Source organism: Salipiger sp. PrR007, from assembly GCF_010499845.1.
In the GTDB taxonomy this organism is placed as follows: Bacteria; Pseudomonadota; Alphaproteobacteria; order Rhodobacterales; family Rhodobacteraceae; genus Salipiger; species Salipiger pacificus_A.
Window position 1 is genome coordinate 54811 of sequence record NZ_JAAGOZ010000017.1, and the last position, 55873, is coordinate 110683.

A 55873-nucleotide genomic window follows, 5' to 3' on the forward strand; every position below is an offset into this window, starting at 1 on the left:
GGGCCCCGATGACATCTATGTCTCGCCCGACATGATCCGGAAATACTCGCTGCGCACCGGCGACACCATCGAAGGCGAGATCCGTGCGCCCGACAACGAAGAGCGCTACTTCGCGCTGGTCGACGTCTCGGCGATCAACTTCGAGGATCCGGACCGCGCCCGTCACAAGATCGCCTTCGACAACCTGACGCCGCTCTATCCTGACGAGCGCCTGAAAATGGAAGTCGAGGATCCGACGATCAAGGACAAGTCGGCCCGGATCATCGACCTGGTCGCGCCCATCGGCAAGGGTCAGCGTTCGCTCATCGTCGCGCCGCCGCGGACCGGTAAGACGGTGCTGCTGCAGAACATCGCCAACTCGATCGAGAAGAACCACCCCGAGTGCTACCTCATCGTCCTGCTGATCGACGAACGCCCCGAGGAAGTCACCGACATGCAGCGCTCGGTGAAGGGCGAGGTCGTCTCCTCGACCTTCGACGAGCCGGCGACCCGTCACGTGGCCGTCTCGGAGATGGTCATTGAAAAGGCCAAGCGTCTCGTCGAACATAAACGAGATGTTGTGATCCTTCTCGACTCGATCACAAGACTTGGTAGGGCGTTCAACACCGTCGTGCCGTCGTCGGGCAAAGTCCTGACCGGCGGTGTCGATGCGAACGCGCTGCAGCGTCCGAAGCGTTTCTTTGGTGCCGCGCGGAACATCGAAGAGGGTGGCTCGCTCACCATCATCGCGACCGCGCTGATCGACACTGGCTCGCGCATGGACGAGGTGATCTTCGAAGAGTTCAAGGGCACGGGTAACTCGGAGATCGTGCTCGACCGCAAGGTTGCAGACAAGCGCGTCTTCCCGGCGATCGACATTCTCAAGTCGGGCACCCGGAAAGAGGATCTGCTCACCGACAAGGTCGACCTGCAGAAGACCTTCGTGCTGCGCCGGATCCTCAACCCGATGGGCACGACCGACGCCGTCGAATTCCTGCTCTCCAAGCTCAAGCAGACGAAGACCAATGGCGAGTTTTTCGACTCGATGAACAGCTAAACATAAACCGCAAAGGAGGCGGGGATGGATACGATCTTCGCACTTGCCAGCGCGGTCGGCAAAGCAGGCGTTTCCGTGGTGAGGGTTTCCGGACCCTCCGCATGGGACGCCTGTTCTCGTCTTTGCGGCGATGTGCCAGCGCCGCGCCGCAGCGCGCTGCGCAAGCTGACCGACGGGGCAGGGCAGGTGCTCGACGAAGCGCTGGTCCTGACGTTCGAGGCAGGAAAGAGTTTCACCGGCGATCAGGTCGTCGAGTTTCACCTGCACGGCAGCATCGCCATCCTGCGCGCGGTTCTTCGTGAACTTGCCGCCATGGAGGGGATTCGCCAGGCTGAACCGGGCGAATTCACGCGCCGGGCGCTGGAACACGACCGGTTGGACCTGACCCAAGTCGAGGCGCTGGCGGATCTGATTGAGGCCGAGACAGAAAGCCAGCGGACCCAGGCGATGACCATTTTCGCCGGTGCCCTCGCCCAGAAGGTTGAGATCTGGCGCGAGGAACTGATCTTCGCCGCCTCTCTGCTCGAGGTGACGATAGATTTCGCCGATGAAGAGGTTCCGGTCGACGTCAGCGACGATGTGCGCTCGGCGCTGATCGAGGTGAAAGGCGAACTCGAGCGTGAGCTCGCGGGCGTTGACGCGGCGGAACGTATCAGGTCCGGCTTCGAGGTCGCGATCATTGGGCGGCCGAATGTCGGAAAATCAACTCTTCTCAATGCCTTGGCGGGACGTGACGCTGCGATAACCTCGGAACACGCGGGCACCACCCGTGATGTCATCGAGGTCCGCATGGAAATTGCCGGCCTCCCGGTGACGCTTCTTGATACGGCTGGTTTGCGCGAGGCGGCAGATCCGGTCGAGAAAATCGGCATTCAGCGCGCCCGCGATCGCGCCGAACTGGCGGACCTGCGGGTCTTTCTTTTGGAGGCCGACGAGACGCTGGATGTCTTCCCGCGTGAGGGCGACATCGTCCGCCGCTCAAAGGGAGATCTCTCTGGCGACGCGCAGGCGATTTCCGCCGCCACCGGGCAGGGGATCGAGGCGCTGATTTCCGAAATTGGCGGCACGCTTTCCGAGCGCGTTCAATCCAGCGGCCTCGCGACGCGGGAGCGACATCGAATTGCCTTCCAGGAAGGCGCCGATGCGCTCAAAACCGCGCTGGAATTGCTTGATTTTGGACCCGAGCGGTACGATATCGCTGCGGAGGAAGTCCGGGTCGCGATTCGACGCCTTGAGGCCTTGATCGGGCGCGTCGATGTGGAAAATCTGCTGGACAAGATCTTCTCGAGCTTCTGCCTGGGTAAGTAAGGAGTGTTTCACGTGAAACAACTCGATTTCGACGTCGTCGTCGTTGGCGGCGGACATGCAGGCACCGAGGCCGCAGCGGCTTCGGCGCGAATGGGCGCAAAGACGGCGCTTGTCACCCTGACCCGAGGCGGGATTGGGGTCATGTCGTGCAATCCGGCCATCGGCGGCCTCGGAAAAGGCCATTTGGTGCGCGAAATCGACGCCATGGATGGTGTCATGGGCCGCGTCGCTGACCGTGCGGGCATCCAGTTCCGCCTTTTGAACCGCCGCAAAGGCCCAGCGGTGCAGGGGCCGCGTACCCAGGCGGACAGGAAGCTCTACCGCGACGCCATGCTGCGCGAGATGGAAGCCGCACCGAATCTTTCCATCGTGGAAGGGGAGGTCACGGATCTTCTGAAGACGGGAGATCTCGTTCAAGGCGTGCTCCTTGCCGACGGATCCGAGCTCAGATCCGGCGCCGTGGTGCTGACCACGGGCACGTTCCTGCGCGGTGTTATCCACATCGGCGATCAGAAGCGTCCCGGCGGCCGCATGGGCGACAAGCCGGCCGTAAAATTGGCAGAGCGTCTTGATGAAATGGCGCTGCCGCTGGGTCGTCTGAAGACTGGAACGCCGCCGCGTCTCGACGGCCGAACGATCAATTGGGATCGTCTCGACAGCCAGCCCGGTGACGATGATCCGGCGATGTTCTCGTTTCTGTCGAAGAAGCCCTTCGTGCGGCAAATATCCTGCGGGATCACCCATACAAACGCGCGCACGCACCAGCTGATCCGCGACAATCTTTCGCGGTCCGCCATGTATGGTGGCCATATCGAGGGGATTGGCCCGCGCTACTGCCCGTCGATCGAGGACAAGATCGTGCGCTTCGCGGATAAGGACTCTCATCAGATTTTCCTTGAACCAGAGGGACTTGACGACCACACGGTCTATCCGAACGGGATCTCGACGTCGCTGCCTGAAGACGTGCAGGAGGCCTATGTCCACTCCATCGTCGGTCTCGAAGAGGCAAGGATCCTTCAGCCCGGATACGCCATCGAGTATGATTTCGTCGATCCCCGGGCGCTTGATCTGCGGCTTTCGGTCAAATCCTGCTCGGGGCTCTACCTCGCAGGGCAGATCAACGGCACCACGGGCTACGAGGAGGCCGCAGCCCAGGGTTTGGTCGCGGGTCTGAACGCGGCCGCGCAGAGCCTTGATCGGGAAGAAATCACCTTCAGCCGCGCCGAAAGCTACATCGGCGTGATGATTGACGATCTCACGTCTCGCGGGGTGACGGAGCCCTATCGCATGTTCACATCGCGGGCCGAGTTCCGCCTCTCGCTCCGCGCAGACAATGCCGACCAACGTCTGACGCCCATGGCGATGCAGCTTGGCTGTGTCTCGCAAGAGCGCAAGGCGGCTTTCCTGGAGAAGGCTGAAAAGCTCGAACAGGGTAGGGGGCTGCTGACTGAAATCACCATGACCCCGCGTGATTTGGCCGACCTGGGGCTGAAGATGAATGCAGACGGCGCGCGACGCAGCTTGTTCCAACTCCTCTCGTACCCGGATATTTCGATGGAGTTCTTGCGCGCGCATGTGCCGGATCTGTCGGCCATCAATGGCGACATCGGGGAGCAGCTTGCAAAGGATGCCCTCTACGCCAACTACATTGACCGGCAGAAGCGCGATGTGGAAGCGTTGAAACGGGATGAGACCTACCAGGTCCCGGCGGACTTCGATTTTTCGACCATCGAAGGCCTTTCGACCGAGCTGAAACAGAAGCTGGCGCGCGCGAAGCCCTCCACCCTGGCGCAGGCGGCGAAAGTTGACGGGATGACGCCTGCAGCCCTCTCGCTCCTGCTCATCCGGTTGCGTCGGAACGACAAGGCGCGTAGCGCATGAGGGAATTGGACCTCGGGGGCGGGCTCAGTGTTTCACGTGAAACATGGGATCGCCTCGACCACTACACGGATCTTCTGAAGAAGTGGAACCCCAAGATCAACCTCGTCTCGCCGTCAACCTTGGCGGAAGCCTGGATGCGGCACATCGTGGATTCTGCGCAAATCTGGGGTATTCCACAGGAATATCCCCAGCACTGGGCGGACTTGGGCGCTGGTGGTGGCTTTCCTGGACTGGTCATCGCCATCCTGCGCGATGAATTTGCACCTGGAATGACGGTGACGCTGGTCGAGAGCGATCAGAGGAAATGCGCTTTCCTGCGCACCGTTCTTCGCGAGACCGGGGTCGAGGCCACCGTCGAGGCCCGCAGAATCGAGGAAATTCCTCCGCTCGGCGCGGATCTGCTGAGCGCCCGCGCGCTGGCTTCGCTCGACAAACTTCTTGGCTTTGCCGACCTCCATATGTGCAAGAACGGCAGCGCTCTCTTTCCCAAGGGGGCCCAAGCCGAAAAAGAAATCGCAGAGGCACGCAAGATGTGGCAGTTTGATCTGGAACGGCATACTAGTCTTACCGATCCTCACGCGGTTGTCTTGCAAATCGGAGCTCTGACTCATGTCTGATACCTTCCGGCCCGGCGCGGCCAAGATCGTTGCCATTGCCAACCAGAAGGGGGGCGTGGGCAAGACCACGACCACGATCAACCTTGGCGCGGCGCTGGCAGAGCGCGGTCTGAAAGTGTTGATCGTCGATCTTGACCCGCAGGGGAACTCGTCGACGGGGCTTGGAATCGAGCCTGAGGCGCGGGAATACACCGCCTACGAGCTTCTGCTCGAGGATGCGCCGCTGTCTGACATGATCCTCGAAACCGAAACCGCGAATCTGAGACTTATCCCAGCGACGGTGGATCTCGCTTCGGCCGATATCGAGCTTGTGGCGAACGAGAAGCGCAGCTTCCTGTTGCATGACGCGCTGCGGCAGGCCGAGATGGCCCAGTTCGGGTTCGACTTCATCCTGATCGACTGCCCGCCGTCGCTGAACCTGCTGACGGTCAACGCGATGGTTGCCGCGCATTCGATCCTGGTGCCGCTTCAGAGCGAGTTTTTCGCGCTCGAGGGTCTGTCGCAGCTGATGTTGACGATCCGCGAAGTGCGCCAAAGCGCCAACCCGGAGCTGCGGATTGAGGGCGTGGTGTTGACCATGTTCGACGCGCGCAACAACCTGTCGCGCATGGTCGAGGAAGATGCGCGCGCCAACCTCGGCGATCTGGTGTTCAACACGGTGATCCCGCGCAACGTGAGGGTCAGCGAGGCGCCGTCCTATGCTTGCCCGGTGCTGACCTATGACACGAATTCCAAGGGCGCGCTGGCCTATCGGGCGCTGGCCGACGAGCTGCTGCGCAACAATGCGCAGATGGCGGCATAAGAGAAAATTCGAGACGAGAGGGCAGTTATGGCAGAGAAGCGCGAAATGCGTCGGGGACTCGGGCGAGGGCTGTCGGCTCTGATGTCGGATGTGGATGTACGGCCCGCGGTGATCCCCGAGGAAGAGGCGTCGCCGCGCCAGCCTGATCGGATGATTCCGATCGAGAAGCTTTTCCCGAACAAGGACCAGCCGCGCCGGACCTTCACACCGGATCAGCTGAACGAGCTCTCGGAGTCGATCCGGGCCAAGGGGATCATCCAACCGATTATCGTGCGACCGCGGCCCGGCGCCGAGGGTGAGTTCGAGATCGTCGCGGGCGAACGCCGTTGGCGCGCCGCGCAGATGGCGCAGCTGCACGAGGTGCCGGCGCTGGTTCGAGACTTCGACGACATCGAGGTGCTCGAGGTCGCGATCATCGAGAACATCCAGCGCGCGGATCTCAACGCCATCGAAGAGGCGGCGGGCTACAAGCAGTTGATGAACCGCTTTGGCCATACCCAGGAAAAGATCGCCGAGGCGCTGGGGAAGAGCCGGAGCCATATTGCGAACCTGCTGCGATTGCTGAACCTGCCGGAGTCGGTGCAGACCATGGTGGTCGACGGCGAGCTGACCGCGGGCCACGCGCGCACCTTGATCACCTCGGAGAACCCCGAAGAGCTCGCGAAAGAGATCGTTCGGCGCAAGCTGTCGGTTCGCCAGGCGGAGCAGCTCGCCAAGCCGCAGACACAGAAAGCCCCGAAACAGGGCCTGAATGGCTTTGGCGGGCCGCAGAAGGACGCGGACACGCGGGCGCTCGAGGGGGATCTCTCGGCAGCGCTCGGGATGAAGGTCGCGATCCAGAACGCCCCGGGGGCGGAGAGCGGGAAGCTAGTGGTCAGCTATGAGAGCTTCGAGGAACTGGACAAGCTCTGTGCCATCCTGAGCGCCGCGCGCTGAGAGATCTCTCCACAAGATCCTGTGGAAGGATCTCGAGAGTCTTCACATGAAGCAAAAAGCGTAGGCCTCGGACGGCGCGTTTGTTCACCAGATCTGACCGGATCCGTTGGATCGGGTTCAAAAATGAGGGCCGAGCCCTAAGTGGCTCGGCCTTGTTGTTTTCCGTGTCTCAAGACGCCGAGAGATCTCCACAGGATCCGGCTGGATCCTGTGGGTAACGTTTCACATGAAACGGCGAGGCGTCAGTTGGTCAGAAGCTCTGAGATCACGCCGTTGAGCACCAGTCGGCCCTCGGTCGTCGCGCCGATGAGGTCGCCGTCGCGCCAGATCAGGCCCAGTTGCCGAAGCTCGGTCAGCTTGTGCGCGGGCAGGGGCTTGGGCGAGATCTCGGCAAGGCGCGAGAGGGAGATCCCTTCACTCAGGCGCAGACCCATCATGACAAATTCTGTCATGATGTCCTCAGTAGATAGAGGGTCGAAAACACTGTCCGCGCGTCCAGCTTCAGCCTTTTCGATCCAGGCGCCGGGCATTTTCCAGGCCTCGGTCGCGTGGCGCGTGGCGTTCACTGTGACACGCCCGTGGGCACCGGGGCCAACGCCGACGTAATCGCCGCCGCGCCAATAGACGAGATTGTGCCGCGACTGCGCGCCGGGCAGGGCGTGGTTCGACACTTCGTAAGGCGCATAGCCCGCTTTCGAAGTGATTTCCTGCGTGGCGAGGAACATGTCCGCGGCGAGATCCTCGTCGGGCAGCTTCTTCATCTGGCCGCGCTGCGCGCGTTCCCAGAACATCGTGCCTTCCTCGATGGTCAGCTGGTAAAGCGACAGATGGTCGGCGGCGAGATCGAGCGCCTCGCGCAGCTCGGTTTCCCAGCCTTGCAGGGTCTGGTTCTCGCGCGCGTAGATCAGATCGAAATTGACCCTTTCGAAAACCGACTTGGCGGTCTCCAGCGCGGCGATGGCCTCACCCACGTCATGCAGCCGCCCAAGTCGGCGCAGATCGTCCGGCCGCAGGCTCTGAATGCCCATGGAGACCCTGTTTACGCCCGCTTCGCGGAAGCCCTCGAACTTCGAGACCTCGACGGAACGCGGGTTCGCCTCGAGCGTGATCTCGATGTCATTGGCCCAGGTCCAATGCTCTTTCGCGGCGTCCAGAACGGCCTGAACCGTCGCGGGCTCCATGAGAGAGGGCGTGCCGCCGCCGAAGTAGATGGAGTTGAGGATGCGGCCCGAGGTCATCTCGCCGTAGCGGCGGACCTCGGAGCTGAGTGCGTCTGCCCAGCGGGTCTGGTCGATCGACCGAACGACATGGCTGTTGAAGTCGCAGTAGGGGCATTTGGCCTCGCAGAAAGGCCAATGCACGTAGAGGCCAAAGCCTCCTTCACGCCACGTCTCAGGCATCGTCCCTGGCAAAGCAGCCCTTCACGAACTTGGCGAAGGCATCGGCGCGGTGGCTGATGCGGTTCTTCTCGTCGCTGGTCATCTCGGCGAAGGTGATGTCAAAGCCCTCGGGCTGGAAGATCGGGTCGTAGCCGTGGCCATTGTCGCCGCGCATCGGCCAGACGACCTTGCCCTCCATCACGCCGGGGAAGACGGCGTCGGTGCCATCGGGCCAGGCAAGCACCAGCGTGCAGTTGAAGCGCGCGGTCCAGGGCTGTTCGGCGCCGGTCTTCAGCAGGGCGTCATGGGTCTTGCCCATCGCCATGATGAAGTCTCGACCATTGGGGGTTTCGGCCCAATCGGCGGTATAGACACCGGGGGCGCCGTCCAGCGCGTCGACCGAGATGCCGCTGTCGTCTGCCAGCGCCGGAAGGCCAGTGGCCTTGGCGGCGGCATGGGCCTTGATGCGGGCATTCTCGACAAAGGTGGTGCCGGTTTCCTCGGGTTCGGGAAGGTTCATCTCCTTCGCGCCCACCACTTCGACCCCGTAAGGCGCGAGCAGCTCGGTGATCTCCTCGAGCTTGCCCGCGTTATGGGTCGCGACCAGCAGTTTCTTGTCGCTGAACACCCGGCTCATTTGCAGGCCGCCAGCTGTGCTTCGACCAGCTGCGAGACACCGGCCTCGGCCAGATCCATCAGCTTGTTCATCTGGTCACGGCTGAAGGTCGCGCCCTCTGCCGACATCTGAACTTCGATCAGCTGGCCGTCGCCGCGCAGGATGAAGTTGCCGTCGACGCCTGCCTCGCTGTCCTCGGCATAGTCGAGGTCCAGAACGGGCTGGCCGGCGTAGATGCCGCAGCTCACCGCCGCGACCGGGGTCAGCGGGTCGGTGGTGATGGCGCCGGTTTTCATCAGCTTGTTCACCGCAAGCCGCAGCGCGACCCAGCCACCGGTGATCGACGCGCAGCGGGTGCCGCCGTCGGCCTGGATCACGTCACAGTCGATGGTGATCTGGCGCTCGCCGAGCGCGACGCGGTCGACACCGGCGCGCAGCGACCGGCCGATCAGGCGCTGGATCTCGACGGTGCGGCCGCCCTGCTTGCCGGCGGTTGCCTCGCGGCGCATGCGCGAGCCGGTGGAGCGCGGCAGCATGCCGTATTCCGCGGTCACCCAGCCAAGGCCGCTGCCCTTCACGAAGGGCGGCACGCGGTCCTCGAGCGTGGCGGTGCACAGCACGTGGGTATCGCCCATCTTGATCAGGCAGGAGCCTTCGGCATGTTTCGTGACGCCCGTTTCGATTGAAACGCTGCGCATATCGCTTAAATCTCGTCCAGAAGGTCTCATGAGTGCCTCTCTTCTCGGTTGCTGCCGGGATACTGGGGCTGATGCTGTCCCGCAACCCCGATTGACGGCTGCGGAAGGGGGCCTTTAATGACCCTGAACAGCGGGAGTTTGCGCATGACTGAGGGAAACCGGCTTCTCGAGGAGATGAACGATCGCTCGCGCGAGGTGTTCCGCCGCGTGGTTGAATCCTATCTCGAGACGGGCGAACCGGTGGGCTCGCGCACCCTGACGCGCAGCCTGTCCGAGAAAGTCTCGGCGGCGACGATCCGCAACGTGATGCAGGATCTCGAATACCTCGGGCTGCTCGACAGCCCGCATGTTTCTGCGGGCCGCGTGCCGACGCAGGTGGGCCTGCGCATGTTCGTCGACGGGCTGCTCGAGGTGCGCGATCTCGACACGTCGGACAGGATGGCGCTGGAGGCAACCACCACGCAGGGCGGCGACGACATGGGCGGGCTGCTCGACCGGGTCGGTGCGGCGCTTTCGGGGGTAACGCACGGCGCGTCCCTGGTTCTGACGCCAAAGCACGAGGCGCCGGTCAAGCACATCGAGTTTGTCTCGCTTGGCCATGACAGGGCGCTGGTGGTGCTGGTCTTCGGCGATGGTCACGTCGAGAACCGCCTGTTCCGCCCGCCCGCAGGTCAGACCCCGAGCTCGATGCGTGAGGCGGCGAATTTCCTCAACGCCCTGATCGAGGGCAAGACGCTCTCGGAGCTGCGCGGCGAGATCTCGCGCCAGATCGCGACCCGCCGCCGCGAGATCGACACGCTGGCCGCCGAGCTGATCGAAACCGGGATGGCCGCCTGGGAAAAGAATGCAGACAACTCCGCCCGGCTGATCGTGCGCGGTACGTCGAATCTGCTTGGTCAGGAGGGCGAGGCCGAAGAGCTGGACCGCATCCGCTCGCTGTTTGACGACCTTGAACGCAAGCGGGATATCGCCGAGTTCCTGCAGCTTGCCGAAACCGGCGACGGGGTGCGGATTTTTATCGGCTCCGAGAACAAACTTTTCTCACTTTCGGGTTCCTCTCTGGTGGTCTCTCCATATATGAACGCGGATCGAAAGATAATCGGTGCGGTCGGGGTCATCGGACCCACGCGGCTCAACTACGGGCGGATCGTACCCATCGTGGACTACACGGCACAGCTGGTCGGCAGGCTGATTGCCGAGCGGAGCTAGAGGTTAGGCATGGCAGACGCGAAGAAAGACGAATTCCTCGACGATATCGAGGCGGCAGAGGCAGAGGCCTTCGCCGACGAGATGGAAGAGATCGACAACGAGGCGATCGAGCTCGACTCGCTGCGCGCCGAGCGCGACGAGTACAAGGACCGCTTCATGCGGGCGCTGGCCGACGCCGAGAACGCCCGCAAGCGCGCCGACAAGGACCGCCGCGAGGCGCAGCAGTACGGCGGCTCCAAGCTCGCCCGTGACCTGCTTCCGGTCTACGACAACCTGAGCCGCGCGCTGAACGCCGCGCGCGAGGCAGAGGCCGGCGAGGCCCTGATCGAGGGTGTGGAACTGACGCTGCGCGAGCTGACCAACGTGTTCAGCAAGCACGGGATGACCACGATCAAGCCCGAGGTCGGCGACAAGTTCGACCCGAAGATGCACGAGGCGATGTTCGAGGCCCCGGTGCCCGGCACCAAGGCCGGCGAGATCATCCAGGTCTCGGCCGAGGGCTTCATGCTCTACGACCGCCTGCTGCGCCCGGCGCAGGTCGGCGTCAGCTCGATGCAGGGCTGAGCTTTCAAGCATTGAAACGGAAAACCCCCGGTCGCGAGGCCGGGGGTTTTTCTTTGCGGCAGCCCCGCGCGCGCTGGGGCGGTTTCACGTGAATCCAAGCCTGTCGGAAGGATTCACGTGAAACGCACTTACCCCTTGAGCAGAGCCTTCAGATCGTAAATCGCTTGCAGCGCCTCGCGCGGGCTCATCTCGTCGGGCAGCAGGGTCTCGAGCCGCTCTTCGACCACGGAAGGGCCCTTCGGCGCCGCAACAGGCTCTAGTTTCGCGGCCGCCGAAAAGAGCGGCAGGTCGTCGATCAGGGCCTTTGGCGAGGTGCGGCCACGCTCGCCTTCTTCCAGCGCGCTCAGCACGTCGCGGGCGCGGGCGATGACCGCGGGGGGCAGGCCCGCCAGCTGCGCGACCTGAACGCCGTAGGAGCGGTCGGCGGCACCCTCGCGCACCTCGTGCAGGAAGATCACCTCGCCTTCCCATTCTTTCACCGCGACGGTGGCATTGCCGACCCCTTCGAGCTTGGCGGCAAGCTGGGTCAGCTCGTGGTAATGCGTGGCGAAGAGCCCGCGCACGCGGTTGACCCCGTGCAGATGCTCAAGTGTCGCCCAGGCGATCGACAGACCGTCATAGGTGGCTGTGCCCCGGCCGATCTCGTCGAGGATCACCAGCGCCCGGTCGTCGGCCTGGTTGAGGATCGCGGCGGTCTCGACCATCTCGACCATGAAGGTCGAGCGGCCGCGCGCCAGATCGTCCGAGGCTCCGACGCGGCTGAAGATCTGGCTCACCACGCCCAGATGCGCGCGGTCCGCAGGGACATACGATCCCATCTGCGCCAGCAGCGCGATCAGCGCGTTCTGCCGCAGGTAGGTCGACTTACCGGCCATGTTCGGGCCGGTGAGCAGCGTCACCGCTGCGCCGTCGCCATTCGCGTTCAAGGCACAATCATTGGCGATGAAGGGCGCGCCGCCTTGTTGCTGCAGGGCGCGTTCCACCACCGGGTGGCGGCCTGCCTCGATCTCGAAGGCGCGGCTGTCATCAACCTGCGGGCGGGCCCACTTCTGAGCCTTTGCAAGGTCGGCGAGCCCCAGCGCCACGTCAAACTCCGCCAGCGAGAGGCCAGTCTCCGACACCTGCGGCGCACGCTCGAGGATGGCGCTTTTCAGGCTTTCATAGAGCCGCTTTTCGATCTCCAGCGCCTCGTTTCCGGCGTTGAGGATGCGGGTTTCCAGCTCGGTCAGCTCGACCGTGGTGAAGCGCACCTGATTGGCGGTGGTCTGGCGGTGAATGAAGGTCTCGTTCAGTGGCGCAGACATCATCTTTTCGGCATGGGTCGCGGTGGTCTCGATGAAGTAGCCGAGCACGTTGTTGTGCTTGATCTTCAGCGAATTCACCCCGGCCATCTCGGCATATTTCGCCTGCATCGAGGCGATCACGCCGCGCCCCTGGTCGCGCAGGGTGCGGGCCTCGTCGAGCTGCGCATCATAGCCGGGCGCGATGAACCCGCCGTCGCGCACCATCAGCGGCGGCTCGGCGATCAGCGCGGCCTCGAGCATGGCGATCAGCTCGTCGTGGCCGGTGAGTGTTTCACGTGCATCGCGCAGCAGCGGCGGCAATTCGGCTCTATCGAGGGTCTCGGCGATCTCCTCGGCCTGCGCCAGCGCATTGCGCACGGCGGCCAGATCGCGCGGGCCGCCCCGGTCGAGACCAAGCCGCGAGAGCGCGCGGTCGAGGTCGGGCACCTTGCGCAGGCTGTCGCGCAGAAGCTTCACCTCACCGCTCTCCATCGCCCAGTCCAGAGCCTGAAGCCGGGCTTCGATCATCTCCAGATTGCGCGAGGGAGAGGACACGCGCCTCTCCAGCAGCCGCGCGCCGCCCGGCGTCACCGTCCGGTCGATCACCGAGAGCAGCGAGCCCGCGCGGCCGCCGTTCATCGAATGCGTGAGTTCGAGGTTCCGCCGGGTCGCGGCGTCGATCTGCAGCAGGTTCGAGACCGCATCGCGCTGCGGCGGGCGGAGCAGGGGCAGGCGGCCCTTTTGCGTGATGTCGAGATAGTCGACCAGCGCGCCGAGGGCCGAAAGCTCGGGCCGCTCGAACGCGCCGAAGCCCGAGAGGGTCTGCACGCCGAAGAGCCGCTTCAGTCTCTCTTCGGCGCCGGTGCTGTCGAAGGACGCCCCGCCCAGCACGGTGGGATAGATGCCAAGATCGCCCAGCACCGGGCGCAGCTCTTCGTCGGTGCTGTCCGAGACCAGAACTTCGGAGGGGGCCAGCCGTGCCAGCTCGGCGCCGATGCGGGCGCGGCTCAGCGGCATGACGTGCAGCGCGCCGGTGGAAATGTCGGTCCAGGCCAGCGCCCAATCGTCCCTGATGCGGCCCAATGCGGCGAGGTAGTTGTGACGGCGGGCTTCCAGAAGCGACTCTTCGGTGAGGGTGCCGGGGGTGACAAGCCGCACCACGTCGCGCTTTACCACCGACTTGTGGCCGCGCTTCTTCGCCTCTGCGGGGCTTTCCAGCTGTTCGCCCACGGCAACGCGGAAGCCCTTGCGGATCAGCGTCAGCAGGTAGCCTTCGGCGGCATGGACGGGCACGCCGCACATGGGAATGTCGTCGCCCGCATGCTTGCCGCGCTTTGTCAGCGCGATGTCCAGCGCCTCGGACGCCGCCACCGCGTCGTCGAAGAACATCTCGTAGAAGTCGCCCATCCGGTAGAAAAGGAGCGCATCCGGATATTGCGCCTTGATCTCAAGATATTGCGCCATCATCGGCGTGACTGCCGTCATCTAGTCCCCCAGTGCTGCTTCGGGCAGACATATCAAAGCGCGCAGGGGCGGTGAAAGACGAAATGCGCCCAGTCGAGCGCAGTTGAGCCGCGGCTTCCCCTGCGCTAAGAGAAACGCCGCGATTACCGGAGGACCGCAAGCCAATGACAAAAACAAAATTCACTCGTGAAGAGGCGCTTGCCTTCCACCTCGATCCGACCCCCGGCAAATGGGAGGTCCAGGCCACGGTCCCGATGACCACCCAGCGCGACTTGTCACTGGCCTATTCCCCCGGCGTGGCTGTCCCCTGCGAGGAAATCGCCGCCCACCCCGAGCTGGCTTACGACTACACCAACAAGGGCAACCTCGTTGCAGTGATCTCGAACGGCACGGCGGTGCTCGGCCTCGGCAATCTCGGCGCGCTCGGCAGCAAGCCGGTGATGGAGGGCAAGTCGGTGCTCTTCAAGCGCTTCGCCGACGTGAACTCGATCGACATCGAGCTCGACACCGAGGATCCCGAGGAGTTCATTAAGGCCTGCAAGCTGATGGGCCCCACCTTCGGCGGCATCAACCTCGAAGATATCAAGGCGCCCGAATGCTTCATCATCGAGCAGCGCCTGAAGGAAGAGATGGACATCCCGGTCTTCCACGATGACCAGCACGGCACGGCGGTGATCTGCGCCGCAGGCCTGATCAACGCGCTGCACCTTTCGGGCAAGAAGATCGAGGACGTGCGGATCGTCCTCAACGGCGCGGGGGCGGCGGGCATCGCCTGCCTCGAGCTGCTGAAGTCCATGGGTGCGCAGCATGACAACTGCATCATGTGCGACACCAAGGGCGTGATCTACCAGGGCCGCACCGAGGGCATGAACCAGTGGAAGTCGGCCCATGCGGCCAACACCAAGCTGCGCAGCCTCGAGGAAGCGATGGTTGGCGCGGATGTCTTCCTTGGTGTCTCGGCCAAGGGCGCGGTCACCCAGGACATGGTCAAGAGCATGGCCGACAACCCGGTGATCTTCGCCATGGCGAACCCCGATCCCGAGATCACCCCGGAAGAGGCGCATGAGGTCCGCGTCGACGCCATCGTCGCCACCGGCCGCTCTGACTACCCCAACCAGGTGAACAACGTCCTTGGTTTCCCCTACCTGTTCCGCGGCGCGCTCGACATCCACGCCCGGGCGATCAACGACGAGATGAAGATCGCCTGTGCCCGCGCGCTGGCCGAGCTGGCGCGCGAGGACGTGCCCGACGAGGTGGCGCTGGCCTATGGCAAGTCGCTGACCTTCGGCCGGGACTACATCATCCCCACGCCCTTTGACCCGCGCCTCATCCACCGCATCCCGCCCGCCGTGGCGCGCGCGGGCATGGACACTGGCGCCGCGCGTCGTCCGATCATCGACATGGAGGCCTATGAGGCCGGGCTGCGCGGCCGCATGGACCCGACCGCCTCGGTGCTGCGCGGCATCAACAACCGCGCCCGCGCCGCGCAATCGCGGATGATCTTCGCCGAGGGCGACGATCCGCGCGTGCTGCGCGCCGCGGTCATGTACCAGCGCAACGGCTTCGGCAAGGCGATCGTCGTCGGCCGGGAGGCGGACGTGAAGGAGAAGCTCGAGGCCAGCGGCCTCGCCGACGCGGTGCGCGAGATCAAGGTGGTGAACGCCGCCAACACCGAGCATCTCGAGACCTACAAGGAATTCCTTTACCAGCGCCTGCAGCGCAAGGGCTACGACCGTCAGGACGTGCACCGTCTCGCCGCGCGCGACCGGCACGTCTTTGCTGCGCTGATGCTGGCGCACGGCCATGGCGACGGGCTGATCACCGGCGCGACGCGCAAGTCGGCGCATGTGCTCGAGGCGATCAACCACGTCTTCGACGCCGACACGCAGCACGGCGCCGCCGGGGTCACCGCGATCATGCACAAGGGGCGGATCGTGCTGATCTCCGACACGCTGGTGCACGAATGGCCCGAGGAAGAGGATCTCGCCAACATCGCCGAGCGCGCCGCCGGCATTGCCCGGCACCTCGGGCTCGAGCCGCGGGTTGCCTTCGTGTCCTTCTCGACCTTCGGCTACCCGGTGTCGGAGCGCGCCTCGAAGATGCACCGTGCGCCGGTGATCCTCGACCAGCGCGGCGTCGACTTCGAGTACGAGGGCGAGATGACCGTCGACGTGGCGCTGAACCGCAAGGCGCAGGAAAACTACCCATTCCAGCGCCTCACCGGCCCGGCAAACATCCTCGTGGTGCCGGCCCGCCATTCGGCCTCGATCTCGGTGAAGCTGATGCAGGAGATGGGCGGCGCCACGGTGATCGGCCCGATCCTTGCGGGCGTCGACAGCTCGATCCAGATCTGCTCGACGACGATGACCGCCAATGACATCCTGAACATGGCGGTTCTTGCGGCCTGCAAGGTCGGCTGACACGATCAGGCGCCTGCCGGGCTGGTCCGGCAGGCGCAGTCTCCCAGACATTGAAAGGCGCGCGCGCATGGCGATCTACAACCTCGGGTCCATCAACGCGGACATGACCTATCGCGTGCCGCACCTTCTGGCGCCGGGCGAGACGCTGGCCACCAGCTCGCTGACCCGCGGGCTCGGCGGCAAGGGCGCCAACATGTCGGTCGCCGCAGCGCGGGCCGGGGCACAGGTGCGCCATCTCGGGGCGGTTGGCGACGACGGGCGCTGGGCGATCGAGCGGCTCACGGAATATGGCGTCGACACGCGGCAGATCGCGGTGCTCTCCGAGGCCACGGGCCATGCCATCATCATGCTCGATGCCGAGGCCGAGAACTGCATCCTGATCTACCCCGGCGCCAACCGCGCGCTTTCGGTCGAGCGCATCGAGGCCGGGCTGGCCGAGGCTTTGCCCGAGGACATCTTCGTCTTCCAGAACGAGACCAACGCGCAGCGCGAGGCGGCCGAGCTGGCCTCGGCGCGCGGGCTGCGCGTGGCCTATGCCGCCGCGCCCTTCGATGCCGATGCGGTCACGCTGGTGCTGCCGCTTCTCGATCTGCTGGTGCTGAACGAGATCGAGGCCGCGCAGCTCGAGAAGGCAACCGGGCAGGGCATCGACAGTATCCCGGTGCGCGACGTGGTGGTGACGCTCGGCGCCCGCGGCTGCCGGTGGATCAACACGGATTCGCGCCAAACCCGCGATTTCGCAGCCTTGCCGGTGACCCCCGTGGATACCACCGGCGCGGGTGACACATTCACCGGCTACCTGCTTGCGGGTCTCGATCGGGGTCTGCCCATGGTCACTTCGATCGAGATGGCGCAGCGTGCCGCCGCGATCATGGTCACCCGCCAAGGCACCGCCGACGTCATCCCCGATCTCAAGGACGTCACCGAGTATCGCTTCTGAGCCGAGCTTCGCGGCGCGAACTTCCAAGGGAGAGCCCTCCGCAGGCGGGTGGGGGGATCATCCCCCGGCGAAGGCCGCGGCGCTGCCCCAGAGCGCCCGAACCCGCGCATCCCGCCCGCAGGCGTCACGATAGCGCTTGTAGGCCGAGGATTGCTTCAGCGGCCCGAAGCGGGTGAGCACGAGCCCCGTGCCCTTGTAATAATCCTGATGCTCGGCCTCGGCGGGCCAGAAGCGGCTCGCCTGCAGAACCGGGGTGACGATGGTCTGCCCAAGCGCCGCCTGCGCCTGCGCCTTGGCTTCCATCGCCGCGCGTTTCTGCGCCGGACCATTGGCGAAAATCGCCGTGCGGTAGCTGTCGCCGCGGTCGCAGAACTGCCCGCCTGCGTCGGTGGGGTCGATGGATCGGAAGAACAGCGCATAGAGGTCTTCGGCCGAAACGCGGCTGTCGTCGTAGAGGATGCGCACCGCCTCGTAATGGCCGGTGCCACCGCGGCTGACCTGCTTGTAGCTGGGGTTCGCCAGCGCGCCGCCGGTGTACCCCGAGATTGCCTCGCGCACGCCGGTGACCTTCTCGAAGTCCGCCTCGACGCACCAGAAGCAGCCGCCGGCGACGATGATCTCGCGCGTCTCCGCAGCCGCGGGCGAGGCCGCGCCAAATAGGCTCAACGCGGCCAGGAACAGTCCCGAAACAAGGTGTTTCATATCTCCTCCCTCTTCTCTTGCGACAAGCCTGCGCTGCTCCGGTCGCGCGATCAATGGTTTTGCGAAGGTCTCACTGCTTGGTGAGCCGGGTGGCCCTGCGCGCCACGTTTCTGCCGACGCCGGGTGCGGAAATGGTGCCATGTCCGCTTCGCGGAAAAATCGGAAAAAAAGTTGCACGCGGGTGAAACTCTTCGCGGAGGAGTTGCGTGTCTGAAGCAGTGCCGCGGTGTCGGGGGGTGCTCCTGCCTCCGATTTCGCGGCGGGAAGGGTAAGACGTGGCCCTCGTCCGGTCCGGTTGTGGCCTAGAGGTGTTGTTAACAATTTGTCGCCATTGTCCAAGGTGGCGGAAGAGTTCGGACGACGGGTCACGGAAGAAAAGACAGAACAAAGCCTGTCAAAGGGGGCGCAACAGGGCCTCCCGAAAATGGGCCATGGTGCCAGCCGCATCTACGGGTCCCCACGTGGACGGCGGCGGGCGCTCACAAGCTAGGGCGCGCTTGCGTATCCCCACCTCGGCGCGTCTTGGGCCGCCTCCGGTGTCGTGACCGGAGGCGGCAATTTTTTTGCATCAGCCTTGATCGGTGTCTCAGGGTTCGCCCTGCAATGCCGCGCGCGTGAGCGGGCAGCGGCTCCCGCCGTAGAGGCGCTCCAGCACCTGCGAAAACACCTCTGGCGCGCCGGGCACCGCCTCGAAGAGCGTCATGCTCGAGCGCACCTTCAGCGCATCCACCGGGCCGAGCATTGCCTCGGGGCTCCGCCCCGGGTGATCCAGCAGCCAGCCCGAGGCCTCGGCCAGCCGCGGCCCCAGCACCGGATGCGCGAGATAGACCCGGGCCTGCTCGGCATCGCGCAGTCCGAAATGCCGAGCGCGCGCCGAGCGGCCGAGCGTCTCGAGCTGCGGAAAGACCCACCAGATCCAATGGCTCACCTTCTGCCCGGCCTGCAATTCGCGCACGACCTGCGGCCAGACCTGCTCCTGCGCGTCGAGAAATTCCTGTAGTTCGGCCATGAGAGCGCCCCCCGTCATACGCACCAGTCTAGCGCGGCGCAGGCCGAAGGCGAAACCGGGGCGCAGCCCCTTACGCGCCTGCGCGCGGACCGCCCCGGGATGTTTGTGCCTATCAGAAGGGCGGGTGCGGAGGGCCAACAGGCAAAAGAAATCCCGCCGGAGGCGTCTCCGGCGGGGATCATCAAACAGAGCGCTGGGAAAGGGCTCAGCCGTTCAGGCGGCGTTTCCGTGCGGCCAGCAGCTTCAGGCGCAGGGCGTTGAGCTGGATGAAGCCCGCCGCGTCCTGCTGGTCATAGGCGCCGGCGTCATCCTCGAAGGTCACATGCGCCTCGGAGTAGAGCGATTCATCCGACCAGCGCGCCACGGTGCGGGCCGAGCCCTTGTAGAGCTTCAGGCGGACGGTGCCGCTGACGTGCTCCTGGCTCTTGTCGATGAGCGCCTGCAGCATCTCGCGCTCGGGCGAGAACCAGAAGCCGTTGTAGATCAGCTCGGCGTAGCGCGGCATGATCGAGTCCTTGAGGTGGCCGGCGCCGCTGTCGAGCGTGATCTGCTCGATGCCGCGGTGCGCTTCCAGCAGGATCGTGCCGCCCGGGGTCTCGTAGATCCCGCGCGACTTCATGCCGACGAAGCGGTTCTCGACAAGATCGAGAACACCGATGCCGTGCTTGCCGCCAAGCTCGTTGAGCTTGGTGAGGATCGTCGCGGGTGACATGGCCTCGCCGTTGATCGCCACGGCGTCACCCTTTTCGAAGGTCACTTCGACGTATTCCGGCTCGTTCGGAGCCTGCTCGACGGGAACGGAGCGCTGCAGAACGTATTCGGGCGCTTCCTCGGCGGGATTCTCGAGAACCTTGCCCTCGGAAGAGGTGTGCAGAAGGTTGGCGTCGACCGAGAACGGCGCCTCGCCGCGCTTGTCCTTGGCGACGGGGATCTGGTTCTGCTCGGCGAACTCCAGAAGACGGGTGCGCGAGGTCAGGTCCCAGAGGCGCCAGGGTGCGATCACCTTGATGTCGGGGTTCAGCGCATAGGCGGCCAGTTCGAAACGCACCTGGTCGTTGCCCTTGCCGGTCGCGCCATGGGCCACCGCGTCGGCGCCCTCGGCCGCGGCGATCTCGACCAGCCGCTTCGAGATCAGCGGACGGGCGATCGAGGTGCCAAGCAGGTAGAGCCCTTCGTAGAGGGCATTGGCGCGGAACATCGGGAAGACGAAATCGCGCACGAACTCTTCGCGCAGATCCTCGATATAGACTTTCGACACGCCGAGCATTTCTGCCTTGGCGCGGGCCGGTTCGAGCTCTTCACCCTGGCCGAGGTCGGCGGTGAAGGTGACGACCTCGCAGCCGTATTCGGTCTGGAGCCACTTCAGGATGATCGAGGTGTCGAGGCCCCCGGAATAGGCCAGGACGACTTTCTTGGGCGCGGACATGGGCTTTCCCTCACGTATGAACTGGCCTCGCGCATTACTGGGTTTTATCCCCGGTATCAAGGATCGCCCGTTGACCTTCCGGGCTCATATGCTAGCCGTCGGCGATGTCTGGGCAAAACGCGGCGGGGGTTTCATGAAAGGTTGGCGCATTTTCGTGCATTCGCTGCGGATGGTGGTCGACAACATCGGCACCGCGCTGCGCGTCTCGCTCGTGCTCTACCTCGTGCAGGCCGCCAGCCAGATCGCCACCTACCTGCATGCCGATGACGCTGGCCCGGACGGGCTGCCCGTACAGGTGATCGGCCTTCCGGCCCTGGCGCTTGTGGTGCTGGCGGTGCTCGCCAGCCTCTGGATCGCTGTGGCGTGGCACCGTTTCGTGCTGACCGGCGAAGAGCCGCGCGGCTGGCTGCCACGATGGCACGGTGGCGAGATCCTTGGCTATTTCGGCCGGTCGATCCTCATCGCGCTGGTGATCTTCCTCGGCATGATGATCTCGGCCATCCCGGTGGCGCTGATCGGCGCGGCGGTGCCCGGGCTGGCGCCGGTGCTTGTCTTCGGCCTTGTCGGGCTGGGCGGCTACCTGTTCTTCCGGCTCGGGCTGATCTTGCCGGCCTCGGCGGTGGGCGAGAAGCTGACGCTGAAGCAGGCCTGGCGCGCCACCGCCGAGGACGATGGCGCGGTGGTGACCCTGGCCATGCTGGTGATCGGTGGCTCGTTGCTGGTCGAGCTTCCGGCACTGATCGACAACAGCGCGGGGTCGATCGTCAACCTCGTCTACGGGCTGGTGATCAACTGGTTCGCCACGATGATCGGCATCTCGGTGCTGACCTCGCTCTACGGCCATTTCGTCGAGAAGCGCCCGATCGATTGAGCGTCGAGCGGGCCTTCAGCGGCCTTGCGCAAAGCGTGCCGATGCGCCACATGCCTAGGGCATGGATGATTTTCTCGCTCACGCCCGCGCCGCCACGCAAGAGATGCGCTCGGTCTTTCCCGAGACGCCGCTTCTGCGCAACGATCACCTTTCGGCGATTTTCGGCGCCGACATCTGGCTCAAGCGCGAGGATTTGAGCCCGGTGCGCAGCTACAAGCTGCGCGGCGCCTTCAATGCCATGCGCAAGCGTCCCGAGGTCGAGACCTTTGTTGCCGCCAGCGCCGGCAACCACGCGCAGGGCGTCGCCTACATGTGCCGGCAGTTCGGCAAGACCGGGGTGATCTTCATGCCGGTGACCACGCCGCAGCAGAAGATCCAGAAGACCCGCATGTTCGGCGGCGAGAATGTCGAGATCCGCCTTGTCGGAGACTATTTCGACGAATGCCTCAGCGCCGCGCAGGACTATTGCGCCGAGATCGGCGGGCATTTCCTGTCGCCCTTCGACGATGAGGACGTGATCGAGGGGCAGGCCACCGTGGCGGTGGAGATCGAGGCGCAACTCGGCCGGGTGCCGGACCATCTGGTGATCCCGGTGGGCGGTGGCGGGCTTGGCTCGGGGCTGCTGAGCTATTTCGGCACGGCGAGCCAATACACCTTTGTCGAGCCTCTGGGCGGCGCCTGCCTGCGCGCGGCGCTCGAGGCGGGCAAGCCGGTGACCCTGCCATCGGTGAACACTTTCGCAGATGGGGCGGCGGTCGCGCGGATCGGCGCCAAAACCTTCGAGGTGCTGAAGGGCGTCGGGGTGGCGAACACGCTGGCGGTGAACGAGGACCGGCTTTGCACCACCATTCTCGAGATGCTGAACGTCGAGGGCGTGGTGCTGGAGCCCGCCGGGGCGCTGTCGATCGACGCGCTGAAGGATCTCGGACAGTCGATCCGCGGCAAGACCGTGGTCTGCATCACCTCGGGCGGCAATTTCGACTTCGAACGTCTGCCGGAGGTGAAGGAGCGGGCGCAGCGCTACTCGGGGGTGAAGAAATACTTCATCCTGAGGCTGCCACAGCGGCCCGGCGCGCTGAAGGATTTCCTGAACTTCCTTGGGCCGGAGGATGATATCGCGCGGTTCGAATACCTGAAGAAATCGGCGCGCAACTTCGGGTCGGTGCTGATCGGGATCGAGACCGCGGATCCGGCGAATTTCGACCGGCTTTTCAGCGATCTCGACGCCCATGGATATGCCTATCGTGACATCACCGACGACGAGGTGCTGGCGCAATTCGTGATCTGATCACGGCGTGCGACGATGCGCTGGGCGCGATCTGCCCGGCGCAGAGCCTGATCCACAGGGTTCAGGCGGCGCGATGCTCAGGCAACTGCGCGAGGAATTCCTCGCGTGAGCGGGCGTAGCAGCGGCGCAGCAACTCGGGATCAAGCGGCGCGCCGAGCCCGGCGGTGATCGCCAGTTCCCCGGCCTCGCAAAGGGCCGAGAGCCGCTCGAAGCCGAGATTGAGCGTGCTGCCCTTGAGGAAATGCAGCTGTTCGGAGAGTTCCTGCAGAGACCCGGGATGCGCGGGCAGGCGGTCGAGCGTGGCCTGCACCTCGGTCAGGAAGAGCGCGACCACCTCGTCGAAATGCTCTGCCCCGATCTCGTTGCGCAGCTCGGCCACCCTGTGCCAGTCGATGAGCGGGCCACCCGGCTCTGATCCGGGGGAGCGCGTGGCGGGGGATGTCGGGGCTTCGGTCATCTGGGTACCTCCTGTGCGGAGACTTGCATGCAAAGCTGAACGAAGCGTTTCGGTGCGGGGGACTGCCATCGCTGAAAGCACGCATTAACGCGCGGACCCTAGGCTGCATTCCGGTCAGATGCAGCTTGGAAGGACGCAGAGTGATCCCGAACACCGCCGAGAGTTTCGAACCAGGCTGGGGGCGAGCCCCGATCCGGCGCGTGTTGGTCGTGGATGACAGCCCGCTGCAACTGAAGATCCTCTCGTCGATGCTGCAGCGCTGGGGGCTCGAGGTGTCGCAGGCGCAGAGCGGTGCCGAGGCGCTGCTGCTCTGCGCCGAGATGCGCCCCGATGCGGTGCTTTCCGACTGGATGATGCCCGGAATGGACGGGCTTGAGTTCTGCCGCCTGTTTCGTGCCCAATGCGGCGAACGCTATGGCTATTTCATCCTGCTCACCAGCAAGAGCGACAAGGCCGAGATCGCCCGCGGGCTCGACGCTGGGGCGGATGATTTCCTCACCAAGCCGGTGAACGCCAGCGAACTGCGGGCGCGGATCAACGCCGGGGCGCGGATCCTGCAGATGCAGCGTCAGCTTTCGGCGACTCTCGGGCGGCTGCAGGAGGCCTATGACGCCGTGGACCGCGACCTGCAGCAGGCCCGCACCATCCAGCAGGCGCTGGTGCCGCGCCGTAATCGGCGCATCGGCACCTCGCAGGTGAGCCTGCTGCTCAAGCCCTGCGGCCATGTGGGCGGCGATCTGGTGGGCAGCTTCTCGCATTGCGAACGCAGCGTCGGGCTCTACAGCATCGACGTGTCGGGGCACGGTATCACCTCGGCGCTGATGACCGCGCGGATCGCCGGGCTGCTGGGTGGCGACTTTCCCGATCAGAACATCGCGCTCGAGAGGATCGTGCACGGGACGCTCTTCCGTCCGCCCGAGGAGGTCGCGCGACGGCTCAACGAGCGTTTGGCGGCGGACCCGGGCGTGGCGGAGTATCTGACCATGGCCTATGCCGTGGCCGATCTCGATTCCGGCAAGGTCGAGCTGGTGCAGGCGGGACACCCGCCGCCGCTGCTGCTGCGCGCCGGCGGTGGTGCCGAGTTCATCGGGAAGGGCGGCTTGCCGGTCGGGCTGATCCCCGGCGCGCGCTACGAGCGGCTGCGGCTGCAGATGCGCCCCGGCGACCGGCTGCTGCTCTATTCCGACGGGCTGACCGAGGCGCTGATGACCGATGGCACGCAGCTTGATCTTGCAGGGCTGCGGGCACTGGCGCCCGAAGTGCAGGGACAGGGCACCGAGTATCTCGACGATCTCTTCTGGCGGGTCACCCAGCGCATGGGCCGCGGTGCGCGGCTGGAGGATGACGTCTCGGCCGCGCTGCTGGAATTCGGCGGGATTTGACCCCGATCAGCGCAGGACGCGGCGCAGGAAGTCGCGGTCGCCCGGGTTGCCGAGGATCTCCGAGGCCAGCACCGGGTCCATCCATACCGCCTGGTGGCCGGGCTCGCTGGGCGCGCCGAGCGGCCGGACCGGGTGGGCGGCGTAGATGATGCAGAGCTTCTCGGCCCAAAGATCGTATTCGGGCATGTAGGTGAAGCGGCGGAACGCCCCGAGACGACGCGGCTGAGCGATCTTCCAGCCGGTTTCCTCGAAGACCTCGCGGTGCAGCGCCGCGATCGGCGACTCGCCCGCGTCGATGCCGCCGCCGGGCAGTTGGTACTCGGGCCAGGGATCTGCCTGATGGGTGACCAGCACGGCCCCGTTTCGCGGCAAGATTGCATAGGCTCCGGGGCGGAGGGTGTACCTGCGCCCGGATTCGGGCGGCTCGCCGTATCTTGCAGTCATCGGTCCCCCTTGGTTCCCGTGTTTTTGCTGCTTATATGGGGCCGATATGCCAAGATCCGGCAGATAAGGAAACCCCATGACCATCGGCAGCAAACTCGCCTGGGACGATACCGTCCTGCCATTTCAATTGGATCACGCCGACATCCGGGGCCGCGTGGCGCGGCTCGACGGGGTGCTGAACGGGGTCCTCAGCCAACATGACTACCCGGAGCCTGTCGAGGCTCTGATCGCGGAGATGACCCTGCTGACCGCGCTGATCGGCCAGACCATGAAGCTGCGCTGGAAGCTCTCGCTGCAGGTGCAGACCCGCGGCGCGCTGCGCATGATCGCGACCGACTACTTTGCCCCCACCAAAGAGGGCGAGCCGGCCCGTCTGCGCGCCTACGCCAGCTTCGACCGCGACCAGATCACCGAAGCGCCGGCCTATGACCAGCTCGAAGACGGCTATTTCGCCGTGCTCATCGACCAGGGCAAGGGCACCACGCCCTACCAAGGCATCACCCCGCTTGCGGGCGGTGCACTGGCGCGCTGCGCCGAGAGCTATTTCGCCCAGTCCGAGCAGATCCCGACCCGCTTCATGCTCAACTTCGGCAACGTGCCGCAGGCGGATGGCAGCTCGCACTGGCGCGCCGGCGGCGTGATGCTGCAGCACATGCCCAAGGCGTCGCCCTTCGCCAAGCCGCAAGTCGACGGCGAGGGCGGCACCGGCGAGAACGGCGTGCTGCGTCCCGAGGACCTGCTGGGCGATACGGACGACGGTGAGAACTGGCGCCGCGTGAACTTCCACCTCGACACGGTGGATGAGCTGGAACTGATCGGCCCGGACATCGCGCCGACCGACCTGCTGGTGCGTCTTTACCACGAGGAGAACCCGCGGGTGTTCGACGCCCAGCCGGTGCGCTTCGGCTGCACCTGCTCGGAAGACCGCGTGCGCCAGTCGCTGTCGATCTACTCGGCGCGGGACATCGAGAAGATGACCACCGAGGACGGCAAGGTCACCGCCGACTGCCAGTTCTGCGGCGCGCATTACGAGCTTGACCCGGAAACGGTCGGGTTCGAGGCCAAGAAGTGAGCGCGGTCCGGGATCAGATCGATCTGCTGAAACGGGCGCTGGAGGCTACCTCTGGCGCCTCCTCCGATTTCGATCTGAACCCGGGCACGGTCCTGCCGGAGGGGCGCAAGCTGCGTCCCGCCGGCGTCCTCGCCGGCTTCGTCGCCTGCGAGCAGGGGCTCGAGCTGGTGTTGACCAAGCGCAGCTCGAGGCTCAAGCACCACCCGGGCCAGATCGCCTTCCCGGGCGGCAAGGTCGATCCCGGTGACGAGGACGAGGTCGCCGCCGCTCTGCGCGAAGCGCGCGAGGAGGTGGGTCTTTCCGAGAGCCGGGTGGACGTGCTGGGAACGCTGCCGCCGCACGAGACGGTCACCGGCTTCCATGTGACCCCGGTCATCGGCCTCGTCATGTACGACTTCGACCCTGTTCCGGAGCCCGGCGAGGTCGCCGAGGTGTTTCGCGTGCCCTTCGAGCATGTCGCCGATCTGGAGCGGTATAGCATCCAGGGCCGCCGCTGGCGCGGCGCCACGCGGCATTACTGGACGGTGCCTTTCGGCCCTTATTATATCTGGGGCGCGACGGCACGGATGCTGCGCGGGCTGGCGGAGCGCATGGCATGAGCCTTGCTAAGACCACGGTCACGGTCACCGGCGACTGGCTGACCCGGCCCGAGACGCAGCAGGTGCTCGCCATGCTCGAGGACGGCGGGCATCAGGGCTACGTGGTCGGTGGCTGCGTGCGCAACGCGCTGATGGGCGTGGCGGTGAGCGACGTCGACATCGCCAGCGATGCGCGCCCCGAGCGGGTGGTCGAACTGGCGCAGGCGGCGGGGCTGAAGCCGGTGCCCACGGGCATCGAGCATGGCACGGTGACGGTGGTGGCGGGCGGCATTGGCCACGAGATCACCACCTTCCGCGCCGACACCGAGACGGATGGTCGCCGCGCCGTGGTGCGCTTTTCGGACGACATCGCCGAGGATGCGGCGCGGCGCGATTTCACCATGAATGCGCTCTATGCGGATGCGCGGGGTCTGATTTTCGATCCGCTGGACGGCCTGCCGGACCTGCGCGCCCGCCGGGTGCGCTTCATCGGCGCGGCCACCGACCGTATCCGCGAGGACTACCTGCGCACGCTGCGCTATTTCCGCTTCTCCGCCTGGTACGGCGATCCCGGGCAGGGCTTCGATCCTGACGCGCTGGCGGGCATTGCCGAAACGCTGGACGGGCTGGACACCCTGTCGCGCGAGCGTGTCGGGCAGGAGATGCTGCGCCTTCTGGCCGCGCCCGATCCGGTGCCCGCCGTGTCGGTCATGGCGCAGGTCGGCGTGCTGGCGCATGTGCTGCCCGGAGCTTCGGTGACCGCGCTGGGCCCGCTGGTGGCCGAGGAACAGAGACTGTCCGTCGCCCCGGACGCGCTGCGCCGGCTCGCGAGCCTCGGCGTGGAAGCGCCCGACCTGCGGCTCTCGAAGGCGCAGCAGCGGCACCTTGCCCTGTATCAGGGCCTGATCGGCGAGACGCAGGGGCCGGCGGAGCTGGCCTATCGCCACGGCGGCGAGGTTGCTCAAAGCGTGCTCTTGCTGCGCGCCGCAAGCTTCCAGCAGCCGGTGACGGAAGAGGCGCTCTTCGAGATGGCTCGGGGCAGCGAGGCCAACTTCCCGCTCTCGGCCAAGGATTTCATGCCCGCGCTCAAGGGGCCCGCACTGGGCGAGGCGCTGCGCGCAGCCGAGAAACGCTGGATCGGATCGGGTTTCACGCTTACGAAGGCGGAACTTCTGTCTGACGAGTAAGCGCCCTGCATGACGATTGATCCGCTCTACGCCTTTGTCTTCTTCGGGCTCTTCTCGCCCGGTCCCAATGTCATCCTGCTGACCGCCTCGGGCGCGCGCTTCGGCGTGAAACGCACCTTGCCGCATCTTTTCGGTGTGGTGATCGGTGTCGGCATCACCGCCGGGCTCACCGGGCTCGGCATTGCCGCGTTGCTGCAGCAGATGCCGAAGCTGGAGTTCGCGCTGCGCATCGCGGCGAGCGCCTGGATGCTCTACATGGCCTGGGGCCTGTGGAATTCCGAGCGCCGCAAGAAGGCCGAGGCGGCCCGCCCCATGACGCTGATCGAGGCGGTGCTCTTCCAATGGGTGAACCCCAAGGTCTGGGCGGTGGCGCTGGCGGCGGTCTCGGCCTATCCCTCGGCTTTCGGCCCGCTGGGCGAAGCGCTGCGGCTGGGGTCGGCCTTTTCGGGTCTGAACCTCGTGGTGTGCCTCTTCTGGACCTCGGCAGGGGCATTGCTGACCTACCTGCTGTCGACCCCGGCGGCCTGGCGCTGGTTCAACCGGGCCATGGCCATCGCACTGGCAAGTTTTTCCGTCATGGTGTTCCTGTAAGGCCTGACCTAGACCTAGCGTCAGACAATCAGGACACGACACATGTTTCGCCGTTTCGAAAGCATGGTCGATCCCTATGTGGACTACCCGCAGACGGACCGGCCTCCGACCAAGCTGCTGCCCTTCATGCTGGACTATTCCCGGCCGTTTCGCCGGGTCTTCGTCTGGACAGGGCTCTTGTCGGTGGTGGTCGCCAGCATCGAGATCGGGCTCATTTGGGCCATGGGCTGGGTCGTCGACATCCTCGGCGGCGAGCCGGCGCAGGTCTGGGAAGACCACGGCTGGCATCTCATAGCCCTCGCGCTTTTCATCCTGCTGCTGCGGCCGCTGTTCCAGGCGCTCGACGTGCTGCTGCTGAACAATGCGATCATGCCCAACTTCGGCACCTTGGTGCGCTGGCGGGCGCATAAGCAGGTGCTGCGCCAGTCGATCGGCTGGTTCGAGAACGATTTTGCCGGGCGCATCGCCAACCGCATCATGCAGACGCCCCCGGCGGCGGGCGAGGCGGTGTTCCAGGTCTTCGACGCGATCACCTTCTCGATCTCCTACCTCGTCGGCGCGCTGGTGCTGCTCGGCGATGCCGACCCGCGGCTGGTGATCCCGATGCTGCTCTGGCTGGCGCTCTACGCCGGGTTGATGAAATGGACGGTCGCCCGCGTCGGCGCGGCGTCAAAGGCCGCTTCGGATGCGCGCAGCTTCGTCACGGGCCGCGTGGTGGATGCCTATACCAACATCCACTCGGTGAAGATGTTCGCCCACGACCGGCAGGAACTGGATTACGCCAAGGAGGCGATCGAGCAGGCGCGGCAGACCTTCCAGGCGGAAATGCGGCTCTATACCTTGATGGATCTGGGTTTGATGGTGCTCAACGGGCTGCTCATCGTCGGCGTTGTCGGCTGGGCCATTGCCCTGTGGATGCAGGGGCAGGCCAGCACCGGCGCGGTGGCGGCGGCGACGGCGCTGACGCTGCGGCTCAACGCGATGACCGGCTGGATCATGTGGGCGCTGACCACCTTCTTCCGCCAGCTCGGCGTGGTGGCCGAGGGGATGGAGACCATCGCCCAGCCGATCGAACTTGTCGACGGCCCGGATGCAAAGCCGCTTCGGGTCGCGCAGGGCGAGATTGCGGTGTCGGATCTCTCGCACCACTACGGGCGCGGCTCGGGCGGGCTCGACCGGGTGACGTTGACCATCCGCCCCGGCGAGAAGATCGGCCTTGTGGGCCGTTCGGGCACCGGGAAATCGACCCTCGTGAAGCTGCTTCTGCGCTTCTACGACCCTGAATCCGGCAAGGTCGAGATCGACGGGCAGGACATCACCCGCGTGACGCAGGACAGCCTGCGACGCCAGATCGGCATGGTGCAGCAGGACAGCGCTCTGATGCACCGTTCGGTGCGCGAGAACCTGCTCTATGGCCGCCCCGAGGCGAGCGAGGCGCAGATGATCGAGGCCGCGAAGCAGGCGCAGGCGCATGAGTTCATCCTCACGCTTGAGGACGGTCAGGGGCGGCGCGGCTATGATGCTCATGTGGGTGAGCGCGGCGTGAAGCTCTCGGGCGGGCAGCGGCAGCGCATCGCGCTGGCGCGGGTGATCCTCAAGGATGCGCCGATCCTGATCCTCGACGAAGCCACCTCGGCGCTGGATTCGGAGGTCGAGGCGGCGATCCAGGACACGCTCTACGGCATGATGGAAGGCAAGACGGTGATCGCCATCGCGCACCGGCTCTCGACCATCGCGGCCATGGACCGCATTCTGGTGATGGACGACGGGCGCATCGTCGAGCAGGGTACCCATGACGCGCTTTTGGCCCAGGCTGGACTATATGCAGGGTTCTGGGCGCGCCAGTCCGGCGGCTTCCTCGACCCCGACGCCGACAGCCAAGCGCAGGACACCGCATGATCTGACCCAAGACCGAGAGGGCGAGGCATGAGCCTTTCCGACATGATAGACCCGTTTTCCCGCGCCGAGACGCCGCCGCCGCAGACCCTGGGGCGGTTCACGCTCTGGGCGCTGCGCGGGGCCTGGCCGGTGCTGATTCCGGCGGCGATCCTCTCGGCCCTGGGCGGCATCTTCGAGGTGATGTCGGCAAAGCTGCTGGGCGAGGTGATCGACAAGACCCTCAGCAGCCCCGCCAGCACGGTCTTTGCCGCTCACTGGCTGTTCCTGCTGCTCTGCGCCGCCTTCTTCATCCTGCTGCGGCCGGGGATCGCCGGGCTTTCGGCCTACGTGCAGTCGGTCGTCATGCAGCCCAATGTGTTCAACCTGATCCTGAGCCGGGTGCACCGCTACACGCTGGGCCATTCCGTCACCTTTTTCGACAATGATTTCGCCGGGCGCATCTCGCAAAAGGAGATGCAGACCGCTCGGGCGCTGAACGACGTGATCTCGGAGGTCATCCAGGCGGTGCTCTTTGCGCTCGCTTCGGTGATCGGCTCGGTCTGGCTGGTCGGCTCGATCGACTGGCGCATCGGGCTAGCGCTGATCGGCTGGATCGTCGTCTACGCGCTGTTGCTGCGCCACTTCATGCCGCGCATCCGCACGCGGTCCAAGGCGCGGGCGGCGGCGCGGGCGATGGTCACCGGCCAGCTGGTCGACACGGTGACCAACATCAAGACCGTGAAGCTCTTTGCCCATGACGAGTTCGAGGACCGCGCCGCGCTCGACGCCATGTCGACCTACCGCGAGCGCTTCATCGCCTTCGGTCATGTCGCCTCGGCCTTCCGGTTCTGGCTGATGGCGCTGGCGGGCACGCTGCCGGTGCTGCTGATCGGCGGCGCGCTGGCTTTCTGGTCGCAGGGCTACGTCACCGCCGGCGACATCGCCGCCACCGGGGCCGTCGCCATCCGGCTCAGCCAGATGACGGGCTGGGTCAGCTTCACGTTGATGGGCATCTACGCCAACATCGGCGAGATCGAGGATGGCATCCGCACCATCACTCCGGACCACACGCTTCTCGACGCGCCCGGTGCCCCGGCGCTGGCGGTGCCGCAGGGGCGCATCGAGTTCCGCGAAGCCGGCTTCGCCTACGGCCGCAAGGAAGGCGGGGTCGAGCATATCGCGCTCGACATTGCGCCGGGCCAGAAGGTGGGCATCGTCGGCGCCTCGGGCGCGGGCAAATCGACGCTCGTCGCGCTGCTGCTGCGGCTCTACGACACGGAAAAGGGCGGCATCTACATCGACGGGCAGAACATCGCGGATGTCACGCAGGAGAGCCTGCGGCGGCAGATCGGCATGGTCACCCAGGAGACGGCCATGTTCAACCGCTCGGCGCTGGACAACATCCGCTACGGCCGCCCGGAGGCCACGATGGAAGAGGTGATCGCCGCCGCCGAGAAGGCCGAGGCGCATGAGTTCATCCTGCATCTGCGCGACCACATGGGGCGCACCGGCTACGACGCGCACCTCGGCGAGCGGGGCGTGAAGCTCTCGGGCGGACAGCGGCAGCGCATCGCGCTGGCACGCGCCATCCTCAAGGACGCGCCGATTCTGGTGATGGACGAGGCCACCTCGGCGCTCGATTCCGAGGTCGAGGCGCTGATCCAGCGCGCGCTCGAGCGGGTGATGGAAGGCAAGACCGTTCTGGCCATCGCGCACCGGCTCTCGACCATCGCCAGCATGGACCGGATCGTGGTGCTTGATCAGGGCCGCATCGTCGAGCAGGGCAGCCACGACGCGCTGCTGGCGCAGAACGGGCTCTATGCGCGCTACTGGAACCGTCAAAGCGGCGGGGTGATCGACCCGCAGGAGGCAGCGGAATAGGCTCTGCAAGGGTGGCTCGCCCGCTTTAACAGGCTTGCGCGGCAGCCCCGTTGGGGGCATGAGGCGGCGCATGGAACAGGTCACGATCGAACGGCTCGGGCATCAGGGGGACGGCATCGCCGCCGGTCCCGTCTTCGTGCCCGGCACTCTTCCCGGCGAGCTTGTCGAGGGCGAGATCTCCGGCGGCGTCATGGACGCGCCGCGCATCCTCACGCCGTCCGAGATGCGGGTCAGCCCGCCCTGTCGCCACGCCAAGAGCTGTGGTGGCTGCCAGTTGCAGCACGCCCGGCCCGATTTTGTCGCCGCCTGGAAGCAGGATGTGGTGCGCCATGCACTGGCCGCGCATGGCATCGAGGCCGCGTTCCGCGAGATTGCCACCTCGCCCGAGCAAACGCGGCGCCGCGCCGGCTTTTCGGCCAAGCGCACCAAGAAGGGGGCGCAGGTCGGCTTTCACCGCAAGCGCTCCGACGTCATCGTCGAAGTGCCAGACTGCCGCGTCATAGACCCGAAACTGGCCGCCGCGCTGCCGCTGGTCGAGGCATTGGCGGTGCTCGGCGCGAGCCGCAAGGCCGAGCTGTCGGTGATGGTCACCACCAGCCATGGCGGGCTCGATGTGGTCGCCAAGGGCGGCAAGGAGGCCGACGCGCAGATGCAGCAGCAGCTCTCCGAGCTGGCGCGCCAGCATGAGTGCGCGCGCATCGCCTGGGGCGAGGACGTGGTGCTGACCCGCCGCCCGCCGATGCAGAAGATGGGAAGGGCCGAGGTCTCGCCGCCGCCGGGGGCATTCCTGCAGGCAACGCCGCAGGGCGAGGCGGCGCTGCTGGCCGATGTCCTGGAGCACATCGACGGGGCGAGCCATGTGGTCGACCTTTTCGCCGGCTGCGGCACCTTCGCGCTGCCGATCGCCGAGCGGGCGCGCGTGCACGCGGTCGAGGGCGACCGGGCGATGACCCAGGCGCTCGACCATGGCTGGCGCCATGCACAGGGTCTGCGCCACGTGACCACCGAGGCACGGGATCTCTTCCGCAACCCGCTTCTGCCCGCCGAACTGGCGCGTTTCGACGCCGCGGTGATCGACCCGCCGCGCGCCGGGGCCGAGGCGCAGGTGGCGCAGCTCTGCGAAGCGAAGATTCCCCGCATTGCCTTCGTGTCCTGCAACCCGGTGACCTTTGCGCGCGAGGCCGCGGCGCTGCTGCGCGCGGGCTACCAGCTCGAGGGGCTACGCGTCGTGGACCAGTTCCGCTGGTCGACCCATATCGAGCTCGTTGCAGGATTCAAAAGGCAATAGTGCCGATATTCCGACAACTTCCTGCCAACTCCTTCTATCGCGATGCCGCAGTGTACTGTATAACTGAGGCAAAATAAGAACGAGTGAGACAGGCAAGATGTTTATTGGCAGGCACGTGTTCGTGCTCGCAGCGGTTTTGCTGCTTGCCGCCTGCGGCGGTGGGCGGGACCCGGCGAGCATGAAATTCAGGTCCTATAGCGGGCCGTCCGTCACCCATGTCGTGGTGCATAAGCAGGCTCGCAAGATGTACCTGCTGCACCATGATTCGATCATGAAGGTCTATGACATCGGTCTTGGTTTCGACCCGACCGGCGACAAGAAGGTCGAAGGCGACGGCAAGACGCCCGAAGGGCTCTACATGATCGACCGGCGCAACCCGAACTCGCGGTTCCACCTGAGCCTCGGGATCGACTACCCCAACGCCGCCGACCGTGCCGAGGCGCGCTTTCTTGGAAAGAGCCCGGGCGGAGACATCTTCATTCACGGCCGCCCGCCGGCCTATCAGAACGGTGTCTGGGACTGGACCTGGGGCTGCATCGCCGTGACCGACCGCGAGATCGAGGATATCTACGCGATGATCCGTGCCGACAGGCCGACGCCGATCCTAATCATGCCCTGACCCTGCGCGCAGCGGGCAGGTGTGCAGAGCCGAAAACGGGCCGCCGCTTGGGGCGGCCTTTTGCTTGCGGCGACGCTCTTGAGGGCCGATGCGCGCTGCCGGACATGAAAAGACCGCCCCGGGGGGGCGGTCTTTTCATCTTTGCCGATGCGGCGAGGTTCAGAAACCGGCCATCTGCGTGCCTGGCGTCGGGGCGAGGTCGGGCGCGCCCATGACCAGGGTCCACCAGATCTTGCCGCCCGGTTCCTGAAACCAGGAAAAGCCCATCTGGCGGGCACTCGGGTCGAGGATCACGTCGCGGGTCGGCGCGTCTTCCATCCAGGCGGCGAGGGTCTCGAGCTCGGATTCATAGGTCTCCGAGATGTTCTCGCCGAGCAGGCGGCCGGTGTAGCCGACGCGCTGCACCCGGTCGATCGGCGAGGAGCCGTCCGAGCCGAAGTGCCAAGGGCGGTTCTGCACCGACATGTCGCGCGAATGGGTCGCGGCGGCAGCGTTGAGTTTGCTGTCGAGAGTCACACCCGGCACGCCGCGCGCCTGACGCAGCGCGTTCACGGAATCGAGCATCGAATATTCGATCCGGCCGCTGTCGCCCTCGTTGATCCGGTAGACGCGTGGCAGGGGCTTGCCGTCCGGCCCAATCTGCGGCGGGGTCACCGAGGGGGCACATGCCGCCGCGAGAAGCCCGGAGGAGAGCAGGAGAAACGTGCGTCTGTTCATGTTGGCTGACCTTCGCGTACCGCTGGTTCACTATTGCGGCACACACATAGCTCGCGCAGCCGGGCTGATCAAACCCACATGCATGTGATCGTTCGTGTACACCTGCGTTTGATTTGCGACTGCGGCGCTCTCGCCATATGATTAGGGAACTCTTAACGGTTGTCGGGCGTAAAACCCCAGACGCCTCGTACTGGCTTTTCGTTTTTCGTGGCTCCAAAGGACATTTCCGCCATGGCAAAATCCCCCTATTCCCGTCGCGCCTTCCTTGCCGGATCGGCCGCGCTGGCCGGCGCCGCGGCGACCCCGGCCCTTGCGCAGAGCTACAACGGCGCGGGAACGGTCGAGATGGAAAATGACATCTCGAAGGTCATCCGCCACAATATCTCGAGCTTCCGCACGCTCGACTGGCAGCCCTATTTCAGCAACCTGAACAAGGGCGCGGTGCTGGTGGATATCTCGTCGCGGGCGCTGCACTTCTGGGAACAGAACGGCACCTACCACCTTTACCCGTCGTCGGTGCCGCTGACCGACGACCTGACTCGCAAGGGCCGCACGCAGGTGGTGCTGAAGGATCCGCAACCCGACTGGCGCCCGACGCCGTCGATGAAGCAGCGCAACCCGGAGTGGCCGGACTACGTGCCGCCGGGCCCGGACAACCCGCTCGGCACCCGTGCGCTGCACCTGAGCTGGCAGTACTACCGCATCCATGGCACCCACGACACGCGCAAGATCGGGCGCCGCTCGTCGAACGGCTGCATCGGACTCTATAACGAGCACATCGAGGCGCTCTACGACATGGCACAGGTCGGCACGCAGGTGTTGCTGATTTGACGGCGGGCGGGCGGCGCGGCGGACGCCGCGTCAGCCAGAGTTTGCAATCGTAGGGGTTTGCTGCTTAGACCAGATACACGAGGTAAGTCTTGGGCCTGCCGTGGAGGAATCCCGCTTCGGAATTCACCATGCCGCGGCAGGCGTTGATCTGGAGAACAGCAATGAAGAAATTTGCACTCGCCGCCGTGCTCGCCGCATCTGCGACTTCGGTCATGGCCGGGTCCTATGACAGCGGCAAGCCGGTTTCGGAGCCGATCGTCGTCGTCGACGGCACCGAGGCGTCGTCCTCCTACGGCGGCATCCTGATCCCGCTGCTGCTGATCGCCGTGGTGGCCGCGGCCTCTGCGACCGACTGACCGGACGCTCTTGCCAGACATGCAAAAAGGCGGTGCCCCGGCACCGCCTTTTCCTTTTGGGCCATGTTCCTTTTTCGCCCCTGCCTGCGGGGGCCGGTGTCAGTCGAGCCAGCCCCTGAGGTTGTCTTCGATCACGCCGCTCAGCGCCGCGATATGCGCCGGGTCATCGTTGAGGCAGGGAATGTAGGTGAAGTCTTCGCCGCCGGCGTGCTCGAAGCTCTCCTTGATCTCCTCGTTGATCTCTTCGAGCGTCTCGATGCAATCGGCCGAGAAGGCCGGGGCGATCACCGCGATGCGTTTCTTGCCCTCGTCCTTCGCCAGCCGCGCAACCTCTTCGACGGTATAGGGCTTGAGCCATTCCTCGGGACCAAAGACCGACTGGAAGGTGGTGCGGATCTCGGTCTTGTCCCAGCCGAGGCGCTCGCGCAGCAGCCGCGTCGATTTCTGGCACTGACAATGATAGGGGTCGCCCTGCATCAGGTAGCGCTTCGGCATGCCGTGGTAGGACACCACCAGAATTTCGGGCTTCTCTGCCTTGGCGGCATAGGCGCGCTCGACCGACTGCGCCAGTGCCTCGATATAGGCCGGGCTCTCGAAATAAGGATCGACCACGCGGGCGGTGGGCTGCCAGGTCTCCTCCATCAGCGCCTTGAAGAAGGCGTCGTTGGCGGTGGCCGAGGTCGCCCCCGCGTACTGCGGGTAGAGCGGGAAGAACAGGATCTTGCGGCAGCCTGCCTCGGTCATCGCCTTGACCTTGGATTTGGTCGAGGGGTTGCCGTAGCGCATGCAGAAATCGACCATGACCCGGTCGCCGTGGCGCGCCTTCATCGACTCGGCGATGGCGGCGGTCTGCGCCTTGGTGATGGTCATCAGGGGGCTTTCGTTCAGCTCCTCGTTCCAGATCGACTTGTAATTCGCGCCGGACGAGAACGGCCGCTTTGACAGGATGATCAGCTGCAGCAGCGGCTGCCATTTCCACTTCGGGTAATCGATGACGCGCTGGTCCGAGAGGAACTCGGACAGGTAGCGGCGCATCGGCCAATAGCTGTAGTGGTCGGGCGTGCCGAGGTTGGCGAGCAGGACACCGACTTTTTCGCGTGGGAGCGCCGGGTGATCGGCGGGGGCCTGAGCGGGACGGATCGGGTCGGGGGTCATGTCGTTCATGCGTTCTGTTCCCTCAAAGTCACGCGCTAACTAACGCGAATTTAGAATGATTCAATCCTCGAGGCGGGTTTCCTTGGCGCCCAGGGCGTCGGCGAGACGATGCGCCGCAGATCCCGGGCGCAGGGGCTTCTGCTGGCTCTCGTCGGGCGCCCAGCCGGTCAGCGTAACAAGCTCGAAGGTCGCCGAGAGGCGGCCGTCCGGGCGGGCGTAGCTCTGGACGTAGATCTCCGCAGCGCGCAGCAGCACGGCACGGCGGGTGGGGCTGCGCAACCGGGCCGAAAGCGCGTTGGCCTCGCCCATGGCGCGCAGGTCACGCATCAGGTGCAGCGCGTTCTCGTAGCTCACGTCGAGCGGCAGCGAATCCGCGACCGGGAGCGCCAGCCCGGCGCGCTGCAGCAGCGCGCCGAGGTCGCGGATCTCGCCCATCGGCAGCACCCGGGGCGACAGCCCGCCGGTGACGTCGATCTCGGCCTGTCCCAGGGCGGCGCGCAGCTGCGAGAGGGTCTCGCCGCCGAAGGCGATCGTCAGGCAGAGCCCGTCTGACTTCAGCGCGCGTCGGCACTGGATCAGCTGGCCGACCGGGTCGTTCGCCCAGTGCAGGGCAAGCGCGTGGATCACCAGATCATGCGCGCCGACCTCGAGGTCCAGCACCTCGTCGTCGGGCAGGATCTTGGCGCCGGGCAGGGCGCCGTCCCAGATCTCGGGGAAGGGGGTGACAATGGCTGCGGATTTGAACTCCCTGTTAACCATCATCAGACGATCCTGCGCCTCGTCCCGCGCGGCCTCATGCAGGAAAAGCGCCCTGTGCAGGTCCTCTGCGCGGCGCGCCCGGGCCCGGTTCCGGGCGAGGGCGGGGCGGTCGATGAGCTGCGGGCTCTGGGGGGCTGGCTGGCCGGGACGCGGGTCGGAACTCTGGCTGGACATGGAGGCTAGATAAGATGCGGCAGGAGCGGTTGCAAACCTTGTTGCGCGGGGCGCTGCGTCTTGTCTACCCGCCGCGTTGCCTGATCTGCGGCGGGCTGGTCGAGAGCGATCACGGACTTTGCGGCCCCTGCTGGCGCGACACTCCCTTTCTGGGCGGGCTCTGCTGCGACCTTTGCGGGGTGCCCTTGCCCGGCCAATCGGATGTCGCCGAGCATTGCGACGCCTGTCGGGTGCAAGAGCGCCCCTGGGCGCAGGGACGGGCGGCGCTGCTCTACAAGGGCAACGGGCGCAAGCTGGTGCTGATGCTGAAACACGCCGACCGCACCGACATCGCGGGGCCCGCGGCACGCTGGATGGCGCGCGGGCTGCAGGGGCTCGATGCCGGCACGCTGGTGGTGCCGGTGCCGCTGCACCTGCGCCGCCACCTGCGTCGCCGTTACAACCAGTCGGCGCTGCTGGGCGCGGCGCTGGCGCGCGAGCTGGGGCTGCGCCACTGCCCCGACGCGTTGCGCCGCATCCGCGCCACGCCCTCGCTCGACGGAAAGGGCGCCGAGGAACGCTTTGCAACGCTCGACGGCGCTATCAGCGTTACCGGGCGGGAAGACCTCGCGGGGCGCAACGTACTGCTGGTGGATGACGTGATGACCTCCGGGGCGACGCTTTCCGCAGCGTCGCTGGCCTGCAAGCAGGCTGGCGCGGCACAGGTTATGGTCTCGGTACTGGCGCGCGTTGCAAAGGATACCTAAATCCCTGAAAGATGGGCTGCCAGTCCGCCGGAAAGGGAAACCTGCATGAAACCGATCGAGATCTACACCACGCCCACCTGCGGCTTCTGCGTCGCTGCCAAGCGGCTGCTCACCCAGAAGGGCGCCGAGTTCACCGAGATCAATGTCGCTGCCGCGCCCGAGCGTCGCGCCGAGATGACCCAGCGCGCCAACGGTGGCCGCACCGTGCCGCAGATCTTCGTGGGCGATGTCCATGTTGGCGGCTGCGACGAGCTTTACGCGATGGAGCGCGACGGCAAGCTCGACCCGCTGCTCGCGGGCTGACGGGGCAAGGACATGAAAACCGCGCTGCTGCAGATCAGCTCGTCGGACGATCCGGCGGAGAATCTCGAGACCGTCCGCGCCATGATGCGCGAGGCGGCTGGGCAGGGCGCGGGCTTCATCCTCACGCCCGAGGTGACCAATTGCGTCTCGTCGAGCCGCAGCCACCAGAAGGCGGTGCTGCGGCCCGAGGCGGAGGATCAGACCCTTGCGGGGCTGCGCGCCGAGGCGAAGGCGCTTGGCGTCTGGCTGCTGATCGGCTCGCTCGGCGTGAAATCCGAGCCGCCGGAGGAGCGCTTTGCCAACCGCAGCTTCCTGATCACCCCCGAGGGCGAGATCGCCGCGCGCTACGACAAGATCCACATGTTCGACGTGCAGGTGACCGAGACCGAGACCTACCGCGAATCCGACGGCTTTGCGCCGGGTGACCGCGCCGTGGCGGTGGCAACACCTTTCGGCACCCTCGGCATGACCATCTGCTACGACGTGCGCTTTGCCTACCTGCACCGCGCGCTGGCCCATGCCGGGGCGCAGATCCTGACCGTGCCCGCCGCCTTCTCGCCCGCCACCGGCCCCGGCCATTGGGAGCCGCTGCTGCGCGCCCGCGCCATCGAGACCGGCTCGTGGGTGCTCGCCCCGGCGCAATGCGGGTCTCACAAAATCTCCGAGGGCAAGCCGCGCCGCACCCATGGCCATTCGCTGGTGGTCTCGCCCTGGGGCGAGGTCATCGCCGACGGCGGCACCGAGCCGGGCATCATCTATGCCGAGATCGACCTGGCGCAATCCGACAAGGCGCGGGCACAGATCCCGGCGCTGACCCACGACCGCCAGTTCGAGGGACCGGCATGAGCTCCCCCGCCGATGCCCTGGCGATCTCGCTGTTCAGCGAGCTGCTGACCGCTGACCAGCTGCTGCGCAACCGCCTGACCCGGGTGCTGCCCGACCGCATGGAGATCTCGCATTTCTCGGTGCTCAACCACCTTGCCCGGGTGCAGACCGAGCGCAGCCCGGCGCAGTTGGCGCGCAGCTTCCACGTCACCCGCGGCGCGATGACCAACACGCTTAACAAGCTCGAGATCGCCGGGTACGTGCACATCCGCCCCGACTGGGACGACGCGCGGCGCAAGATGGTGGCGATCAGCCCCGCCGGAAAGCGCGCCCGCGAGGCGGCGCTTGCCGCCATGGCGCCGGTGATCTCGGAGATGGTCAAGGACCTTGGCGTCGACAAGGTGCGGGCGGCGCTTCCGGTGCTGCGCGAGCTGCGGCTGAAACTCGAGGCGGACTGACGACCGGGTTCAGCCCTGCGGCTTCAGCGCCGCCGTCACGTAGTTCACCGACAAATCGCGGTCCGAGATCGACCAGCGCCAGCTCACCGGGTTGAACACGTAGCCCTTGCGGTCCACCGGCTCCAGGCCTGCGTTGCGCATCAGCCCGTAAAGTTCGTCGGGGGTGATGAACTTTGCCCAGTCGTGGGTGCCCTTTGGCAGCCAGCGCATCACCCATTCCGCGCCGACGATGGCCATGGCGAAGCTCTTGGCATTGCGGTTGATCGTCGAGCACAGGTGCAGCCCGCCGGGCTTCAGCAAGGCGTGGCACGCGTTCAGATAGGCCTGCGGATCGGCCACGTGCTCGACCACCTCCATGTTCAGCACCACGTCGAACTGCTCGCCGGCCTCTGCCAGCGCCTCGGCGGTGGAAAAGCGGTAGTCGATCTCCAGCCCCGACTGCTCGGCATGGGTCCGCGCCACGGGGATATTGCGCTCGGCGGCATCGACGCCGACGATCTCGGCCCCGAGCCGCGCCATCGGCTCGCAGAGCAACCCGCCGCCGCAGCCGATGTCGAGGATGCGCAGCCCCTCGAAGGGACGCGGCGTCGCAAGGTCGCGGTCGAACTCCCCGGCAATCTGCGTCGTGATATACTCGAGACGCACGGGGTTCATCATGTGCAGAGGCTTGAACTTTCCGTTCGGGTCCCACCATTCTGCCGCCATGGCTTCGAACTTGGCGACTTCGGACGGATCGACGGTCAGGGTCATATTTTCGGTATCCCGTTTTCTTTTGGGTTCATCAGCCAATATAGAGGTTCCATGGACAAATACCCGGGCCAAAAGAGCGCAGTGCAACATCTCTATCCCGCGATCGACCCGTTCGACCAGCGCATGCTCGAGGTGGGCGCTGGGCACAAGCTCTATGTAGAGCAATGCGGCAACCCTTCCGGTATCCCGGTCATCGTGCTCCATGGCGGCCCCGGCGGCGGCTGCAGCCCGGCGATGCGGCGCTATTTCGACCCCGACGTCTACCGCGTGGTGCTCTTCGACCAGCGCGGCTGCGGGCGCTCGACGCCCCACGCGAGCGTCGAGAACAACACCACCTGGCACCTCGTTTCCGACATCGAGAATATCCGCGAGACGCTGGAGATCGAGAAATTCATCGTCTTCGGGGGCAGCTGGGGCGCGACGCTCTCGCTGGTCTATGGCATCAGCCACCCCGAGCGGGTGCGCCAGCTGGTGCTGCGCGGCGTCTTCATGATGACCCAGGCCGAGCTTGACTGGTTCTACGGAGGCGGCGCCGGGCAGTTCTGGCCGGAGACCTGGGCGCGCTTCGAAAGCCTGATTCCCGAAGACGAGCGCGGTGATCTTGTCGGTGCCTACCACCGGCGGCTGTTCTCTGGCGACCTGCGCGAGGAAATCCGCTTCGCCCGGGCTTGGTCGAGCTGGGAGAACGCGCTGGCCTCGGTCTATTCCAATGGCCACGGCGGCGAGGCGCCGGCGGAATACGCCCGCGCCTTTGCCCGGCTCGAGAACCATTATTTCGTCAATGCCGGCTTCCTCGAGGAAGACGGCTGGATTCTCAAGAACGCCGATAAGCTTCGCGGGATTCCCGGGGTCATCGTGCAGGGCCGCTACGACATGATCTGCCCACCGCGTCGCGCCTGGGAGCTGTCGCGCGCCTGGCCCGAGGGCGAGCTGCGCATGGTGCGCAACGCCGGCCATGCCCTATCCGAGCCCGGCATCAGCGCCGAGCTGGTGCGGGTGATGGACCAGATCGCCCTGCTCGAAAGCCTGCCGAACCGTCACGGTTACTGACCGCGCCCCCAGATGGCGCAGGTTTGAGCGAGCCGCTGTTGCACCCGCGCGGGCCGGAGTGCAAAGTGAGCACCGCAAGAGACATCACCAGAGGGGAGCGCCCCGTTCCATGACCGCCCTTCGCCGCCGTCGCGTGCTGCAATCGGCCCTCGCCGCCGCCGTTCTCGGCGCGTCGGGATTGGCCGGTGCCGCGGCTGTGGCAGGGGCGACGCGCGGCGGCTACTTCCGCGCCGCGCTGGGCGGCGCGCGCGGCACCGACAGCTGGGACGCGCGGACCCACGCCGGGCTCTTCATGAGCGCCGCGGCGCAGGGCGCGATCTTCGACACGCTCACCGAGGTGGCGGCAGGAGGCGCCTTGCGCGGCGAGCTGGCCACCGGCTGGAGCGCCTCGCCCGATGCCCGCGTCTGGACCTTCGACCTGCGCCCCGGCGTGCGCTTCCACAATGGCAAGGCGTTTGGCGCCGAGGACGTGCTGGCCTCGCTGGCGCTGCACCGGGACGCAGCTTCGCCGGCCCGGCCCATCGTCGCCGAGATCGAGGAGATGCGGGCTACCGCGCCGCATCAGGTGCAGTTCACCCTCGCCACCGGCAACGCTGACTTCCCCTACCTGCTCGCCGACTACCATCTGCTGATCTACCCCGCCGGGCAGATCGCCGAGGCCATGGCGCGCGGCATCGGCACGGGACTCTACCGGGTCGAGCGCTTCGAGCCAGGCCGCCGCTTCATCGGCCACCGGGTCGCCGAGCACTACAAGGACGGCCGCGCGGGCTGGTTCGACGGGGTGGATTTCCTCGCCATGAACGACCCCCGCGACCGGCTCGAGGCGCTGCGGTCCGGGCGCGTCGATGCCATCGACCGACTGCCCGCCGCCGAGGCCGCCGCGCTTCAGGCCGAGCCACGCTTCACCGTGCAGAGCCTCGCCGGCAACCAGCATTACGGCTTCGCGTTGCGCACCGACCTTGCCCCCTTCGCCGACCCGCACCTGCGGCAGGCGCTGAAGGCCGCGGTCGACCGCGAGGCGATGGTGGCCCAGGTCCTGCACGGCCATGGCAGCATCGGGCAGGACAGCCCGATCGGGCCCGCCAACCCCTATTTCGCTGTGCTCGAGCCGCAGGGCTTCGATCCGGACCGCGCCCGCTGGCATCTCGCGCAGGCCGGCCACGAGAGGATCGCCCTGCCGATGCTGGTCTCCGAGGCCGCTTTCGACGGCGCCGGTCGCGCTGCCGAGCTCTACCGCGAGAGCGCCGCGCAGGCCGGGATCGCGCTTGAGCTGCGCCGGCTTCCGCCGGAAACGCATTGGCCGCGCGACAGCGCCGGTTTCCGCGCCGGTGGCTGGTCGGGCCGGGCGACAGAGGATTGGGCGTTTTCCACGGTGCTGACCGAAGCCGCGCCTTGGAACGCCACGCGCGGCGGCTCGGGGCGCTTCGGCACTTTGCTGCGCGAGGCACGGGCCGAGTTCGACAGCACCCGCCGTGCCGAACTCTACGCCGAGATGCAGCGGATCAGCCGCGACGAGGGCGGGCTGATCCTGCCGATGTACGCCAACCATCTACAGGCACATTCGGCGCGGATCGCGACGCCGAAGCGCGTCGGGGCCATGCGCGCGATGGACGATTCGCGCATGGCCGAGCGGTGGTGGATGGCCTGAGGCGGTCCTGGCCCCTGGTCAGAGCTTGTCGTCGTAATCCGACACCAGCAGGTGCAGCGGCGCCTCGTCTTCCTCGATCTGCGAGAAACGACCCAGCGGCTCGGCGAAAATATTGTCGGTCAGGTCGTCGTTGACCGTCGAGACCTCGCCGATCAGCACGTCACTGCCCTCGCCCCAGAAGGCGTGCCACGTTGACGGGAAGAGCGTCACCGATTCGCCCGGATCCAGCTTGAGGTGCCCGCCCGCGGGCAGCGTCCGTTCCATGCCGTCGCAGAGCACGGTGACCGCGGCGTCGCGGTCTATCTCGCCCTCGGGCGTGGCGGTGAAGAGTTCCAGAACCAGCGTGCCGCCACCGCGGTTGATAATGTCCTCGACCTTCAGATCGTGCCGGTGCATCGGGCTGAGCTGGTCCTTGCGCGAGATCATGATCTTCTCGGCGTAGAGCATGGCGCTGCGCTGGCCGAGATCGGCATTGAGCCCGTTGCGGGTGGTAAAGAGGAAGAGCCCCAGCTCGTCGAACTTGCCGCCGCCGTAATCGGTGATGTCCCAGCCCATGCGGCGGCGCTTGATCTCGCCGTGCTCGGCTTTCTTCAGACCCTCGGGGGTGAGATAGGCAAAGGGCGGCAGGCTGTAGCCGTGGCTGCGAATGAAGGCGTCGCTGGCGCGCAGGATCTCATTGACGTGGGAGCGTTTCATCGGGGGCGTCCTCCTGGAATGTTGGCGCGAACATATCCGGCGGCGACGCTGGGTGGTAGAGGCGGGAAGCCTCCGGTGGGCGTATTTGGAAAGAGAAGAGGTGCGGGGGGCTGGCCCCCCGCATCCGGCGCGTCAGAGCACGTAGCGGCTGAGGTCCGTGGAGCGGGTCAGCTCGCCGAGGTGCTTCTCGACGAAGGCCTCGTCGACGGTGATCTCCGTGCCCGGCTGGTCGGGAGCGGTGAAGCTCAGCTCCTCGAACACCCGCTCCATCACCGTGTAGAGCCGCCGCGCGCCGATATTCTCGACGCTCTCGTTGACCTCGGCGGCGATCTTGGCGAGCGCGTGGATGCCGCCCTCGGTGAAGGTCACGGTGACCTCTTCGGTGGCCATCAGCGCCGTGTACTGGCGGGTCAGGGCGTTGTCGGTCTCGGTCAGGATGCGGACGAAATCCTCTTCGGTCAGCGCCCGCAGGTTCACCCGGATCGGCAGTCGGCCCTGAAGCTCGGGCAGCAGGTCCGACGGCTTGGCGATGTGGAAGGCGCCCGAGGCGATGAAGAGGATGTGGTCGGTCTTCACCGCGCCATGCTTGGTGCTGACGGTGGTCCCCTCGATCAAGGGCAGCAGGTCGCGCTGCACGCCTTCGCGCGACACGTCGCCGCCACGGGCTTCCTGCCGCGCCGCGACCTTGTCGATCTCGTCGAGGAAGACGATGCCGTTCTGCTCCACCGCCTCGATGGCGGCCAGCTTGACCTGCTCGTCGTCGAGCAGCTTGTCGGCCTCCTCCGAGATCAGCACCTCGTAGCTTTCCGCGACGGTCATCTTCTTGCGCGTGGTGCGCCCGCCGAAGGCTTTTCCGAAGATGTCCCCGAGGTTCATCATCCCCATGTTCTGGCCGGGCTGGCCGGGGATTTCCATCGTCGGGAAGGGCGAGGCGGTGTCGGCCACGTCGAGCTCGATCACCGTGTCGTCGAGCTCGCCGTCCTTGAGCTTCTTGCGGAACATTTCGCGGGTGCCCTCGCGCGCGTCCTCGCCTGCGATGGCGGAAACCACGCGTTCCTCGGCGTTCTTGTGCGCGGCGGCTTTCACGTCTTCGCGCATCCACTCGCGGGTCTGCACGATCGAGGCGTCGACGAGGTCACGGATGATCTGCTCGACGTCGCGACCGACGTAACCGACCTCGGTGAACTTGGTGGCCTCGACCTTGATGAAGGGCGCGCGGGCGAGCTTCGCAAGGCGGCGCGAGATCTCGGTCTTGCCGACGCCGGTCGGGCCGATCATCAGGATGTTCTTGGGGTAGACCTCGTCGCGCAGGTCGGCGCTCAGCTGCTTGCGGCGCCAGCGGTTGCGCAGCGCCACGGCGACGGCGCGCTTGGCGTCGTTCTGGCCGATGATGAAACGGTCGAGTTCCGAGACGATTTCCCGGGGTGTCAGGTCAGTCATGGTCGTCCTTTCAGGCTCTGTTTCAAGCCGAAATGGTCTCAACGGTCAGCTTGCCGTTGGTGTAGACGCAGATGTCGGAGGCAATCGCCATGGCCCGGCGGGCGATTTTCTCGGCGTCTTCCTCGTACTCGTAGAGCCCGCGCGCGGCGGCGAGCGCGAAGTTGCCGCCCGAGCCGATGGCGGCGATGTCATGCTCGGGCTCGAGCACGTCGCCGGCGCCGGTGATGACGTAAAGGTCCTTGCCGTCGGTGACGATCAGCATCGCCTCGAGCTTCTGCAGGTACTTGTCGGTGCGCCAGTCCTTGGCGAGATCGACGCAGGCGCGCTGCAGCTGGCCGGGGGATTTCTCGAGCTTGCCCTCCAGCCGCTCGAGCAGGGTGAAGGCATCGGCGGTGGAGCCGGCGAAGCCACAGACCACCTCGTGACCGCCGGGCGCCAGCCGGCGCACCTTGCGCGCGGTGCCCTTGATGACGGTCTGGCCGAGGCTCACCTGCCCGTCACCCGCGACGACCACCTTGCCGCCCTTGCGGACGCCGATGATCGTGGTGCCGTGCCAGCCCGGAAATTCCTGATCGGACATTGTCTTTCCTTTCTTGCTGGGCGCCATATGGGGGTTGAGATGTCCCCTCGCAAGGCGCCGCCCTTGCCGGGGCAGATAGCGCAGGGGGCGGGAAATGGGAATGATTGCGGGGGATTTGGCGCAGGCGGCACTGGCGCATTGGCCGGTTCTTGCGCGCGAGATCGGGCTTGACCCGGCGTCCTGGAGCGCCGCGCCGCTGGCCCGGCGCGAGGATGCGCGGGTGGCGCGGATCCTGCTGCGGCTACAGGGACCCGGCGGCGCGCGGCTGGTGCTGAAGCACGAGGCGCGACCGGCGGACCCGGAGAAGTTCGCGGCGGCCATGGCAGCGCATCTGGCGGTGCAGGAGGTTTACGCGCAGGGCGTGCCCGAGCTGCTGACCTTCGACGTGGAGCGGCGGACCTGCGTGATGGGGTATCTCGATGCGCGGCCGCTGTCGGGGCTGCTGGAGGGGGCGCCGCTGAGCGCGCAGGCGGCGCTGCTCCGGCGGGCCGGGGGCTGGCTGGGCGGGTTTCACCGGGCGCTTCCGGGCGAGACGCGGGTGTTCCAGCCGAAGCACACGGTGCGGTTCCTGCGCTCGGTGATGGTGGACGTTTCCTCGGGCGCACGGATCGTGGCCGAGCCGCAGCGCTTTCTGAGCTGCGCCGAGGCGCTCTGCGCGGATCAGGTTCTCTACGAAGGGCGCGAGACGATCACCGCCCAGACCCATGGCGATCTGCACCTGCGCAATCTGGTGCTGGACGAGGCGGGCTGCTGGGGGCTCGATTTCGCCGGAGGGCGGGTGGTGCCGGTCGGGCATGACATCGCCCGGCTGCTGGCGGATTACGCCATCCTTCATGCGCCGAAAGACGCCATCCCAGACCGAGAGGTGCTGCCGCTCGAGGTGCAAGGCGCCTTCTTCGAGGGATACGGCCTGGTGGGGGCCGAGGATCCGTCGGTCGAGCTTTTGCTGCGCAACCGGGTGCTGGCGGAATGGTGGGGGCTGCCGGCCGGGGCCGAGGATAGGGGCCCCGCACAGGCGCGGCGGTGGGCCGGGGTGCAGGCACTGGCGGGGCGGGTGTTTCCCGGGCTCTGAGCGTGGCGCGGGACACCAAAAATGCGCCCCCCGCGAGGAGGGCGCATTTCGCGAAATCGTCGGGCCGGAAGGCTCAGATCGACTCGTTGATCCAGCTCGCCAGCGACGCCTTGGGGGCGGCGCCGGCGCGGTTCGAGATCACCTGGCCGTCCTTGAAGATGAACAGCGCAGGGATGCCGCGCACGCCCATCATGGCGGCGGTGTTCGGGTTCTGGTCGACGTCGACCTTGGCAATCTTGATCTTGCCTTCATACTCGGCGGCCAGCTCCTCGAGAGCCGGGCCGATCTGCTTGCAGGGGCCGCACCATTCGGCCCAGAAATCCACCACAACGGGGATATCGGAGTTCTTCACTTCTTCGTCGAAGGTCGCGTCGGTGACGGGGACGGTGGCCATGGGAGGTCTCCTTGGCAGGGGTTTGGCAGCAGGGCGCGCGGCAGCGGCGCACCCGGTGTTCGGTTGGCGAAGGTAGGCACCGGCTGGGGAGTCGTCAAGTTGGGGTAGTTCTTGAAAGAGCCGCAGACACCAGATCGTGTGGCAGGACCATCAGTTCCTGCGTGGCGGTCCAGACGAGGCCGGTTTCGATGATGCGCCCCGGGAAAACCTGCGTCAGGGCGGCGGCATAGGCCCCCATCTGCCGCAGCAGACCCTCGGGCACCTCGGCGGCGAAGCGGGGCACGGTTCGGTTGGATTTGAAGTCGAGTGCAATGATCTTGTCGGGCGTGACCAGCAGCCGGTCGATGACCCCGTGGATGCGCCCGACAGGCTCTATCTCGGCGGAAATCGGCACTTCGGCGAGGGCGTTCCCGGCAAAGACCGGCGCCAGAGCCGGGGCGCCGAGCACCGAAAGCGCCTCGGTGACGATGGTCTCGGTTTCCGCGGGCAGATCCTCGGCGAGGGTCAGCACATGCGGGACCGCCTCGGCGCGCGCGGCGGCTGGGAGCGGCGCGAGATGCTCCAGCAGCAGGTGCAGCACCGTGCCGCGCAGTTTGGCTTCGTCCTCGTCGAGCCCGTCGATCCCCGAAAGCGCCTTGGCGCCGCCGAGATCCGAGGGCGAGCGGCTCTCGGGCAGCGGGGCAGGCAGGGGCGCGGGGGTTAGCAGGTGCGGCTCCAGCTCGGGCTGCACCGGCGTCTGTACGCTGACCTGCTCAAAGGGCAGGTGAGACCAGTCGGCCTGACCAAGCCGCAGACCCTCGCCCGAGCCCCAGCGGCCGAAATCGTAACCGACCTTGTCGGCCCCGGCGCGTTCCATGCCTCTCTGCACCTGGTCGAACCAGGCGCTGCCGTCCTTGCCGAGATTGCCCGCGGCGGCGACCACCAGCCATTTCTCGGCGCGGGTCAGGGCGACGTAGAGCAGCCGGTCGCGCTCGCGCTCGGCGGCGGCCTTGGCGCGCTCCAGTGCCTCGGACTGCACCTGTGGCTGCGCCGCGGCGCTCGATTGCCAGACCATGCCCGCGGTCTCGCCCTCACCGGCGGGCAGCAGGCGCTCGCGGATGGTCTTGGTGGGCTGGGCGCAGTCGGGCAGGATGACGATCGGCGCTTCCAGACCCTTGGAGCCATGCACCGTCATCACCCGGATGCGGGCCCCGGCGCTGTCTGGGGCGCGCTTGATTTCCAGATCGTCGGACTGCATCCACTCGAGAAAGCCGGTGAGCGAGGGCACGGTGCTCTGCTCGTAGGCCAGCGCCTGCTGCAGCAGCGCGTTGATCCCGTCCTCGGCCTCTTCGCCCAAGCGCCCGAGCAGCTTCTGGCGGCCGCGGTGACGGGTCAGAATGCGCTCGATCAGGTCGTAGGGGCGCAGGAAGTCGGTGCGGTTCAGCAGGTCGTCCATCACCTGCAGCACGGCGGGAAACTCCTCGCGCCGCTCGCGCAGGGCGACCCAGAGATAGCTGCCGGGCTTGCGGTGGTGTGCCAGATCGAAGAGCGCCTTTTCCGTCAGCCCGAAGAGCGGCGAGCGCAGCGCGGTGGCGAGTGACAGGTCATCTTCGGGCGTCGCAAGGAAGGCCAGAAGCGCGCCGATGTCCTTCACCGCCAGCTCCGACATGACCTTCAGCCGGTCCGCCCCGGCGATGGGCAGGCCGCGGGTCTTGATGGCGCGGATGATCTCGGTGAAAAGCGTGCCGCGCCGCCGCACGAGGATCAGGAAGTCGCCGGCATGGGCGGGGCGGGCCTTGTACTGGCCGCTAAAGCCGATCTCGACGGGCAGTGGTTTCCCGATGGTCTCGGCAATGAAGCCGGCGATGCGATTGGCCAGCCGCACGGTGTGGTGCTGCGCGCCGATACGGTCGACGGGCTCGTACCACTCGGCGTCTTCCTCTTCCTCCTTGGCAGGCTCGATGTGCGGCCAGAGATCGACCCTGCCCGGCATCTCGGATTTGAACGCCTTGTGTCTCTGTTCCGGGGAAAAGCCCGACTCCTCGCGTCCCTCGAAGGTGGCATCCACCAGCTGCAGCACCGGCCCGGCGGAGCGGAAGGAATATTCCAGCATCATGCGGCTGAGCGGCGCGTCGGTGGCCTGCAGGCGCTCGGCGAAGTCGTCGCACATGCGGTCGAACTCGCGCGGGTCGGCGCCTTGGAAGGAATAGATCGACTGCTTCTTGTCGCCGACCACGAAGATCGTCCGCCGCACATCGCCGCGCGCGCCTTCGCCCGAGGTGAACTCGCGCGCAAGCCGTTCGATCACCTGCCACTGCACCGGGCTGGTGTCCTGCGCCTCGTCGACAAGGATATGATCGATGCCGCCGTCGAGCCGGTAGAGCACCCAGTCGGCGACACGGTCGTCGGCCAGAAGATCGCGGGCGCGCACCACCAGATCGTCGAAATCGAGCCAGCCGCGGCGCATCTTCTCGGCCTCGTAGGCGGGCAGGAAAACCTGCGCGAAGCGGTGCAGGGTGATCTCGCGCTTCACCGCCTCGACGGCGAGGCGGCTCTCGCGGGCCGATTCCACCCGCTGCGCCAGTTGCTCGAGGCGGGGCGCATCGGGGCCGAGCGCCTGCTTGCTGTCCTTGGTCGGCACGCGGCTGCTGATCGTGCCCTTCTGGGTGAGCAGCGCGTCCTCCAGCGCCAGCATCCCGGCCATGTCCGGCCCGGTGAAGCGCGCGAGCTTCTTTGCGGCGCCTTGGTCTGTGCTCTTGCCGGCCTGCAGCACCGGGATCACCCGGGTGATAAGATCGCTCTCGCTGCCGAGGAAGACCTCGGCCAGAACCGCGTGCTCGTCCATGTCGCCGGGCAAGCCATAGAGCGCGCGGATGTCCTCGGGGCTGCGCGGCGGCAGGAAGGCCGCCTTGCGCCCGCAAAGTTCCGCCAAAAGCGCCTCGGGCTGCTCGCCGAGGAAGGGGGCCATGGCCTCGACCAGCCAGGCGTCGCGCCCCTCGGCCATGCGTTCGAGCACCTCGGCGCGCAGCATTTCGGCGGAGCGGTCCTCCATCTCGGTGAACTGTGGCGACACCCCGGCTTCGAGCGGAAAGCGCCGCAACAGGCTCGCACAAAACGAGTGGATGGTCTGGATGCGCAGGCCGCCGGGGGTCTCGATGGCGCGGGCAAAGAGCGTGCGGGCCTGCCGCAGCCGCTCGGGCGGCAGCGCGCCGTCAAGGCCGAGCTGCCGCAGTTCGGCGATGAGCTGGTCGTCGTCGAGCATCGACCAGGCGCCGAGTCGCTTGAACAGCCGGTTCTGCATCTCGGTGGCGGCGGCCTTGGTGTAGGTCAGGCACAGGATATGCTCGGGCAGCACCTCGTCGAGCAGCAGCCGCGCCACCCGGTCGGTCAGCACGCGGGTCTTGCCCGAACCGGCGTTGGCGGCGAGCCATGTGGAGGCATCCGGGCGCGCGGCTTCGACCTGCTTTTCGCTGGCCTCGTTGCGGCTCATTCCAGCATCTCCCGTTCGGCGGCGTCGATCACATCCCATTCGCCGAAGCGCGAGAGATGATCGTAGTCGGAAAAATCGGTCTCGCTGAGCATGGCGGCGCGGGCGGTATAGCCGCGATCAGGCTCGAACCAGCGGGTCATCAGGGTCTCGAACTGGCTCCAGACCTTGGCAGGCGGCACCTCGTCGAGCGGGGCCTCGACCTCAGCAGGGTTTGTAGAGACCGAGACGAAGACGGCGCGCGCGGCATGGCGCGGGTGCAGGTTCGGAAAGGCACCGCGTTCGACCATCGCCGCCTCGAGCAGCAGCTGCTTGTCGAAGTTCTTTTGCTGCTTGGCAGTGGGGGCAGCGCCGGTCTTGTAGTCGTAGAGGTGCGCATTGCCCTTCTCGTCGATGTCGATCCGGTCGGCGGTGCCCTTGAGGGTAAAGCCGAGCGCGGCAATGTCGCTGGAGCCGCTCGTTTCGAAATGCACGGGGCGGGCCAGATTTTGGCGTTCAGCCTCGGTCCGGGTGAACCAGTCGGCGATGCGGGCGATGCGCGATTGCCAGACGTGGCGGGTCACCGGGAAGGGCAGCACCTCGGGATCGCCGATCACCTCGGCCGCCTTGGCGCGCAGGGCCTCGGGGGTCAAAAGCCCCGGATCAGAGACGGTTTCGCGCACATATTCCTCGAACACACGGTGGATGAGGATGCCGCGCAGCAGCGCATCCGGGGCGCGTTGCAGCGGGTTGAGCGGGCGCAGCCGCAGCACGCGCTTGGCGTAGATGGCGTAGGGGTCGCGGATCAGCGTCTTGATCTCGGTGACCGAGAGCTGCCTCGGCCGCGCCGCGACGGGCGGCACCGGCGAGGGGCGGGCGGCAGAGGGCGCCTTTATCGGGGCCTCAACCTGCCGCGCCAGCGCCAGCCAGTGACGGCCGCGCGCCTGCATCGCCTTCAGCGCCTCGGGCCCCTGCTTCGCGGGCAGGCCGTTCATCAGGTTCATCAGCCGGTTCACCCAGCGGGCGGGGACCGTCTCGGCGTCGTCGGACTTCAGCGCGCGGGTGAGCCAGACCTCTTCGGCGGCGACCGCCTGCTGGAAGTCATGTGCGGCAAGGCCGATGTTGCGCTCGGGCAGGCGCAGTCCCGCCTTGTGGCGCATCCGGCGGTTCAGCCAAGGGTCTGCACCGGGGATCTCCGGCCAGCTGCCCTCGTTCAGCCCACCGAGGATCAGCAGCTCGGCGCCCATGACGCGGGCCTCGAGTGTGCCCCAGATCAGGATATGCGGGTGCGGCGCGTCACGGTCGCGCACCTCGCCCTTGGCAAGGATCGCGCCGAAGAGGTCGGCGTAATCGCGCGCGTCGAGGTCGGTGCCGTGGCTGGCCTCGCCCTCGAGCTCGGTCACCACCTGCCGTGCCTTGCGCCCCGCGCCTTCCTTCCAGAGCTCCGACTCGCCCATCTCGGGACCGGCGGCGATGGCCTTAGCCCGTTCCACGTGAATCATCAGCCAGTCGCTCAACGCGCGCGTGCCGTAAAGCGGTGGCTGGCAGAACGTCTCGGCGACCCAGGTCGCCCAGTCGGGGAAACCGGCGGCCTCGCCCCACGCCTCGATCAGCTCGGCTTGCGGGAAAGGCCAGCTCTTCTTGCGGATGTGCAGTTCCAGCTCGCGGGTGGCGCGCAGGTGGTTGTTGCGCTCCGAGCCGCTGTGGGTCAGCGGGTGTTTCAGCAGCGACAGCAGGCTCTCGGCGGTCAGATCGCGCTGGAACAGCCCCGCCACCTGCCGCAGGAAGCGCCCCGGCGGGGTCAGCTGCAGCGGGATGCCGGCGCTGTCATCGGGCACGATGTCCCAGCGGTCCAGCGCCGCGGTTACCTGCCGGGTCAGCATCCGGTCGGGGGTGATCAGCGCCGCGGTGGTGCCGTCCTGCGCCGCCTGCCGCAGGCGCAGGGCGATGGCCATCGCCTCTTCGCGCTTGGAGGTGGCCTCGACCAGCGTCAGCTTTTCCGTCGCTTCGGTCAGATCGGGCAGATGCACGCCTTCGGAGCGCCACTGGTCGGTGACCGGCGCCGGACGCAGGGCGAGCGAGACCAGCCGGTTGCGCGCGGCGCTGGGCGGTGTCTGCTCGTGCCAATGCGGCACGTGCATCGGGTCGAGCGCGAGGTCGAGCAGCAGCTTGGCGAAGCGGAACTGCGGATGGTCCTCGGCCGAGAGCGCGTCGCTCAGGCCGCCCCAGACCGGGCCGGGCGTGTCGAAGTCGAAGCCGGGCAGCACCACCGCGCCCTGCGGCAGGCGCGAGACCGCGCACATCAGCTTGTAGGCGCCGCCGCGCGAGCCGGTGGAGCCGGCGACGATGATCGGATGGGTCGGCGGCGCGGCCTCCCAGTTCTTCAGCTTCTCGTCCAGCGCATAGCGCTGGAAGGCGGTGCGGTCCGGCGCTTCCTCGCCCTGCTCGAAGTAGCGCTGCACGATGCCGAGGAAGCTGAGCGCGCGCTGCCAGTGGCCCGACTCGTCGCTGACGTCGAGCGCGGCGATCTGATCCGGCGACACGCCTTCGTCCTGCATTTCGTCCATCAGCGTGGCGAGGTTGTCGGCAAGGTCGAAGAGCGCGGCGCGGGGGGCGAGGTCGGGCTGGGCGTCGAGCAGTTTCGACACCAATCCGGTGAGTTCGAGCCTGCGGCGCAGCGGCGGCACCGGCGCGGGCAGGTCGCGCAGCGCGGCGGGGTCGGCCATGTCGGTCAGCAGCCGGATGCGCGGCAGCAGGGTTGCGGGGCCGGTATCGAAGATCGCCTTCACCCGCCGCGCCATGCGGCTTGTGTTGAGGATCAGCTCGACCCTGGCCATTTCCTCGGGCGGGCGGCCCGCCATGCGCGCGCGCAGACCCGCGACCAGCGCGGCGGGGAAGTCGACGCCGGGGGCGAGGCCAAAGACGCGGGGCGTGCCGGAGGGCTCAAACATGGCGCGCCAGCATCTCTTCGGCGAGGGGGATCCCCTCGGGGTGGCCGACATCGGCCCAGTGGCCGGGGTAGCTGGTCCCATAGAGGCGGCCCTGATCGCCCATCCGCTGCCACAGCAGCCGCAGCGAGAAGGCGTCGTCGGGGATCTCGGCCAGAAGCTCGGTCTTGAGGATCTGTGCGCCGGTGTAGACCTGATCGCCCTTCCAGCGCAGCTGACCATCGTCTTCGAGGGTAAAGTCTCCGGCGCCCTTGCGGCCCACGGCATTGGTCAGCGGCACGCAGAGCAGCAGCGCGTCCATACGGGCGGGGTCCCAGGCCTCGGCGAGCAGGTGCAGCGGGTTCGGCCCGGCCCAGACGGCATCGGTGTTGAGCGTGTAGACCGGCTCGGGCCCCAGCAGCGGCAGCGCGTGGCGCAGCCCGCCGCCGGTGTCGAGGATCTGCGGCTGCTCGACCGAGACCACGACCCCGCTGCGGTCGAGATGCGCGGCGACCTGCTCGGCGCGGTAATGGGCATTCACGACGCGCGTGGGCAGGCCCGCCGTCAGCTCCAGCGCATGGTCGAGCAGCGGCTTTCCGGCGACCTCGATCAGCGGCTTGGGGCGGTCGGCGGTAAGCGCGCCCATGCGCGTGCCGAAACCCGCGGCAAAGAGCATCACGGCGTGGGGCATCAGGATTTCAGCCTTTCAAGGGTCTGCGGCGTGGGCGCGGGCAGGGTCGGCTCGAGCAGGGCGCGCAACTCGGTCAAAGCCGGATGGGCGAGGTCGGTCTGCAGGTTGTTCCAGACGCGCGGAATCAGGTCGATGTACTGCGGCTTGCCGCGGGTCTTGGCGAGCGAGGCGAAGATGCCGAGAATGCGCAGGCTGCGCTGCACGCCGAGCACGGCGAGCGCGGTGCGGAAACGCGCCTCCTCGGCGCCGGTTTCCGCGAGATAGTGCCTGATGCAGGCCTCGGCAGTCGCCTTGGAGACATCCCGCCGGGCGTCGCGGATCAACGAGATCAAGTCATAGGCGCGCGGGCCTTTGAGGGCATCCTGGAAGTCGAGCAGACCGGCGCGCGCGGCGCCCTCGCGTTCGGGCAGCCAGAGGATGTTCTCGGCGTGATAGTCGCGCAGGATCATCACGTCGGTCTCGGGGGCGTGCTCGGCGATCAGATCGTGCAGCGCCGCGATGACCCTGTCTCGCGCCTCGGGGTCGTGGCGCGCGCCGCTGCCGGGGCAATAGGCGTCGAAGACGAGGCCGGTGATCCGCGACAGGTGCGCCGCGTCGGCCACCGGCAGACCCTCGGGCGGGGCGTGGCGGTGCAGGGCGATGAGCGCGTCGGTTGCCACGAGATAGAGCCGCTTTTCGGTCTCGGCATCGGTGCAGAGCCGCGCGACGAGCCCGTCGCCGAGGTCTTCCAGAAGCAGTTTCCCCGGCGCTTCCGCCAGCACCCGCGGGGCGCTGAGATTGATCGACAGCAGATGCCGTGCGAGCCGGGCAAAGAGCGCCACGTCGCCCTCGGGGTCGTCCATGAGGATGGCGCTCTCGGCGCCGCGGGTCAGCCGGGTATAGCGGCGCGACGAGGCGTCGCCGGCGAGCGGATGCGCCTCGGCATCGCCCCAGCCCGCATTGAGCAGAAAATCTTTCACCAGAGCCCCTCCAGGCGGCTGTCCCAGCGCGCGTCCTGCCACTCGAGCGTGACCTGCCGGGTCTCGTCGCC

At 66.6% G+C, this 55873-nt stretch carries 52 protein-coding genes (2 of these 52 running past the window's edge); 30 read left to right on the forward strand and 22 right to left on the reverse strand.

The features are described 5' to 3' along the window. The 6 genes in view from rho to G0Q01_RS07250 are tightly spaced (at most 27 nt apart) and all read left to right on the forward strand, a layout consistent with a single transcriptional unit that may run on beyond the window. Positions 1 to 1036, forward strand: partial view of a transcription termination factor Rho gene (gene rho, locus G0Q01_RS07225; protein ID WP_108964223.1) — the 3' portion only. The gene continues 248 nt to the left of window position 1, outside the view; 1036 of the gene's 1284 nt are visible here — the last part of the coding sequence; its start codon lies beyond the left edge, outside the window; its stop codon occupies positions 1034 to 1036. Positions 1037 to 1060: 24 nt separating this feature from the next. Continuing rightward, positions 1061 to 2344 (forward strand): tRNA uridine-5-carboxymethylaminomethyl(34) synthesis GTPase MnmE, encoded by a 1284-nt coding sequence (mnmE, locus tag G0Q01_RS07230; RefSeq protein WP_164192875.1) that lies wholly within the window; start codon positions 1061 to 1063, stop codon positions 2342 to 2344. A gap of 12 nt (positions 2345 to 2356) precedes the next feature. Further along, positions 2357 to 4225 (forward strand): tRNA uridine-5-carboxymethylaminomethyl(34) synthesis enzyme MnmG, encoded by a 1869-nt coding sequence (gene mnmG, locus G0Q01_RS07235; protein ID WP_370526685.1) that lies wholly within the window; start codon positions 2357 to 2359, stop codon positions 4223 to 4225. Continuing rightward, positions 4222 to 4842, forward strand: coding sequence for a 16S rRNA (guanine(527)-N(7))-methyltransferase RsmG (rsmG, locus tag G0Q01_RS07240; RefSeq protein WP_164213155.1), 621 nt, complete (start codon positions 4222 to 4224; stop codon positions 4840 to 4842). The genes mnmG and rsmG overlap by 4 nt, the downstream gene beginning before the upstream one ends. Further along, a complete protein-coding gene (locus G0Q01_RS07245; RefSeq protein ID WP_108964219.1) occupies positions 4835 to 5644 on the forward strand; it encodes a ParA family protein in 810 nt (269 codons plus the stop codon). The genes rsmG and G0Q01_RS07245 overlap by 8 nt, the downstream gene beginning before the upstream one ends. A 27-nt stretch (positions 5645 to 5671) precedes the next feature. Continuing rightward, on the forward strand, positions 5672 to 6580 hold the full coding sequence (locus G0Q01_RS07250; RefSeq protein ID WP_164192866.1) for a ParB/RepB/Spo0J family partition protein: 909 nt from the start codon (positions 5672 to 5674) through the stop codon (positions 6578 to 6580). A gap of 242 nt (positions 6581 to 6822) precedes the next feature. On the opposite strand, the gene hemW is transcribed toward G0Q01_RS07250, so the two are convergent. Genes hemW through rph form a run of 3 tightly spaced genes read right to left on the reverse strand, consistent with a single transcriptional unit; the run spans position 6823 to position 9303 of the window. Beyond that, positions 6823 to 7980: a radical SAM family heme chaperone HemW gene (gene hemW, locus G0Q01_RS07255; RefSeq protein WP_164192863.1), complete on the reverse strand. Its 1158-nt coding sequence runs from the start codon at positions 7978 to 7980 to the stop codon at positions 6823 to 6825. After that, the gene (gene rdgB / locus G0Q01_RS07260) at positions 7973 to 8596 is read right to left on the reverse strand and encodes an RdgB/HAM1 family non-canonical purine NTP pyrophosphatase (RefSeq protein WP_164192859.1); all 624 of its coding nucleotides are present in this window, start codon (positions 8594 to 8596) and stop codon (positions 7973 to 7975) included. Before rdgB ends, hemW begins: the two co-directional genes overlap by 8 nt. Continuing rightward, positions 8593 to 9303: a ribonuclease PH gene (rph, locus tag G0Q01_RS07265; RefSeq protein WP_108964215.1), complete on the reverse strand. Its 711-nt coding sequence runs from the start codon at positions 9301 to 9303 to the stop codon at positions 8593 to 8595. The genes rdgB and rph overlap by 4 nt, the downstream gene beginning before the upstream one ends. Before the next feature lie 114 nt (positions 9304 to 9417). On the opposite strand from rph, the gene hrcA reads away from it, so the two are divergent. Both hrcA and G0Q01_RS07275 read left to right on the forward strand, forming a co-directional pair. Continuing rightward, positions 9418 to 10482, forward strand: a complete 1065-nt coding sequence (gene hrcA, locus G0Q01_RS07270) for a heat-inducible transcriptional repressor HrcA (protein WP_164192856.1) — start codon at positions 9418 to 9420, stop codon at positions 10480 to 10482. 9 nt (positions 10483 to 10491) lie between these two features. Further along, positions 10492 to 11046 (forward strand): nucleotide exchange factor GrpE, encoded by a 555-nt coding sequence (locus tag G0Q01_RS07275; RefSeq protein ID WP_164192852.1) that lies wholly within the window; start codon positions 10492 to 10494, stop codon positions 11044 to 11046. Between the two features lie 128 nt (positions 11047 to 11174). Here G0Q01_RS07275 and mutS read toward each other — a convergent pair whose 3' ends face one another. Then, positions 11175 to 13814, reverse strand: coding sequence for a DNA mismatch repair protein MutS (gene mutS / locus G0Q01_RS07280; RefSeq protein WP_235939770.1), 2640 nt, complete (start codon positions 13812 to 13814; stop codon positions 11175 to 11177). 143 nt (positions 13815 to 13957) lie between these two features. Between mutS and G0Q01_RS07285 the strand changes: the two genes are divergently transcribed. Both G0Q01_RS07285 and G0Q01_RS07290 read left to right on the forward strand, forming a co-directional pair. Continuing rightward, positions 13958 to 16213: an NADP-dependent malic enzyme gene (locus G0Q01_RS07285; protein WP_164213156.1), complete on the forward strand. Its 2256-nt coding sequence runs from the start codon at positions 13958 to 13960 to the stop codon at positions 16211 to 16213. Between the two features lie 67 nt (positions 16214 to 16280). Then, positions 16281 to 17153, forward strand: a complete 873-nt coding sequence (locus G0Q01_RS07290) for a ribokinase (protein ID WP_164192844.1) — start codon at positions 16281 to 16283, stop codon at positions 17151 to 17153. A gap of 57 nt (positions 17154 to 17210) precedes the next feature. Here G0Q01_RS07290 and msrA read toward each other — a convergent pair whose 3' ends face one another. The 3 genes from msrA to G0Q01_RS07305 form a co-directional block, all read right to left on the reverse strand. Beyond that, entirely contained in the window at positions 17211 to 17855 is a 645-nt protein-coding gene (msrA, locus tag G0Q01_RS07295; protein ID WP_164213157.1) for a peptide-methionine (S)-S-oxide reductase MsrA, read from the reverse strand. Between the two features lie 586 nt (positions 17856 to 18441). Beyond that, positions 18442 to 18864 (reverse strand): DUF1810 domain-containing protein, encoded by a 423-nt coding sequence (locus G0Q01_RS07300; protein ID WP_203594930.1) that lies wholly within the window; start codon positions 18862 to 18864, stop codon positions 18442 to 18444. 205 nt (positions 18865 to 19069) lie between these two features. Next, the gene (locus G0Q01_RS07305) at positions 19070 to 20290 is read right to left on the reverse strand and encodes an argininosuccinate synthase (protein WP_108964208.1); all 1221 of its coding nucleotides are present in this window, start codon (positions 20288 to 20290) and stop codon (positions 19070 to 19072) included. Positions 20291 to 20423: 133 nt separating this feature from the next. On the opposite strand from G0Q01_RS07305, the gene G0Q01_RS07310 reads away from it, so the two are divergent. After that, a complete protein-coding gene (locus G0Q01_RS07310) occupies positions 20424 to 21161 on the forward strand; it encodes a hypothetical protein (protein ID WP_164213159.1) in 738 nt (245 codons plus the stop codon). Positions 21162 to 21222: 61 nt separating this feature from the next. Further along, a complete protein-coding gene (gene ilvA, locus G0Q01_RS07315) occupies positions 21223 to 22449 on the forward strand; it encodes a threonine ammonia-lyase IlvA (RefSeq protein ID WP_108964207.1) in 1227 nt (408 codons plus the stop codon). Between the two features lie 61 nt (positions 22450 to 22510). On the opposite strand, the gene G0Q01_RS07320 is transcribed toward ilvA, so the two are convergent. Beyond that, positions 22511 to 22906: an Hpt domain-containing protein gene (locus G0Q01_RS07320; RefSeq protein ID WP_164213160.1), complete on the reverse strand. Its 396-nt coding sequence runs from the start codon at positions 22904 to 22906 to the stop codon at positions 22511 to 22513. A 140-nt stretch (positions 22907 to 23046) separates the two neighbouring features. Here G0Q01_RS07320 and G0Q01_RS07325 point away from each other — a divergent pair, with 140 nt between their 5' ends. After that, positions 23047 to 24288, forward strand: a complete 1242-nt coding sequence (locus tag G0Q01_RS07325; RefSeq protein ID WP_370526686.1) for a PP2C family protein-serine/threonine phosphatase — start codon at positions 23047 to 23049, stop codon at positions 24286 to 24288. A gap of 6 nt (positions 24289 to 24294) precedes the next feature. Here the strand turns inward: G0Q01_RS07325 and G0Q01_RS07330 are convergent, their stop codons facing one another. Then, positions 24295 to 24732: an NUDIX hydrolase gene (locus G0Q01_RS07330; RefSeq protein WP_164213162.1), complete on the reverse strand. Its 438-nt coding sequence runs from the start codon at positions 24730 to 24732 to the stop codon at positions 24295 to 24297. Between the two features lie 76 nt (positions 24733 to 24808). Here G0Q01_RS07330 and G0Q01_RS07335 point away from each other — a divergent pair, with 76 nt between their 5' ends. The 8 genes from G0Q01_RS07335 (at position 24809) to G0Q01_RS07370 (ending at position 33826) form a co-directional block, all read left to right on the forward strand. Then, entirely contained in the window at positions 24809 to 25804 is a 996-nt protein-coding gene (locus tag G0Q01_RS07335) for an Hsp33 family molecular chaperone HslO (RefSeq protein WP_164213163.1), read from the forward strand. Next, a complete protein-coding gene (locus G0Q01_RS07340) occupies positions 25801 to 26403 on the forward strand; it encodes a CoA pyrophosphatase (RefSeq protein ID WP_164192817.1) in 603 nt (200 codons plus the stop codon). Before G0Q01_RS07335 ends, G0Q01_RS07340 begins: the two co-directional genes overlap by 4 nt. After that, positions 26400 to 27569, forward strand: a complete 1170-nt coding sequence (locus G0Q01_RS07345) for a CCA tRNA nucleotidyltransferase (protein ID WP_235939780.1) — start codon at positions 26400 to 26402, stop codon at positions 27567 to 27569. Before G0Q01_RS07340 ends, G0Q01_RS07345 begins: the two co-directional genes overlap by 4 nt. Positions 27570 to 27578: 9 nt before the next feature. Continuing rightward, positions 27579 to 28160 carry a LysE family translocator gene (locus G0Q01_RS07350; protein ID WP_108964202.1) on the forward strand — a complete coding sequence of 194 codons (582 nt, stop codon included), beginning with the start codon at positions 27579 to 27581 and terminating at the stop codon, positions 28158 to 28160. A gap of 42 nt (positions 28161 to 28202) precedes the next feature. Then, positions 28203 to 30059, forward strand: coding sequence for an ABC transporter ATP-binding protein (locus G0Q01_RS07355; protein WP_164213164.1), 1857 nt, complete (start codon positions 28203 to 28205; stop codon positions 30057 to 30059). Positions 30060 to 30086: 27 nt separating this feature from the next. Further along, a complete protein-coding gene (locus G0Q01_RS07360; protein ID WP_164213165.1) occupies positions 30087 to 31919 on the forward strand; it encodes an ABC transporter ATP-binding protein in 1833 nt (610 codons plus the stop codon). A gap of 70 nt (positions 31920 to 31989) precedes the next feature. Continuing rightward, positions 31990 to 33207: a class I SAM-dependent RNA methyltransferase gene (locus tag G0Q01_RS07365; protein WP_164213166.1), complete on the forward strand. Its 1218-nt coding sequence runs from the start codon at positions 31990 to 31992 to the stop codon at positions 33205 to 33207. A gap of 97 nt (positions 33208 to 33304) precedes the next feature. Further along, positions 33305 to 33826 carry a murein L,D-transpeptidase family protein gene (locus G0Q01_RS07370; RefSeq protein WP_108964198.1) on the forward strand — a complete coding sequence of 174 codons (522 nt, stop codon included), beginning with the start codon at positions 33305 to 33307 and terminating at the stop codon, positions 33824 to 33826. Between the two features lie 159 nt (positions 33827 to 33985). Here G0Q01_RS07370 and G0Q01_RS07375 read toward each other — a convergent pair whose 3' ends face one another. Beyond that, on the reverse strand, positions 33986 to 34543 hold the full coding sequence (locus G0Q01_RS07375; protein ID WP_108964197.1) for a CAP domain-containing protein: 558 nt from the start codon (positions 34541 to 34543) through the stop codon (positions 33986 to 33988). Positions 34544 to 34774: 231 nt separating this feature from the next. On the opposite strand from G0Q01_RS07375, the gene G0Q01_RS07380 reads away from it, so the two are divergent. After that, a complete protein-coding gene (locus G0Q01_RS07380; RefSeq protein WP_108964196.1) occupies positions 34775 to 35374 on the forward strand; it encodes a L,D-transpeptidase in 600 nt (199 codons plus the stop codon). A 161-nt stretch (positions 35375 to 35535) separates the two neighbouring features. Next, positions 35536 to 35730: a ferrochelatase gene (locus G0Q01_RS07385; protein WP_164192802.1), complete on the forward strand. Its 195-nt coding sequence runs from the start codon at positions 35536 to 35538 to the stop codon at positions 35728 to 35730. Between the two features lie 99 nt (positions 35731 to 35829). On the opposite strand, the gene hemH is transcribed toward G0Q01_RS07385, so the two are convergent. Further along, positions 35830 to 36894 carry a ferrochelatase gene (hemH, locus tag G0Q01_RS07390; RefSeq protein WP_164213167.1) on the reverse strand — a complete coding sequence of 355 codons (1065 nt, stop codon included), beginning with the start codon at positions 36892 to 36894 and terminating at the stop codon, positions 35830 to 35832. Between the two features lie 51 nt (positions 36895 to 36945). After that, entirely contained in the window at positions 36946 to 37818 is an 873-nt protein-coding gene (locus G0Q01_RS07395; RefSeq protein WP_164213168.1) for an SAM-dependent methyltransferase, read from the reverse strand. A 14-nt stretch (positions 37819 to 37832) separates the two neighbouring features. Here G0Q01_RS07395 and G0Q01_RS07400 point away from each other — a divergent pair, with 14 nt between their 5' ends. The 4 genes from G0Q01_RS07400 to G0Q01_RS07415 are packed head-to-tail and all read left to right on the forward strand — an operon-like array spanning position 37833 to position 40150. Next, a complete protein-coding gene (locus G0Q01_RS07400; RefSeq protein WP_164213169.1) occupies positions 37833 to 38564 on the forward strand; it encodes a ComF family protein in 732 nt (243 codons plus the stop codon). A gap of 45 nt (positions 38565 to 38609) precedes the next feature. Next, the gene (grxC, locus tag G0Q01_RS07405; protein WP_108964192.1) at positions 38610 to 38867 is read left to right on the forward strand and encodes a glutaredoxin 3; all 258 of its coding nucleotides are present in this window, start codon (positions 38610 to 38612) and stop codon (positions 38865 to 38867) included. 12 nt (positions 38868 to 38879) lie between these two features. Then, positions 38880 to 39713 carry a carbon-nitrogen hydrolase family protein gene (locus tag G0Q01_RS07410; RefSeq protein WP_164213170.1) on the forward strand — a complete coding sequence of 278 codons (834 nt, stop codon included), beginning with the start codon at positions 38880 to 38882 and terminating at the stop codon, positions 39711 to 39713. After that, positions 39710 to 40150 carry a MarR family winged helix-turn-helix transcriptional regulator gene (locus tag G0Q01_RS07415; RefSeq protein WP_108964190.1) on the forward strand — a complete coding sequence of 147 codons (441 nt, stop codon included), beginning with the start codon at positions 39710 to 39712 and terminating at the stop codon, positions 40148 to 40150. The genes G0Q01_RS07410 and G0Q01_RS07415 overlap by 4 nt, the downstream gene beginning before the upstream one ends. Before the next feature lie 9 nt (positions 40151 to 40159). On the opposite strand, the gene ubiG is transcribed toward G0Q01_RS07415, so the two are convergent. After that, positions 40160 to 40900: a bifunctional 2-polyprenyl-6-hydroxyphenol methylase/3-demethylubiquinol 3-O-methyltransferase UbiG gene (ubiG, locus tag G0Q01_RS07420; RefSeq protein ID WP_108964189.1), complete on the reverse strand. Its 741-nt coding sequence runs from the start codon at positions 40898 to 40900 to the stop codon at positions 40160 to 40162. Between the two features lie 51 nt (positions 40901 to 40951). Between ubiG and pip the strand changes: the two genes are divergently transcribed. Next, positions 40952 to 41950 (forward strand): prolyl aminopeptidase, encoded by a 999-nt coding sequence (pip, locus tag G0Q01_RS07425; protein ID WP_164213171.1) that lies wholly within the window; start codon positions 40952 to 40954, stop codon positions 41948 to 41950. A 109-nt stretch (positions 41951 to 42059) separates the two neighbouring features. After that, positions 42060 to 43598, forward strand: coding sequence for an ABC transporter substrate-binding protein (locus G0Q01_RS07430; RefSeq protein WP_164213172.1), 1539 nt, complete (start codon positions 42060 to 42062; stop codon positions 43596 to 43598). Between the two features lie 18 nt (positions 43599 to 43616). Here G0Q01_RS07430 and G0Q01_RS07435 read toward each other — a convergent pair whose 3' ends face one another. The 3 genes from G0Q01_RS07435 to hslV all read right to left on the reverse strand — a co-directional run bounded on the left by G0Q01_RS07435 (position 43617) and on the right by hslV (position 46314). Next, positions 43617 to 44294 (reverse strand): D-lyxose/D-mannose family sugar isomerase, encoded by a 678-nt coding sequence (locus G0Q01_RS07435; protein WP_164213173.1) that lies wholly within the window; start codon positions 44292 to 44294, stop codon positions 43617 to 43619. Between the two features lie 132 nt (positions 44295 to 44426). After that, positions 44427 to 45734 (reverse strand): ATP-dependent protease ATPase subunit HslU, encoded by a 1308-nt coding sequence (gene hslU, locus G0Q01_RS07440; RefSeq protein WP_108964185.1) that lies wholly within the window; start codon positions 45732 to 45734, stop codon positions 44427 to 44429. A 22-nt stretch (positions 45735 to 45756) separates the two neighbouring features. After that, the gene (hslV, locus tag G0Q01_RS07445; protein ID WP_164213174.1) at positions 45757 to 46314 is read right to left on the reverse strand and encodes an ATP-dependent protease subunit HslV; all 558 of its coding nucleotides are present in this window, start codon (positions 46312 to 46314) and stop codon (positions 45757 to 45759) included. 100 nt (positions 46315 to 46414) lie between these two features. On the opposite strand from hslV, the gene G0Q01_RS07450 reads away from it, so the two are divergent. Then, on the forward strand, positions 46415 to 47386 hold the full coding sequence (locus tag G0Q01_RS07450) for a phosphotransferase (protein WP_235939825.1): 972 nt from the start codon (positions 46415 to 46417) through the stop codon (positions 47384 to 47386). 73 nt (positions 47387 to 47459) lie between these two features. Here the strand turns inward: G0Q01_RS07450 and trxA are convergent, their stop codons facing one another. From trxA to tsaE, 6 genes are all read right to left on the reverse strand, one after another. Next, entirely contained in the window at positions 47460 to 47780 is a 321-nt protein-coding gene (trxA, locus tag G0Q01_RS07455) for a thioredoxin (protein ID WP_095881202.1), read from the reverse strand. Between the two features lie 94 nt (positions 47781 to 47874). Next, complete coding sequence (gene addA, locus G0Q01_RS07460) at positions 47875 to 51249, reverse strand: double-strand break repair helicase AddA (RefSeq protein ID WP_164213176.1); 3375 nt, start codon at positions 51247 to 51249, stop codon at positions 47875 to 47877. Continuing rightward, entirely contained in the window at positions 51246 to 54176 is a 2931-nt protein-coding gene (gene addB, locus G0Q01_RS07465) for a double-strand break repair protein AddB (protein WP_164213177.1), read from the reverse strand. The genes addA and addB overlap by 4 nt, the downstream gene beginning before the upstream one ends. Then, on the reverse strand, positions 54169 to 54843 hold the full coding sequence (locus G0Q01_RS07470) for a nucleotidyltransferase family protein (protein ID WP_164213178.1): 675 nt from the start codon (positions 54841 to 54843) through the stop codon (positions 54169 to 54171). The genes addB and G0Q01_RS07470 overlap by 8 nt, the downstream gene beginning before the upstream one ends. Next, positions 54843 to 55802, reverse strand: coding sequence for an aminoglycoside phosphotransferase family protein (locus tag G0Q01_RS07475; RefSeq protein ID WP_370526687.1), 960 nt, complete (start codon positions 55800 to 55802; stop codon positions 54843 to 54845). The genes G0Q01_RS07470 and G0Q01_RS07475 overlap by 1 nt, the downstream gene beginning before the upstream one ends. After that, positions 55799 to 55873 carry the 3' portion of a tRNA (adenosine(37)-N6)-threonylcarbamoyltransferase complex ATPase subunit type 1 TsaE gene (gene tsaE, locus G0Q01_RS07480; RefSeq protein WP_164213179.1) on the reverse strand. The gene runs 387 nt beyond the window's last position, so the window shows 75 of its 462 coding nt (coding positions 388–462); its start codon lies off the right edge, out of view; it ends in the stop codon at positions 55799 to 55801. Before tsaE ends, G0Q01_RS07475 begins: the two co-directional genes overlap by 4 nt.

Bases quoted from the DNA above. Each gene is read 5' to 3' on its own strand.
- mnmE (WP_164192875.1), top strand. From the start codon at position 1,061: ATGGATACGATCTTCGCACTTGCCAGCGCGGTCGGCAAAGCAGGCGTT.
- rsmG (WP_164213155.1), top strand. From the start codon at position 4,222: ATGAGGGAATTGGACCTCGGGGGCGGGCTCAGTGTTTCACGTGAAACA.
- G0Q01_RS07245 (WP_108964219.1), top strand. From the start codon at position 4,835: ATGTCTGATACCTTCCGGCCCGGCGCGGCCAAGATCGTTGCCATTGCC.
- G0Q01_RS07250 (WP_164192866.1), top strand. From the start codon at position 5,672: ATGGCAGAGAAGCGCGAAATGCGTCGGGGACTCGGGCGAGGGCTGTCG.
- hemW (WP_164192863.1), bottom strand. From the start codon at position 7,980: ATGCCTGAGACGTGGCGTGAAGGAGGCTTTGGCCTCTACGTGCATTGG.
- rdgB (WP_164192859.1), bottom strand. From the start codon at position 8,596: ATGAGCCGGGTGTTCAGCGACAAGAAACTGCTGGTCGCGACCCATAAC.
- rph (WP_108964215.1), bottom strand. From the start codon at position 9,303: ATGAGACCTTCTGGACGAGATTTAAGCGATATGCGCAGCGTTTCAATC.
- hrcA (WP_164192856.1), top strand. From the start codon at position 9,418: ATGACTGAGGGAAACCGGCTTCTCGAGGAGATGAACGATCGCTCGCGC.
- G0Q01_RS07275 (WP_164192852.1), top strand. From the start codon at position 10,492: ATGGCAGACGCGAAGAAAGACGAATTCCTCGACGATATCGAGGCGGCA.
- mutS (WP_235939770.1), bottom strand. From the start codon at position 13,814: ATGACGGCAGTCACGCCGATGATGGCGCAATATCTTGAGATCAAGGCG.
- G0Q01_RS07285 (WP_164213156.1), top strand. From the start codon at position 13,958: ATGACAAAAACAAAATTCACTCGTGAAGAGGCGCTTGCCTTCCACCTC.
- G0Q01_RS07290 (WP_164192844.1), top strand. From the start codon at position 16,281: ATGGCGATCTACAACCTCGGGTCCATCAACGCGGACATGACCTATCGC.
- msrA (WP_164213157.1), bottom strand. From the start codon at position 17,855: ATGAAACACCTTGTTTCGGGACTGTTCCTGGCCGCGTTGAGCCTATTT.
- G0Q01_RS07300 (WP_203594930.1), bottom strand. From the start codon at position 18,864: ATGGCCGAACTACAGGAATTTCTCGACGCGCAGGAGCAGGTCTGGCCG.
- G0Q01_RS07305 (WP_108964208.1), bottom strand. From the start codon at position 20,290: ATGTCCGCGCCCAAGAAAGTCGTCCTGGCCTATTCCGGGGGCCTCGAC.
- G0Q01_RS07310 (WP_164213159.1), top strand. From the start codon at position 20,424: ATGAAAGGTTGGCGCATTTTCGTGCATTCGCTGCGGATGGTGGTCGAC.
- ilvA (WP_108964207.1), top strand. From the start codon at position 21,223: ATGGATGATTTTCTCGCTCACGCCCGCGCCGCCACGCAAGAGATGCGC.
- G0Q01_RS07320 (WP_164213160.1), bottom strand. From the start codon at position 22,906: ATGACCGAAGCCCCGACATCCCCCGCCACGCGCTCCCCCGGATCAGAG.
- G0Q01_RS07330 (WP_164213162.1), bottom strand. From the start codon at position 24,732: ATGACTGCAAGATACGGCGAGCCGCCCGAATCCGGGCGCAGGTACACC.
- G0Q01_RS07335 (WP_164213163.1), top strand. From the start codon at position 24,809: ATGACCATCGGCAGCAAACTCGCCTGGGACGATACCGTCCTGCCATTT.
- G0Q01_RS07345 (WP_235939780.1), top strand. From the start codon at position 26,400: ATGAGCCTTGCTAAGACCACGGTCACGGTCACCGGCGACTGGCTGACC.
- G0Q01_RS07350 (WP_108964202.1), top strand. From the start codon at position 27,579: ATGACGATTGATCCGCTCTACGCCTTTGTCTTCTTCGGGCTCTTCTCG.
- G0Q01_RS07355 (WP_164213164.1), top strand. From the start codon at position 28,203: ATGTTTCGCCGTTTCGAAAGCATGGTCGATCCCTATGTGGACTACCCG.
- G0Q01_RS07360 (WP_164213165.1), top strand. From the start codon at position 30,087: ATGAGCCTTTCCGACATGATAGACCCGTTTTCCCGCGCCGAGACGCCG.
- G0Q01_RS07365 (WP_164213166.1), top strand. From the start codon at position 31,990: ATGGAACAGGTCACGATCGAACGGCTCGGGCATCAGGGGGACGGCATC.
- G0Q01_RS07370 (WP_108964198.1), top strand. From the start codon at position 33,305: ATGTTTATTGGCAGGCACGTGTTCGTGCTCGCAGCGGTTTTGCTGCTT.
- G0Q01_RS07375 (WP_108964197.1), bottom strand. From the start codon at position 34,543: ATGAACAGACGCACGTTTCTCCTGCTCTCCTCCGGGCTTCTCGCGGCG.
- G0Q01_RS07380 (WP_108964196.1), top strand. From the start codon at position 34,775: ATGGCAAAATCCCCCTATTCCCGTCGCGCCTTCCTTGCCGGATCGGCC.
- G0Q01_RS07385 (WP_164192802.1), top strand. From the start codon at position 35,536: ATGAAGAAATTTGCACTCGCCGCCGTGCTCGCCGCATCTGCGACTTCG.
- hemH (WP_164213167.1), bottom strand. From the start codon at position 36,894: ATGAACGACATGACCCCCGACCCGATCCGTCCCGCTCAGGCCCCCGCC.
- G0Q01_RS07395 (WP_164213168.1), bottom strand. From the start codon at position 37,818: ATGTCCAGCCAGAGTTCCGACCCGCGTCCCGGCCAGCCAGCCCCCCAG.
- G0Q01_RS07400 (WP_164213169.1), top strand. From the start codon at position 37,833: ATGCGGCAGGAGCGGTTGCAAACCTTGTTGCGCGGGGCGCTGCGTCTT.
- grxC (WP_108964192.1), top strand. From the start codon at position 38,610: ATGAAACCGATCGAGATCTACACCACGCCCACCTGCGGCTTCTGCGTC.
- G0Q01_RS07410 (WP_164213170.1), top strand. From the start codon at position 38,880: ATGAAAACCGCGCTGCTGCAGATCAGCTCGTCGGACGATCCGGCGGAG.
- G0Q01_RS07415 (WP_108964190.1), top strand. From the start codon at position 39,710: ATGAGCTCCCCCGCCGATGCCCTGGCGATCTCGCTGTTCAGCGAGCTG.
- ubiG (WP_108964189.1), bottom strand. From the start codon at position 40,900: ATGACCCTGACCGTCGATCCGTCCGAAGTCGCCAAGTTCGAAGCCATG.
- pip (WP_164213171.1), top strand. From the start codon at position 40,952: ATGGACAAATACCCGGGCCAAAAGAGCGCAGTGCAACATCTCTATCCC.
- G0Q01_RS07430 (WP_164213172.1), top strand. From the start codon at position 42,060: ATGACCGCCCTTCGCCGCCGTCGCGTGCTGCAATCGGCCCTCGCCGCC.
- G0Q01_RS07435 (WP_164213173.1), bottom strand. From the start codon at position 44,294: ATGAAACGCTCCCACGTCAATGAGATCCTGCGCGCCAGCGACGCCTTC.
- hslU (WP_108964185.1), bottom strand. From the start codon at position 45,734: ATGACTGACCTGACACCCCGGGAAATCGTCTCGGAACTCGACCGTTTC.
- hslV (WP_164213174.1), bottom strand. From the start codon at position 46,314: ATGTCCGATCAGGAATTTCCGGGCTGGCACGGCACCACGATCATCGGC.
- G0Q01_RS07450 (WP_235939825.1), top strand. From the start codon at position 46,415: ATGATTGCGGGGGATTTGGCGCAGGCGGCACTGGCGCATTGGCCGGTT.
- trxA (WP_095881202.1), bottom strand. From the start codon at position 47,780: ATGGCCACCGTCCCCGTCACCGACGCGACCTTCGACGAAGAAGTGAAG.
- addA (WP_164213176.1), bottom strand. From the start codon at position 51,249: ATGAGCCGCAACGAGGCCAGCGAAAAGCAGGTCGAAGCCGCGCGCCCG.
- addB (WP_164213177.1), bottom strand. From the start codon at position 54,176: ATGTTTGAGCCCTCCGGCACGCCCCGCGTCTTTGGCCTCGCCCCCGGC.
- G0Q01_RS07470 (WP_164213178.1), bottom strand. From the start codon at position 54,843: ATGCCCCACGCCGTGATGCTCTTTGCCGCGGGTTTCGGCACGCGCATG.